The sequence below is a fragment of the Streptomyces sp. WM6372 genome (assembly GCF_001279655.1).
GTDB lineage: Bacteria > Actinomycetota > Actinomycetes > Streptomycetales > Streptomycetaceae > Streptomyces.
Map to the genome: position 1 here is coordinate 1 of NZ_LGDB01000178.1, position 56,050 is coordinate 56,050.

Here is a 56,050-nt window from a genome sequence, read left to right on the forward strand (position 1 = left end):
CCCCGGCACCACCCCAGCGCACCACCCCCGGCACCCCCTCCTCGTCGCACCCCTGGCACCCGTCCGGAAGTTCCTCCCGCAGAGAGCGAGCCCCGCCATGCCCAGAACCCGCCGTCTGACCGCCGCGGCCACCGCCGTCGCCGCGCTGTCCGTCCTCGCCACCGCGTGTACGGGCCAGAGCGGCACCGCGGCCTCCGACGATCCGGACAAGGAGGTCACGCTCAACTTCTGGCACGGCTGGTCCGCGCCGAGCGAGGCCAAGGCGATCGAGGAGAACATCGCCCGGTTCGAGAAGGCGCACCCGAACATCAAGGTCAAGGTCACGGGCAACATGACCGACGACAAGATCAACCAGGCGCTGCGGGCGGGCGGGGACAAGGCCCCCGACGTGGTCTCCTCCTTCACCACCGACAGCGTCGGCAAGTTCTGCAACTCCGGCGCCTTCGCCGACCTGAACCCCTTCCTCGGGAAGTCCGGCATAGACAAGGCGAAGGTCTTCCCCAAGACCCTGCTGGAGTACACCCAGTTCAACGGCAACCAGTGCACGCTGCCGCTGCTGAACGACGCGTACGGCCTCGTCTACAACAAGGACGCCTTCAAGGCGGCCGGCATCACCGAGCCGCCGAAGACGTGGAGCCAGTTCGCCGAGGTCGCGCAGAAGCTGACCAAGCCCAGCGGTGACTCGTACGACCAGCTCGGCATCATGCCGACCTACCACGGCTACGAGACCACCCCCGTGCGCCTGGCCGCGCAGTGGAGCCCGAAGTACTTCGACGCCGACGGCAAGTCGAACCTCGCCAAGGACCCGGCGTTCGCGAACATGCTGACGGCGCAGAAGGACCTGGTGGCCAAGCTCGGCGGCTACGAGAAGCTGGAGAAGTTCCGCAGCACCTTCGGCGACGAGTGGAGCGCCGAGCACCCCTTCCACAAGGGACAGGTCGCGATGCAGATCGACGGCGAATGGCGGGCCGCGATGGCCAAGGAGGCCGGGGTCACCTTCGAGATCGGCACCGCGCCGCTGCCGGTGCCGGACGACCAGCTCGCCGACTACGGCAAGGGCTACCTCTCCGGCACGATCATGGGCATCGCCTCGGGCAGCAAGAAGCAGAACGCCTCCTGGGAGCTGGTGAAGTACATGACCACCGACACCCAGGCGGTCGTGGCGTTCGCCAACGCCATCCACAACGTGCCCTCCACCCTGGCGGCCCTGGAGTCCCCGGACCTCCAGGTCACCCCGGAGTTCAAGACCTTCATCGACATCGCCCGGCACCCGAAGTCGAACACCACCCCGGCCCAGGCCGACGGCGGCACCTACCAGCTGACCTTCCAGGACCTCGCGTACGCGGTCGAGAAGGGCGACGTCGCCGACGTCCCGGCCGGCCTCGCCAAGACCGGCCAGCAGATCGACACGGACATCGCGAAGGCGAAGTAGCCCCGATGACCAGCACCGGCACCAGCCCCGTCGCACCCCCGCTGCGGGTGAAGCGCCGGCGGTCCGCCCTGCGGACCGCGGCCTTCATGTCGCCCTGGCTGATCGGGTTCGCCGTCTTCTTCGCGTACCCGCTCCTGTCCACCGTGTACTTCTCCTTCACGAAGTACGACGGCTTCCGCCCGCCCGTCTTCAACGGCCTCGACAACTGGTCGTACGTCTTCACGGACTATCCGCTGTTCTGGCCGGCCATGCGCAACACCCTGTGGCTGGTCGTGGTGATGGTCGCCTGCCGGGTCGTCTTCGGCCTCGGCGTCGGCCTGCTCATCACCAAGATCAAGACGGGGGCGGGGATCTTCCGGACCCTGTTCTACCTGCCCTACCTCGCCCCGCCCGTGGCCGCGACCCTGGCCTTCGTCTTCCTGCTCAACCCCGGCACCGGCCCGGTCAACACCCTGCTGGAGGCCGTCGGGCTGCCCGCCCCCGGCTGGTTCACCGACGCCGACTGGTCCAAGCCCGCGCTCACCGTCCTGGCGGTGTGGGGGGTCGGCGACCTGATGGTCATCTTCATGGCCGCGCTGCTCGACGTACCGAAGGAGCAGTACGAGGCCGCCGAGCTGGACGGGGCCGGCGCCTGGGCGCGGTTCCGCCACATCACCCTGCCGAACATCTCGCCGATCATCCTGTTCGCGGTGGTCACCGGGGTCATCCAGGCCATGCAGTACTACACGCAGCCCCTGGTGGCGGGGAAGGTCGCCGCGGGTGTCATCGGCGGCTCGGGCCAGCAGTTCGAGCCGGGCTACCCCGACAAGTCCACGCTGACCCTCCCCCAGGTGGTCTACAACGTCGGCTTCCAGCGCTTCGACTACGGCACCGCGTGTGTCGTCGCGCTGGTCCTCTTCGCCCTCTCCATGGCCTTCACCGCACTCCTGATGCGCCGCCGTGGCGGGCTGATCGGAGCAGGTGACTGAGATGGCCCAACTGACCGACACGACGGCGCCCCGAGCCGTGCGGACGTCCGGGGCCGCCCCGCGGACGACCGGACCGCGCCGCAGCGGCAGCGGCAGCGCCGGCCGCAAGGCCCTCCTGCACTGGATCGGCGTGCACGCCCTCGGCGTCGCCGCCGCCCTGTTCTTCGTCCTCCCGTTCGTCTTCCTCTTCCTGACCTCCCTGATGAGCGACCAGCAGACGCTGACCCGCGACCTGGTGCCCGACACCTGGGAATGGGGCAACTACGCCAAGGTGTGGAACACCCCGGGCTTCCTGACCTGGTGGCGCAACACCCTGCTGTACGCGGGGCTGGGCACGCTGCTGACCGTGGTCTCCTCGGTGCCCGTGGCGTACGCGCTCGCCAAGTTCCGCTTCCGCGGGCGGCGGCTGTCGCTGCTGCTGGTGATCGCCATGATGATGCTGCCGCCGCAGGTGGTGGTCATCCCGATGTACCTGTTCTGGGCCAAGCAGCTGGACCTGTCCGGCACCCTGTGGCCGCTGATCATCCCGATGGCGTTCGGCGACGCGTTTTCGATCTTCCTGCTCCGCCAGTTCCTGCTGACCATCCCCGACGAGTACCTGGACGCGGCCAAGGTCGACGGCTGCGGCGAGGTCCGCACCCTGCTGCGCGTCGTCCTGCCGATGGCCAAGCCGGGGATCGCCGCCGTCGCGCTGTTCCAGTTCTTCTCCGCCTGGAACGACTACTTCGGCCCGCAGATCTACGCCTCGGACAACCCCGCCGCCTGGACCCTCAGTTACGGACTGGAGTCCTTCAAGGGGGCTCACCACACCAACTGGAACCTCACCATGGCCGCGACCGTGCTGGTCATGGCGCCGGTGATCGTCCTCTTCTTCTTCGCCCAGAAGGCGTTCGTCGAGGGCGTCACCCTGACGGGAGTGAAAGGCTAGTGACCATGAAACTCGCAGTGGTGGGCGGCGGTTCCACCTACACGCCCGAGTTGATCGACGGCTTCGCACGGCTGCGCGACACCCTGCCGATCGGCGAGCTGGTGCTGATCGACCCCGCCGCCGAGCGGCTGGAGCTGATCGGCGCGCTGGCCCGGCGGATCTTCGCCAAGCAGGGGCACCCGGGGCGGATCACCACCACCGCCGATCTCGACGCGGGCGTCGAGGGCGCCGACGCGGTCCTGCTCCAGCTGCGCATCGGCGGGCAGGCGGCCCGGCTCCAGGACGAGACCTGGCCGCTGGAGTGCGGCTGCGTGGGGCAGGAGACCACCGGCGCCGGCGGGCTCGCCAAGGCGCTGCGGACGGTGCCGGTGGTGCTGGACATCGCCGAGCGGGTCCGGCGGGCCAACCCGGACGCCTGGATCATCGACTTCACCAACCCGGTCGGGATCGTCACCCGCGCCCTGTTGCGGGCCGGCCACAAGGCCGTCGGACTGTGCAACGTGGCCATCGGCTTCCAGCGGAAGTTCGCGGCGCTGCTGGACCTGGCCCCGGCCGACATCCACCTGGACCACGTGGGCCTCAACCACCTCACCTGGGAGCTGGGGGTGCGCAAGGGCGGCCCCGAAGGCGAGGACCTGCTGCCCCTGCTGCTCGCCGAGCACGGCGCGGCCGTCGCCGAGGACCTGCGGCTGCCGCGCGCGGTGCTGGACCGCCTGGGCGTCGTGCCCTCGTACTACCTGCGGTACTTCTACGCGCACGACGCCGTGGTGCGCGAGCTGGGCGGCAAGCCCTCGCGGGCCGCCGAGGTCGCCGCGATGGAGCGGGAGCTGCTCGGCCTGTACGCCGATCCGGCGCTGGACGAGAAGCCCGAGCTGCTGGCCAAGCGGGGCGGGGCCTTCTACTCGGAGGCGGCCGTGGACCTGGCGGCGGCGCTGCTGGGTGACGGCGGGCCGGGCCCGGCCGCCGTGCAGGTGGTCAACACGCTGAACAACGGCACCCTGCCGTTCCTCCCGGACGACGCGGTGATCGAGGTGCAGGCCCGGGTGGACCGGTCCGGCCCGGTGCCGCTGGCCGTGCCCCGGCTGGACCCGCTGTACGCCGGACTGATCGCGCACGTCACGGCGTACGAGGACCTGGCGCTGGACGCGGCCGTACGGGGCGGTCGCGAGCGGGTCTTCAAGGCGCTGCTGGCGCACCCGCTGGTCGGCCAGTTCGACCTCGCGCAGGGGCTGACCGACCGGCTCCTCGCGCACAACAAGGAGCACCTGGCATGGGCGTGACCCCAACCGCCCCAGCCGACCCAGCCGACCCAGCCGTCCCAGCGGTCCCTCCTGCCCGGCCCGCCGTCCTGGCGATCGACGCGGGCAACAGCAAGACGGACGCGGCCCTGATCGCCGCGGACGGCACGGTCCTCGGCACCGGGCGCTCCGGCGGCTTCCAGCCGCAGCGCACCGGTGTCGAGGAAGCGGTGGACGTCCTGGGGCGGGCGGTCGCGGAGGCCGCCGAGGCGGCCACGCTGCCCCTCCCGCTGCCCGGGGGCGGGCGCGGGGCCGGACCCGGGGCCCTGTACGCCGACCAGGTCTCGGCGTGTCTGGCCAACGCCGACCTCCCGGTGGAGGAGCGGCAGCTCGCGGACGCGATCGGCGCGCGCGGCTGGGGCTCGGCCACCCGGGTGTTCAACGACACCTTCGCGATCCTGCGTGCGGGGCTCTCCGGGGGCGAGCCGCCGCGGGGGGTCGCGGTGGTGTGCGGGGCCGGCATCAACTGCGTGGGGATGCGGCCCGACGGGCGCACGGCCCGCTTCCCGGCCCTCGGGCAGATCTCCGGGGACTGGGGCGGCGGGGGCGGACTGGCCGCGGAGGCCCTGTGGTGGGCGGCGCGGGCGGAGGACGGGCGCGGCGGCCCGACGGAGCTGGCGGCGGCGCTGCCGGGGCACTTCGGGCTCGGTTCGATGGCCGAGCTGATCGAGGCGCTGCACCTGGGGGCGCTGGCGCAGGGGCGGACCCACGAGCTGGTGCCGGTGCTGTTCTCGGTGGCCGCGGCCGGCGATGCGGTGGCCTCGGCGATCGTGGAACGGCAGGCGGACGAGGTGGTGGCGCTGGCCTCGGTGGCGCTGGCCCGGCTGGACCTGCTGGAGGAGGAGGCTCCGGTGCTGCTCGGCGGCGGCGTCCTCACGGCCGGCCACGAGCAGCTGGACGAGCGGATCGCGGCCGGGCTGGCCCGGCGGGCTCCGCGTGCCCGGGTGTCGGTGGTCTCGGCCCCGCCCGTACTGGGTGCGGGACTGCTGGGGCTGGACGCGCTCGGGGCCCTGCCCGAGGCCCATGGAAAACTCCGTGCCCATTTCGGGTGAACCCGCCCCGGGAGGCCCCGCGTCTGGAACCGTGGCGGCCGTGGAGACGTATTCACGGTGAAGGGGTGGGGGTCGGCGCACACCGGTGGGGATCGCCAAGATCCAGCACCGGGTGCTGTGGTTGACCGCCACTACGGCCATACTGCTGCGGAGCAGTCAGGACCGAGGGGGAGGTCACGGTGGCCATCACATCACGCGCGCCCGCGCCCGGGGGCGCTGTCGCCGTGCCGCCCCCGGGGCCGCCCGGGGGTCCCCCGCAGGGACCTCCCCGGCCGGGTACGGCCTGGGCCGAGGGCGTGGAGCGGCTGCGCGCGGCCGCCACGACCGAGCCCGGCCGGCTGCGGATCATCGGGGCGGTGCTGGCCGGGCTGGTGCTGCTGTTCGGCACGGTGACCGTCTGGCAGATCTCCTCCCGGGTCGGCGCCGCGGACGACGTGGTGGGCCGCAGCCAGCCGCTGAGCGCGGACGCGGCGAGCATCTACCGCTCCCTCGCAGATGCCGACACGGCCTCCTCCAGCGGTTTCCTGGCCGGCGGCGACGAGCCGCGCGAGGTCCGCGAGCGGTACGAGAAGGACATCGCCAACGCCTCGAAGCTGCTGGTGAACGCGGCCGCCAACACCGGGGCGGACGAGGACTCGCGCAAGCAGATCGCGCTGCTGGGCGAGCAGCTGCCCCGCTACACGGGCCTGATCGAGCAGGCCCGCGCCACGAACAAGCAGGGCCTGCCGCTGGGCGGCGCCTATCTGCGGTACGCCAACGAGAAGATGAGCACCCAGCTGCTGCCCGCCGCGCAGCGGCTGTACGAGGCGGAGACGGGCCGGCTCTACACGGACTACGACGACGCCCGCTCGCTGCCGCTGGCCTCGCTCGGCACGGGCCTGCTCGCGCTGGCCGCGCTGGCGTGGGCGCAGCGCCGCAACTACCGCCGCACGAACCGGGTCTTCAACCACGGCCTCGCGGCGGCGACGGCCGCCTCTCTGGTGGTGCTGCTGTGGCTGGCCGTGGGGCACACGGTCGCCCGGTCGGGGCTGGCGGAGGCGCGGACGGACGGGCAGGAGTCGCTGAAGGTGCTGAACGACGCGCGGATCGCCTCGCTCCAGGCGCGCGCCAGCGAGAACCTGACGCTGATCGCGCGGGGCGCCGTACTGGCCGCGGACAACAAGTCCGACAAGTACGACGTGGACTTCACGGCCGAGATGAAGGAACTGGACGCGGGTCTGGCGACGGCGCGGAAGCTGGCCGACGACAGCAGCGGGCGGGAGCCGGTGGCCCGCGCCGAGGACGGCGTCAAGGAGTGGAAGCAGCGGCACGCGGCGGCCCGGGAGACCGACTTGCGCGGCGACTACCAGGCCGCGCTGCCCCAGGTCATCGGGGACAAGGACCACAAGGACAGCAGCGGGGCCTCGTTCGACACGGTGGACGCGTCCCTGGAGCAGGCGGTGGCCCATGAGCAGAAGGAGTTCACCCGGGCTGCCCGGGGCGGGCTCGGCGCGCTGGGCGGTTTGGTGACGGGTTCGGCCGCCCTGGCGGTCATCGGCGCGGCGGCGGCACTGCTCGGCATCGGGCGCCGGCTTTCGGAGTACAGGTGACAGCGATGCGGATACGCGTGAAGTCCGACGACGAGGGCCACGGCGAGGGCCACGACGGCGGAGCACCCGGTGCGGCCGGGGCGACCGGCCCGGTGCCCCGTGCCTCCGGGCCGCGGCGCGTGGCGGCGCGGCTGCGCGGCTGGGGCGGGGTGAGCGCGATGGCCGCCGCCTGTGCGGTGACGGCCGCGGCCGTCCTGCTGCCGCTGGCCCAGGCGGCCCCGGAGGGCGGCCGCCCCGGCCTGGTCCGCGAACCCGCCTCGATGGCGGCGGCCCCGGCCCCCTGGTCGCTCACCGACACCTGCCAGGACCCGGAGGCCAGCCTGCGCCCGAACGGCGTGGACGGACCGGCCATCGAGCGGATCCGCAAGGCGGGCAAACTCGTCGCGGGCGTGGACCAGAACAGCTTCAAGTGGGGCTACCGCAACCCGGTCGACGGCCGCCTCGACGGGTTCGACATCGCCCTGGTCAAGGCCATCGCGAAGGACATCCTGGGCGACGAGAACGCGGTCATCTACCGGGCCATCCCCACCAGCCAGCGCGTCCCCGCGCTCCAGGACGGCCGCGTCGACGTCGTCGTCCGGACCATGACGATCAACTGCAAGCGGCTGGAGGACGTCGCCTTCTCGACGGCGTACTTCGAGGCCGGGCAGCAGGTCCTGGCCCCCAAGGGCTCACCGATCACCGGGTACGACGCCTCGCTGAAGGACCGCCGGATCTGCACCGCGGCCGGCTCCACGGCCGAGGCGGCGCTCAAGGCCCAGCCGTACGGCTCGGTGCCGGTCAGCGTGCCCAACCAGCTCGACTGCCTGGTCCGGCTCCAGCTGGGCGAGGTGGACGGCATCATCACGGACAACGCGCTCGCGGCCGGCCAGGCCGCGCAGGACCCGTCGGTGCGCCTCGTCGGCTCCCCGTTCACCAGGGAGTTCTACGGGGTGGCCATGAACAAGGACGCCTCCGACCTGGTGCGCCGGGTCAACAAGGTGCTGGAGAACTACCGCGCCGGCGGTGACAGCAGCCCCTGGATGCAGGCGTACGTGACGCACCTCAAGCCCGTTCTGCCCGGTGTGGCCGGACCGCCCGCGCCGAAGTACCGGGACGGCTGAAACAGGTGGCAGAGTCGGAGCCCGATGTCAGGGAAGCGGAGGCGGGGCTTGTGGAGGCGCAGTCGGCAGTGATGGACCGGGACGACGTCGACCGCGCCCTGGCCCGGCTCGGCGCGGAGCACGAGGCCGTCGAGACCTCCCTGCTCGCCCTTCAGGACCACGCCGGGCGCCGGCTGCTGGAAGGGGCCGGGCTGACCGGCGTCACCAAAGAGCGGTGGGCGGCGGCCGACGCCGCCATCACCCGGCTGTGGACGTACTTCGACGCCTACAGCGGGGCGCTGGGCGCCGCCCGGGAGATCCGCGAGCGGCGGCGCTGGCCCGGCCGCGAGGAGCTGATCGAGCTCACCGAGCGGCTGCGCGGGCCCGGGGTGCTGATCGCCGGGGCCGGGGCGGAGGGCGTGGCGCTCGCGGAGCGGCTCTCGCTCGCCGAGCTGGTGTCGCGGATGAACGAGCTGTACGCGAGCTCGCTGGACGTGGTGGTGGCCGCCGACTCGGTGTGGTCGGCGCTGCCCGCCCGCATCGACCTGCTCGCGGCGGAGCTGCACCGTACGCGCTCGCTGGCCCACTCGGTGGGGGTCCGCCCGGGCGAACACCCCTCGGGCGACGACCTGGAGGCGATCACCGCCGAGCTGACCGGGCTGCGGGAGCAGGTGATCGCGGACCCGCTGGCGTTCTGGCAGCCGGTGGCGGGGAGTTCCGCGCCCGGCGGCGGCCGTCCGGACACCACCCGGTACGACCGGGCCGCGGTCGCGCTGGAGGACGTACGGCGGGAGATCGAGGCGGTCCTGGCCGTACGGCAGGACGCCGAGCAGCGGCTGATCAGCCTGCGGGACGTGCTCTCGCGGGCCGACCGGACCCTGGCGGAGGCGCGGACGGCGCGCGGCGAGGTGCTGGCGAAGATCGCGGCGTCGGAGGTGCCCGTGGTGAGCGGGCCGCCGACGGCGCTCCAGGAACAGCTGGCGGCGGCGGCCGAGTACCGCCGCCAGGCACAGTGGCACCGGCTCTCGCCGCTGCTGGAATCGCTGGAAGAGCGGGCCGAGGAGGAACTGCGCCGGGCCCGCGAATCGTTGACGGCGGTGACGGCGCCCTTGGCGGTACGGGCGGAACTGCGCGGGCGGCTGGACGCGTACAAGGCGAAGGTGGCCCGGCACGGCATGGCGGAGGACCCCCTCCTGATCGAGCGGTACGACACGGCCCGGCGGATGCTGTGGAGCGCGCCCTGCGATCTGCGGGCCGCCGAGCAGGCCGTGCTGCGCTACCAGCGGGCGGCGGCCGAGTCACTGGCACCGCCGCAGCCGCAGTACCGGCCCGAGGGGCCGGGGAAGGAGGAGGACGCATGAGTCTGGTCGGAACCGCGTGCGTTCGCCCCGGCTGCCCGGGGTCGTACGAGGACATGGGCGACGGCGAGCTGTACTGCGACACCTGCGGTCTGGCGCCGATCGGCTCCGTCGCGGCGGGCGCGGAGGAGCTGGTCTCGCCGCCGACGGGGATGACGAGCGCGGCCCGCCACCCGGACGCGCACGGGTCACAGGGGTCGCACGGCTCGGCCCGGTCCGGCCGCTCGGGGTCGACGTCGGCCTCGGCGCGCTCTTCGAGGTCCTCGCGCTCCTCGTCCTCGCGCCGCTCGGTGTCGGGGCGGCTCTCCCGCTCCCTGCCGGGCGCCGCGTCCAGCCGCTCGGTGTCGGTGCGCAGTTCGGGCTCGGCTTCCGGGCCCTCGGGGCGCAGCCGGCTGGGTGCCGGGCTGGTCAACATCCCGGAGGTGCCGCGTCCGGATCCCTCGGCCGCGGTGCTGGAGAACCCGGAGGTGCCCGAGCGCAAGCGGTTCTGCTCACGCTCGGACTGCGGGGCTCCGGTGGGCCGCTCCCGCGGCGACCGGCCGGGCCGGACCGAGGGTTTCTGCACCAAGTGCGGGCACCCGTACTCCTTCGTGCCCAAGCTGCGGGCGGGGGAGGTCGTCCACGGCCAGTACGAGGTGGCGGGCTGCCTGGCGCACGGCGGGCTCGGCTGGGTGTACCTGGCGGTGGACCGGGCCGTCTCGGACCGGTGGGTGGTGCTCAAGGGCCTGCTGGACACCGGGGACCAGGACGCGATGGCCGCGGCGATCTCGGAGCGGCGCTTCCTCGCGGAGATCGAGCACTCCAACATCGTGCGGATCTACAACTTCGTGGAGCACCTCGACCAGCGGACGGGTTCGCTGGACGGGTACATCGTCATGGAGTACGTCGGCGGCAAATCGCTGAAGGAGATAGCGAACGAGCGGCGGCGGCCCGACGGCCGGCGCGATCCGCTGCCGGTGGAGCAGGCCTGCGCGTACGGGATCGAGGCGCTGGAGGCGCTCGGGCACCTGCACAGCAGGAACCTTCTGTACTGCGACTTCAAGGTCGACAACGCGATCCAGCAGCAGGACCAGCTGAAGCTGATCGACATGGGCGCGGTGCGCCGGATGGACGACGAGGAGTCGGCCATCTACGGCACGGTGGGCTACCAGGCGCCGGAGGTGGCCGAGCTCGGCCCCTCGGTCGCCTCCGACCTGTACACGGTGGCGCGGACGCTGGCCGTCCTGACCTTCGACTTCCAGGGCTACACGAACGTGTTCGTGGATTCGCTGCCGGACCCGGAGCACATCGAGGTGTTCGGGCGGTACGAGTCCTTCTACCGGCTGCTGGTCCGGGCCACGGATCCGGATCCGGGGCGGCGGTTCTCGTCCGCGCAGGAGATGGCGGACCAGCTGACGGGCGTGCTGCGGGAGGTCGTCGCGCTGCAGACGGGCCGGCCGCGGCCGCAGCTCTCCACGCTCTTCGGGCCGGAGCTGCGGGTTCCGGACACCCGGCTGTTCGCCGACGTGGCCGGGGCCGAGGTGTCCCGGCTGGGGGCGCGGGCGGTGCCGGGTCCCGCGGCGGGCTGGCGCGGGCTCGGGCGCCGGACCGGGCGGTCGGCGATCCTGCCGGCTCCCTCGGCCGCTTCGGCTTCGGTGGCGGGCTCGGCGGCGGGTTCGGGTGCGGCGCCGGCGGCGGGGGCAGCGGCCCTCTCGGCGCCGCTCGGGACCACGGCGACGCACCGGGTCGGCGCGGCCGGGCGGCAAGCCCCGGTGCCGGCTCCCCGGCAGGCGTCTGCGGGGGCTGCCGCTGGGCCGGTTGCGGTTCCGGCGCCCGTGCCGGTGCCGGGCGTGCGCGGCACCGAACTTGCCGCGCTGGAGGCCCGGGACATGGCGCTGGCCCTGCCGGTGCCGCTGGTGGACTCGGGCGATCCCAACGCCGGCTTCCTGGCCGGACTGCTGGCCTCCGCACCGGGCGACCTGCTGGGCGCCCTGCGCTCGGCGCCCGCCGACTCGGCCGAGCTGCGGCTGCGCGAGCTGCGGGCCCGCCTGGAGCTCGGCGAACTCGCCGCGGCCGGAGCCGCCCTGGCCGATCTGGAAGGCCGGCATCCGGACGACTGGCGGGTGGTGTGGGCACGCGGGATCGCCTCGCTGGCCACCGGCGAGGACGAGATGGCGGCCCTGTCCTTCGACGCCATCTACGACGCCTTCCCGGGCGAGCCCGCACCGAAGCTGGCGCTGGGCCTGTGCGCGGAGATCCTGGGGCAGCTGGACAACGCCGCCGAGTACTACCGGCTGGTGTGGAGCACCGACCCGGGCTTCGTGAGCGCCGCCTTCGGGCTGGCCCGCGTCCAGCTCGCCGCGGGCGACCGGTCGGGAGCGGTGCGCACGCTGGAGTCGGTGCCCGAGGCCTCGATCCACTACACCGCCGCACGGGTGGCGGCGGTACGGGCACGCCTGCGCGACCGGTCTCCCGAGGAGGCTCTGCTTCCGGATCTGACGGCGGCTGCCGCGCAGGTGGAGGCCCTGGAGCGGTTCGGCCTGGACGCGGTGCGGCACGAACGGCTGTCGACCGAGGTTCTGGGCTCGGCCCTGGACTGGGTACTGTCGGGTAGCCGGGGTTCCGACCCCGGTCGGACCTCGCTGCTCGGCAGTCAACTGGACGAGCGGGGCCTGCGCTTCGGCCTGGAGCGCTCGTACCGCGTGCTCGCGCGGCTGGCGCAGCGGGGCGAGGACAGGATCGAACTGGTGGAGCGGGCAAACCGTTTCCGTCCCCGGACGTGGGTGTGAGTGATGTCGATGCATCGGCCGTCTGGCTGCCCCAGCTGCGCGGAACCCCTCGAGGAGGGTGACCGTTTCTGCGGCGTCTGCGGTTCTCCCGTGTCCGCCGCGCCCCCTCCCGTGTCCCGGGACGATCCGACGCTCCCGATCCCGACGCTCCCGGCCGCGCCGCCGACCGGCCCGACGGGGGGCTACGTCCTCGCGGAGCCCGCGCCCGGGTGGGGCAGTGTCGCCGCCGGCGCGGCGCCGACGCTGGTCGGGGACACCGCGGGGTGGTCCGCCCCGGCGGAGCCGGCCACCGCCGGGCCCGCCGCCGAACCGGCGCCGCGGCCCGGGCCGGTTCCGGGTCCGGCGCCCGCACCGGCGCCCGCCCCTGCCCCCGTCGCCACGGCGGCCCCCGTACCGCCGCAGGGCTCCTCGTACGGCGCGCCCGACCCCGCGTACGGCGGCGCGCCCGATCCGGCAGTGCCCGGCGGCGGCGAGATCCGCCACGACCGGCCCGGCAGCACCCCCACCCCGCCCGAGGGGACCCCCTGGGGCGGGCCCGAAGCCCCGTACGGCGGCGCCGGCCCCGGGCACGAGGACCCGTACGCCTCCGGCACCCCGCAGGGGAACGCTCCCGCGGGCGGCGACGGCGGGAAGACCTGCGTGGCCTGCCGGGCCGGGCGGGTCGACACCGACGGGTACTGCGAGCACTGCGGGCACGCCCAGCCCCGTGAACGCGACCACCTGGAGGAGGAGCTCGGCAGCGTCGCCGCCGTCAGCGACCGGGGGCTGCGCCACCACCGCAACGAGGACTCGTTCGCGGTCGCGGCCACGGCCCTGCCCGACGGATCGGCCGCCACCGTGGCCATCGTCTGCGACGGCGTCTCCTCCGCCAGCCGCCCCGACGAGGCATCGGCCGCCGCGGCCGCCGCCGCCAACGAGGCCCTGCTCGACGCCCTCCCGCGCGGCGCCCACCCCCAGGAGGCCATGCACGACGCCATCCTGGCCGCCGCCGCCGCCGTGAACGCCCTGGCCCCGGAGGTCCCGGGCGCGCAGAACGCCCCCGCCTGCACCCTGGTCGGCGCCGTCGTCAGCGGCGAACTGCTGACCGTCGGCTGGGTCGGCGACAGCCGCGCGTACTGGGTCCCGGACGACCGGGACGCGCTGCCGCGCCGCCTCACCGAGGACGACTCCTGGGCCGCCCAGATGGTCGCGGCCGGGCTGATGGGCGAGGCCGAGGCCTACGCCGACGTCCGCGCCCACGCCATCACGGGCTGGCTCGGGGCCGACGCGTACGACCTGGAGCCGCACACCGCCACGTTCAAGCCGGACCACGCGGGCGTGGTGGTCGTCTGCACCGACGGCCTGTGGAACTACGCCGAGTCCGCGCAGGACATGGCCCAGGTGCTGCCCCCGGACGCCGCCGCCCGGCCCCTGCACAGCGCGCAGGTCCTGGTGGGACACGCCCTCGACGGGGGCGGCCACGACAACGTCACGGTGGCCGTCGTCCCGTTCGCCGCACCGGCCGGCCCGGGAGCGGCAACCACGACCGCAGCGGCGGCAGTTGCGCGGGCGGAATCGGAAGCGGAAGGGCAAGTGGAACCGGAAGCACGCCCTCAGGCCTGATCCACCCGCCCGCACCCCCGTCCTCTCCTAGGAGTCCAGCCGATGGCGAACTTCGCCAAGCCGAGCGCCCCGCGCTTCAGCGTGGAGGTGTACCAGAACGAGTTCCTTCCCGAGGGCGGGCGGGACGTCCACGCCATCGTCACGGTCACGTCCACGGGCGGTGCCACCGCCACCCGCGCGGCGGCCGACCGGGGCTCGGCCGCCGTCGTGATCATGGTGGACTGCTCGGGATCCATGGAGTACCCGCCGGACAAGATGCGCGGCGCCCGCGAGGCCACCGCCGCCGCGATCGACACCCTGCGCGACGGGACCGCGTTCGCCGTCATCGCCGGTACGCACGTGGCCAAGGAGGTCTACCCCGGCCAGGGCCGCCTCGCCGTCGCCGACCCGGCCACCCGCGCCCAGGCCAAGGAGGCCCTGCGCGGCCTCAGCGCCGGCGGCGGCACCGCCATCGGCACCTGGCTGCGCCTCGCCGACGGCCTGCTGCGCCAGTCCTCCGCCACCATCCGGCACGGCATCCTGCTCACCGACGGCCGCAACGAGCACGAGGACCCGGCCGTGCTGCGCGCCACGCTGGACGCCTGCGCCGGCCGCTTCACCTGCGACGCCCGCGGGGTGGGGACCGACTGGGAGGTCAAGGAGGTCACCGGCATCGCGAGCGCGCTGCTCGGCTCCGCCGACATCGTGGCCGATCCGGCGCACCTCACCGAGGACTTCACGCTCATGATGGAGAACGTCATGGGCAAGGAGGTCGCGGACGTCGCGCTGCGCCTGTGGACCCCGGTCGGCGTGGAGATCCAGTACGTCAAGCAGGTCGCGCCCACCGTCCAGGACCTCAGCGACCGCCGCACCGAGGCGGGCCCGCGCGCCGGCGACTACCCGACCGGGTCCTGGGGCGACGAGTCCCGCGAGTACCACGTGTGCGTCCGGGTCCCGGCCGCGTCCGTCGGGCAGGAGATGCTGGCCGCCCGGGCCACGCTCCTGCTCCCCGGCCCGCCGGGCGAGCCGCCGGCCACGCTCGCGCAGGGACTCGTACGGGCGGTGTGGACGGACGATCTGGCCGCTTCCACCGCCATCAATCCGCAGGTCGCCCACTACACGGGGCAGGCGGAGCTCGCGCAGGCTATCCAACAGGGGCTGGAAGCGCGCAAACTGGGCGATGTCGACGGCGCCACGGCCAAGCTCGGCCGTGCCGTGCAACTGGCCAGTGCCTCCGGAAACGCGGACACGGCCAAACTGCTCGCGAAGGTGGTGGATGTCGTCGATGCGGCGGCGGGTACTGTGCGGCTGAAGGCGAAGGTCGCGGATGCCGACGAGATGACCCTCGAAACGCGTTCGATCCAGACCGTCCGTGTGAAGAAGTCCTGAGACCATCTGAGAGACCTGAGAAGACCTGACGCGATGACGCAGGCTGAAGGGGGAAGAGCCGCCATGCCGACCTGCCCGAACGGGCACCAGTCCGCCTCCGACGACTGGTGCGAGGTCTGCGGCCACCGCATGGCTGCCGCCGCGGGCGCGCCCGCGGCGCCCTCCTACGGCTACGGCTACCCTCCCACCACCGGTGAGCCGACCGCCCAGGCGGAACTCTGCCCGCAGTGCCGGACCCCGCGCGAGGCCATGGCCCCGTTCTGCGAGGAGTGCCGGTACAACTTCCTGACGCGCTCGGCGACCTCGTACACGCCGCTCACGCCGCCGGGTACGGATGCCGGAGCCGCGGGCGGGAACGGCGCCGGGGCCACCCCGCCGCCTCCGCCGCCGCCTCCCGCGCCGCAGGTGCCCGCCTCGGCGCCCTTCTCCCAGGACCACTTCGAGTACCAGGGCTCCCGGCCGTCCCGGGTCAACCGGCCGGCCGAGCCGCTGCAGCGCGAGGACGACTGGCTGCTGCCGCCGCCGTCGTCGCACGAGCAGCACCGGTCTCCGGCCCATCAGCAGCCGCCGCAGCAGCCGCAGTACCCGCAGCAGCCCCCGCCGCCGCTCCGGGAGTACCAGCAGCCGGAGTACCAGCAGCAGCCGCACGAGTACCAGCAGCAGGCCCCGCAGGTCCAGCAGGCACCTCAGGTCCAGCAGGCACCTCAGGCCCAGCAGCAGCAACACCACCAGCCCCAGCAGCCGTTCCCGCCCCAGAGCACCGGCGCGTGGAGCGCGACGATCGGCCCCGACCGCTCGTACTTCATGGCGATGATGCAGCGCAGCGGCCCCGAGGCGGCCGGGCTCAACCTGCCCGCGTACTCCCCGGAGCAGCACCTTCCGCTCTCTGGCGGCCAGATCACCATCGGCCGCCGCCGCGCCTCCACGGGCGAGTCCCCGGACATCGACCTGTCGGTGCCCCCGGAGGACCCGGGCGTCTCCCACCAGCACGCGGTGCTCGTCCAGCAGCCCGACCTCAGCTGGGCGGTCGTGGACCAGAACTCCACCAACGGCACCACGATCAACGGTGGCGAGGAGCCGATCCAGCCCTACGTCCCGGTGCCCCTCACCGACGGCGACCGGGTCCACGTGGGCGCCTGGACCACGATCACGATCCGCCGGGGCTGACGGGCCGGGGGCGAACCCTGCCTCACTCCCCCAGCGGCCATACGTACGGGCCCTGGGGGTCGTCGAGCCAGGACCACTGCCCCTCCGCGCTGACCGTCACCCCGAACCGCTCGCGGCCCGGCCGGCCCTCGCCGCGCCACAGGTCCAGGGCCTCGCGCGGGTGCAGCGCGCCCGCGGTCAGTACGAGCATGAACTGGAACCGCTCGTTCTCCACCAGCTCGTACGGGAGCCCGTACGGCATCCCGGGCGCGGGCGGCGAGGCCGTGGCACCGCGCAGCCGGACGAAGTACGCCGAGGCGTGCAGGAAGCGGCCCTCCGCGAAGCCGGCGTCCCGGACCGTCAGCGCGATCAGCCCGGTCGACAGCGGGGCCAGGATCCGCGCCCCGGGCCGGCACTGGCCGAGCCAGGCGTGCGGGATCAGCGGCAGCGTGCAGGTCACCAGGATCCGGTCGAAGGGGGCGCGGGAGGGGCAGCCGCGCGCCCCGTCCCCGGTGACCACGGTCGGCCGGTAGCCGAGCAGGGCCAGGTGCGCCCGGGCGGACTCGGTGATCTCCTCGTCCAGGTCGATCGTGGTGACGTGCTCCTCGCCGAGCCGGTGGCTGAGCAGCGCGGCGGTGTAGCCGGTTCCGGTGCCGATCTCCAGCACGTCGTCCCCGTCGCGGACGTCCAGCGACTCCAGCATCTTCGCCATCAGGGACGGCTGGCTGCTGGAGGAGACCAGCTCGCCGTCGCGCAGCCGGGTGGCGAGCGGGGCGTCCGTGTAGACCCCGCGCAGCCAGCGGGCCCGGTGGGCCGGGTCCGGGTCCTCGCCCCAGAGCCGCTCGTGGCCGGCCCCGCGGCCGGTGAAGAAGTACGGCACGAAAAGGTGCCGGGGCACCGCTGCGAAGGCCGCCCGCCAGGCGGGATCCTCCAGCACCCCGGCGGCGGTCAGCTCCCGCACCTGCGCGGCGTGGGCGGTGTCCCGCAGGTCCCGTGCCTCGGCGTGCGCGGCGTGCGCGGCCTTCGGGGAACGTGCGGGACGTGCGGAGTGAGCGGCGTGTGCACCCATGGCTCCACTCTCCTGCGACCGGGCCCGGGAGGCCAACGGTGGTCCTAAGACCTCCGTCCTCCGTCCGGGCGTCTGAGACGATGGTCGGGTGAATGAGATTCCGCGGGGCACGGTTCAGGAGCAGACGTTCTACGAGCAGGTGGGCGGCGAGGAGACCTTCCGCCGTCTGGTGCGGCGCTTCTACCAGGGGGTCGCGGAGGACCCGCTGCTGCGCCCCATGTACCCGGAGGGGGACCTCGGCCCGGCCGAGGAGCGGTTCGCCCTGTTCCTGATGCAGTACTGGGGCGGCCCGAACACGTACAGCGAGAACCGCGGCCACCCGCGCCTGCGGATGCGGCACGCCCCGTTCCAGGTGGACGCGGCGGCGCACGACGCGTGGCTGGGGCACATGCGCGTGGCGGTGGACGAGCTGGGCCTGGCGCCGGAGCTGGAGGCGCAGCTGTGGCGGTACCTGACGTACGCCGCGGCCTCGATGATCAACACCGCGGGGTAGCCCCTACGGGGTCCGGTACGAGATCCCGTACGAGGTCCCGTACCGGGTCCGGTACGCGGAACCCCGACCGGAGGGGCGGACCGCGGGCGGAGCCGGGCTAGACCGGCCGGACCTGGAGGGCGCCCAGGCCCCCGGCGCCGCCGGGGCGGCGCATCGCGATCGAGCCGTACGGGGTGCGCAGCCGGAGCCAGCCGCCGGAGGCGAGCAGGGCCACCGGGTCGGGGACGGCGCCGGGGGCGCCGCCGCCGCTCGCCACGGCCGACCGGACCGGCCGCAGGAAGCCGAGGGACTGCGCGGCGTGCACGGCGCGCAGCGGGAGCTCGGTGTCGCCCAGCGACCGGGACCAGATCTCGCGGCCGATGCGGTCCCGCTCGGAGCGGGTCCGGTGCTGCGGGGGCAGGGCCTCGTCACGGGCCCGGAACTCGGCGACGGAGGCGCTCACGGCGGCCCGGATCGCCTCGGGGCCGGGCAGCCCGGGCAGCTGCCGCCAGCCGCCGCGGGGCGGGAGCACCCCGGTCCACGGCGGGCCGGTGACCGGTGCGGGGACGGCGGAGCCCGCGGCGTCCTCGTCCACGGATTCCAGCAGCTCGCCGGCGGACACCGTCACGTCCAGCGGGCGGGAGACGGGTACGGCGAGGCGCACCGTGCGGATGGCCAGCACCTCGAAGGAGGCCGGCCGTCCGAAAACGGCGAGCGCGCCGCCGCCCGCCTGCGCCTGCAGGCGGACCGCGGCGGCGCGGTCGTAGTGCACCAGCCGGCCCAGGAAGGCGGCGAGGTCCGCCGCCTCCCCGGAGTCGGCGAAGCGCAACTGCTCGGTCATGCGGCCAGGCGCCCTTCGGCGGCCTTGGCCTTGGCCTTGGCCTTGCCGGCCGGCTGGGCCGGCTCGTCGAGGTACTCCTGGAGGAAGTGCCTCTCCTCAGCCGTGATGCGGCGGGGCCGCCCCTCGGCGAGGTTGTACGGCACGACCACCGTCTCGGCGCGCACGTACACCGTCTCGGGTGCGTCCTCGGTCGCCTCGTCCTTGACCTCGTAGCGGATGGTCAGGGACGCGGCGCCGATCCGGGTCACCCAGGACTCGATGAGGACGGGCTCGTGACGGTGGACGAGGGGCAGCTTGTAGTCGATCTCGTGGCGGGCCACGACGGAGCCGCCTGTGAAGGACTCGCTGCCCTCCCCCGGCGCGAGGCGGAACATGAAGTCGATCCGCGCCTCCTCCAGATAGCGGAGGAAGACGACGTTGTTGACGTGCCCGAAGGCATCCATGTCCGCCCAGCGCAGGGGGCACCGGTAGTGGTGTCTGGCCATGGTGTCGGCCTCAGCCTCGCGTGAGCTTCTTGTAGGTGGCACGGTGCGGACGGGCCGCGTCCGGGCCGAGACGCTCGATCTTGTTCTTCTCGTAGGACTCGAAGTTGCCTTCGAACCAGTACCACTTGGACTCGCCCTCGTACGCCAGGATGTGCGTGGCGACTCGGTCGAGGAACCAGCGGTCGTGGGAGATGACCACGGCCGCGCCCGGGAATTCGAGGAGCGCGTTCTCGAGCGAGGACAGGGTCTCGACGTCGAGGTCGTTGGTGGGCTCGTCGAGGAGCAGCAGGTTGCCGCCCTCCTTGAGCGTCAGCGCCAGGTTGAGGCGGTTGCGCTCACCACCGGACAGGACGCCGGCCGGCTTCTGCTGGTCCGGACCCTTGAAGCCGAAGGCGCTGACGTACGCGCGGGACGGCATCTCGACCTGGCCGACGTTGATGTAGTCCAGCTCGTCCGACACGACCGCCCAGAGGGTCTTCTTGGGGTCGATGTTGGCGCGGGACTGGTCGACGTAGCTGATCTTGACGGTCTCGCCGACCTTGACGGAGCCGGAGTCCGGCGCCTCCAGGCCCTGGAGCATCTTGAAGAGCGTGGTCTTGCCGGCGCCGTTCGGGCCGATGATGCCGACGATGCCGTTGCGCGGCAGCGTGAAGGACAGGTCGTCGATGAGGACCTTGTCGCCGAACGCCTTGGAGAGGTTGTTGACCTCGACCACGATCGAGCCCAGACGCGGGCCCGGCGGGATCTGGATCTCCTCGAAGTCCAGCTTGCGCATCTTGTCCGCCTCGGCCGCCATCTCCTCGTAGCGGGCGAGACGGGCCTTGGACTTGGTCTGGCGGCCCTTGGCGTTGGAGCGGACCCACTCCAGCTCTTCCTTGAGGCGCTTCTGGCGCTTCTCGTCCTTGCGGCCCTCGACCTTGAGGCGCGCCTGCTTCTTCTCCAGGTAGGTGGAGTAGTTGCCCTCGTACGCGATCGCGCGGCCGCGGTCGAGCTCCAGGATCCACTCGGCGACGTTGTTCAGGAAGTACCGGTCGTGGGTGACGGCGATGACGCAGCCCGCGTACTTCGAGAGGTGCTGCTCCAGCCAGTTCACCGACTCGGCGTCGAGGTGGTTGGTGGGCTCGTCGAGGAGGAGCAGGTCCGGAGCCTCGATCAGCAGCTTGCAGAGCGCCACGCGGCGCTTCTCGCCACCGGAGAGGTTGGTGACCGGCCAGTCGCCGGGCGGGCAGCCCAGCGCGTCCATGGCCTGCTCCAGCTGGGCGTCGAGGTCCCAGGCGTTGGAGTGGTCGAGGTCCTCCTGGAGCTTGCCCATCTCGTCCATGAGGGCGTCGGTGTACTCGACGCCCATCAGCTCGGCGACCTCGTTGAAGCGCTTGAGCTTCTTCATCGTGTCGGCGGCGCCGTCCTGGACGTTCTCCAGGACGGTCTTGGACTCGTCGAGCTTGGGCTCCTGCATGAGGATGCCGACGGTGTAGCCGGGCGACAGGAAGGCGTCGCCGTTGGACGGCTGCTCCAGGCCGGCCATGATCTTCAGAACGGTGGACTTACCGGCACCGTTCGGGCCGACCACACCGATCTTCGCGCCGGGCAGGAAGTTCAAGGAGACGTCATCAAGAATCACCTTGTCGCCGTGCGCCTTGCGCGTCTTGCGCATGGTGTAGATGAACTCAGCCAAGAGAAACCGTCCGGCAGATCGATGGGTGGGCAGATACACCCCATCTTGCCGTACGTCCATACCCGCGGGCGAATGGGTAGGTCAGGGCCCCTGGACTGGGGCGCGGCCGGTGGCAGGCCTCACGCTCTGGTCACCGCCGGTCGGCACTGGTGGACGCGGGAGCCCCTCCGACGGCCCGCGGACGGCCCACGGACTGCCCGGGGAGAGGGACCATGAGGATCCGGACTGCGGAGCGGTTGTCGGCGGAAGGATGCGCCATGCCCAAGCATCAGAGCTTCACCACCTGGTTGAAGACCCACAGCAAAGACCGCACCGCCATCGGTGATCTGGCGCGGGACGTCTCCGCCGATCCACGCTGGCCGTCCGGCAAGGGGCTTGCCGGGCAGCGCGCGTACCTGGAAGACCTGGGGGCCATCCCTGCGGCCATCGACACCCTGGAACGCGCCTGGGAGGCGTACGGCGCCCACCGGGCGGCCGAGGACACCAGCACCTGAGAACGGGCGGCCGACGCCGCCCGGAGGCCGGGCGATGGGTTGCGGCGATGCGGCGATCCGGCGATGCGGCGACGTTCCGCCGGTCAGCGGTGCGACCCGGTCAACGGAGGCGGAGGGCGCCCGGGGCCTGGGCCTCGATGATCTCCGTGAGGGTGTCGAACAGGGTCCGGCCCCGGCCGCTGCGTGCCCGGGCGAGCTCCTCGGCGACTCGGGCCCGGTTCGTCGAATGGCAGCGCGCCAGCACGCCCTCCAGGTGGCGGGCGGTCTCCGGGTGGCCCAGGGCGCGGCGGGACAGCTCGTGGTCGCGCCACTCGATCACGAAGCCGCCGTCGTCAGGGGTCCCGAAGCCGCCCCGGAGGCAGTCGGCGAAGCTGTCCGGGTTCCGGCCGAAGTAGCCACCGGGGCCGTTGACGGCTTCACCCATCAGCGTCCAGAAGTCGTCCAGCGTCCCGATCCGGCCGCCGTCCAGCACGTAGCTCGTCACGCTGCCCGAGACTAGGCGGTGTCAGCGGGGGCGGTAGACCGTCAGGGCGTCCGGGAGGGTGTCGAGGACGAGGGCGGGCGGGGCCGGGGTGTACTCCCCGTCGTACGCGAGCGGGGTGTCCGGCGGGATGTCCCCGATGCGGAGACTGCGCAGACGGGTGGCCGTGTGGATGGGGGAACGGCTCAGCGGACCCGTGAGCGCGGCGGCGAGCAGGCGCGGGCCGGGGCGGCCGCCGCCGTGGACGAGACGGACGTCGAGCAGGCCCTCGCCGAGGCTGTCGCGGCGACGGGGGGTCGGTCCGGTGCCGTGGTAGGTGCCGTTGCCGGCGAAGAGGAGCCAGACGCTCCGCGGCCGCCCGGCCAGCCGGAGCCGTACGGGGCGCTCGGCGCGCAGGACCTTCCACGCGGCCAGCAGCGCGGCGGGGCCGCCGCCGATCCGCGGCGCCCAGTGCAGGCGGTGCCGCAGCAGCTCGGGGTAGGCGCCGATGCTGAAGGTGTTGAGGAAGTACCCGGAGCGGCCGTCCTCGGGGTCCGGGCCGGGGGTGAAGCGGCCCGCGCTGACCCGGACCGCGCTGCCGGCGGCGACGGCGCGGCAGGTGTCCTCGGCTCCGCCCAGGCCGAGGTCCAGCGCGAAGTGGTTGAGCGTGCCGCCGGGGATCACGGCCAGCGGCACCCCGGCCCGCAGCGCGGCGGTGGCGGCCGCGTTGACCGTGCCGTCGCCGCCGCACACCCCGAGCACGGTGGACCGGGCGGCCGCCGCCTCCAGCTGCGCGGGCAGCTCCGGGCCCTCGCACTCGACCACCTCGGCCTTGGGCAGCCGGGCGCGCAGTACGTCGAGCCCCGCGGCGGCGGCCGTGCCGGACCCGGTGTTGACCACGACGGTTAGCCCGGCCCCGTCCGGCAGCGCGGGCGCCTCGGTGGCCGTCCGCTCGTCGCCGGGAACGACCCGCGCTTCGTCCACGCCGCGCGCGAGACGGCGTACGACGAGCCCCGCGGCCACGCCCAGCGCCGCCCCGGCGGCCACGTCGGACGGGTAGTGGACCCCTGTGTACACGCGGGAGAACGCCACCGACGCCGCCACCGGGGCCAGCACCGCGCCCCAGCCCGGCGCGCCGAGCGCCAGGCCGGTGGTGAACGCGAACGCGGACGCCGAGTGGCCGGACGGGAACGAGGTGGTCGTCGGCTGCGTCACGAGCCGCCGCACCTCGGGGACCCCTTCCAGCAGCGGCCGGGGCCGGCGCACGGACCACTTGCCGACGGTGTTCACGGTCGCCGAGGCCAGCGCCAGCGAGGCGGCTCCGCACAGCGCCGCCTTACGGGCCCGGGTCGAGCCGAGGACCGCGATCGCCGCGGCGGCCCCGCCCCACAGCACCCCGTGGTTGGCGGCGCGCCCCAGCCTCGGCAGCACCCGATCGGCCACCGGCCAATGCCGCCGGGCCACCCCGTCGAACAGCACCCGGTCCCACCGTGCGGCGGCGCCCCGCCAGGTCAACTCCTGATCAGCCATTTCCCACGTCTACCCACACCCCCGCTCCGGAATCAGCACGGACCACCAGGTGGCCGTACGGCCGACATGCCGCGGAGCGTGGGCCCCGTCCCCGAGGGGATGCGGACCCCCCTACGCCCCGTCCTCTTCGTCGAGCGGGCGCTTGCGGAGAAGGAGGACCACCAGCCCGCCCAGCACCACCAGGCCCACAGCCAGCGAGGCGATGATCGGGGTCGCGGCCGAGCTGCCGCTGGTGGCCAGGAGCTCCTCGTCCGGGCTGGGCTCCGCCGAAGCCGCGGCGGCGGCGGCGGCCGCGGCCGCCGCCGCGGCCTGCGTCACGGCCGGCCCGTCGCCCGTGGTGCCGGCCTCCGCGACGACCACCGGCTGCGGCCAGACCGCGCTCGCCGTGGCCGCCAGGGCGGACTCGCTGGAGCCGGCCACGATCTGGGTCTGGCTCGGCACCTCGCTCGTGAAGACCCGCCCGACCGGCACCTTCGTGGAGCCCTGGACGGTGACCGACGCCGAGCCGTCCGGCGTGCCGGCGGGCACCTCGAAGTAGAGCCGGCTCCCGTTCGCCGCGGTGGTGACCGGTCGCCCCTCGGCGTCCACCACCCGCACCCCCATCGCCGCGGCCGCCGCGTCCGGGGTGACCGTCACGCTCTGCGCCCCGGTCCGCACCGTGACCGGCCCGAGGCGGGTGCCCACCGGCCCCGACACGCTCCCGGGGTCCAGCCCCAGCGAGGCCGGCGGCTCCGGCAGCTTGCCCGCCGAGCGCTGGAGGTAGTCGGCCAGCTTCTCCGCCGCCGGGTCGGCGGCCTCCACCTGCGCCCCGTCAGCCAGCCGCCAGATCGCGACCTGCGTCCCCGCCGCCGCGCTCTCCGCGGTCAGCGCCCCGGCCCCGGCCGCCTTCGCCAGACCGGCGAGATCGTTCAGCTGCGGGTACGAGTGCTCCAGGACCCAGCGGATCCGGCCCGCCTCCCCGTTCCCGGCGAGCGGACTGCCGCTCCAGCCGCTCTCCGCGTACCGGGCCTGCGGCTGGGCGTTGCCCGCCACGCCGACCCCGTAGGTCTGGAGCATCCCGCCGCCGTCGACCCGCATCTCGTACAGCCCGGCCGGAATCTGCCGGACCGACCCGTCCTTGGCGTGCAGGACCGCCTGCCCGTACGTCTTCAGCCCGTCCAGCACGGCTCTCGCGCCCTCCGGTGTCCGGGGCGCGGGGGTCCCGGAGTCGGCGGCCGCCCGCGCGCCCGGGGCCGCGGCCAGCGCCGCCGCCAGCAGCGCCGCCGCCAGCGGCCGTCGCGCGGAGGCCCGAACGGGCGCCGCCCCAGCCACTCCCACCGCCCCCGCCTCAGGCGCGGCGGGCGTAACGGCCGCGGCGGGTGGTGCGGAAGCGATGGAAGGAGCAACGGAAGGAGGAGCGGAAGGACCAAGCGAAGAAGGAGCGGAATCAGGAGCGGAGGATGCGGGAACGGCAATCGACACAGTCTTCCCCTTCGGGCCAATGACCCAGGTGCCCGTGAGTACCGGGGAATCCTAACCGCCTCGAACACTCAGACCACCGCCGCCTTCTGAGTGGCCATCAGTGGCGGGTCCGCCTTGACGACCCGCCGGAACGCCGCCGTCCCCCGGTTCAGGTCGTGCCCGATGGCGGTCGCGTCGATATCCGCGGAGAACCACCGGTTGCCCTCCCCGTCGGGCGGATCGTCCCGCACCCGCAGCCGCCCGTGCACCACCAGCGGCTCTCCCACCGCGACGGAACCGGCCAGGTTCACCGCGAGCGCGCGCCGCGCCCACACCGTGTAGAAGCTGGTGGGCCCGTCCGCCCACCCGTCCTTGCGCCGGTCGTAGTACCGCGGCGTCACCGCGAACCGGAACCGCGCCGACGGCCCGGTCGCCGTCTCCTTGTAGTCGATCTGCGTGGCCACACAGCCGACCAGCGTCACCAGGGTGTCGTTCATCCCGGCGGCCCTCCCCCGCATCCGTACCCGCACGGACCATCCGCACGAGGTACGCCCCATGCTGGCGCGACCCCCCGGATCCCGCTCCGGCCTGTGGATTACTCGCGGGTTGTGGACAACTTCGTCCCCCCTGCGGCCACGGTCGCGTACTGCTCGCGCACCTCCCGGTAGCGCAGCAGCTCCGCCGCCACCGGCTCCAGCACCCGGGCCCGCCCGCAGCCGGCCGCCGCCTGCCGCAGCCGCCGCTCTGCGTCCTGCCCGTACCGCCTCGCCGGGCCCCGGGCCGCGATCGAGCAGGCCCACTCCACCAGCGGCCCGCCGACGATGCCCGCCACCATCAGCAGCACCGGCGGCATCAGCCTCGGCTCCAGGACCCCGACGATCTGCCCCACCAGCCACAGCCCGCCGTAGATCTGCAGTAGCGTCATCGCCGCCTGCGCCAGCACCGCCACCGGCCACCACGTCGGCCGCGGCGGCCTGGCGCTCGGCACCGTGACCGCCGACCCCAGTGTCACCGCGATCTCGTCCAGCGCCTCCGGAAGCTGCTCGGCTCCGCGCACCGCGGTCTCCCGCACCGCCTGCTCCCAGGCGTCGGGCAGCCCGTCGGCCGCCGCGTCGGCGACCGCCCGTACAGCCTGCTCCACCCGCTGGCGCGCGGTCACCTCCTCCTCGGCCGGGGCCTCCGCGCTCACCTGGCCCCGGCTGCCGCCGATCACCGCCAGGGCGGCCAGCCCGGCCAGCGTGCGCGGGGCGCGCCGGCCCTCGTACCAACGCCACAGCCGCAGCCACGGCGTGCCGCAGGCCTTCCCGGCATTGCGCCGCCAGGCCCGCTCGGCGGCGAGCCCGGCCGCGTACGCCCCGACCGCCTCCGCGAGCCGGTCCTCGAACTCGGCGCGCGCCGCCTCCCCGATCTCCGGCGACGGATGGCCGTCGGCCACGTACAGCGGGCGCAGGCGCCCGGCGGCCCGGTCGACATCGGCGGAGATCCTGCGGGTCGCGGCGCCCTTCTCCTGGGTGAACTGTGCGAGGAGGTCACGCAGTTCCCCGACGCCCTCGCCGGTCAGCGCGGACAGCCCGAGGACGGTGGCGCCGGGCTCGTCGTGTTCGCCGAGGGCGATGCCGTCGTCGTCGAGCAGCCGCCGCAGGTCGTCCAGTACGAGGTCGGCCGACTCTCCGGGCAGCCGGTCCACCTGGTTCAGCACGACGAACGTCACCTCGGCGTGCCCGGCCAGCGGCCGCAGGTACCGCTCGTGCAGCACGGCGTCGGCGTACTTCTCCGGGTCGACCACCCACACCACCGCGTCGACCAGGGCGAGCACCCGGTCCACGTGGTCGCGGTGGGCGCCGACCGCGGAGTCCAGGTCCGGGAGGTCCACCAGGACCATCCCGCGCAGCGCCCCGGCCTCGGAGGTCTCGCGCGGCCGGCGGCGCAGCCGGCCCGGGATCTCCAGGCGGTCGAGCAGCCCGGCGGCGCCGTCGGACCAGCTGCACGCGATGGGCGCGGCGGTCGTCGGCCTGCGCAGCCCCGTCTCGGAAATCTGCACTCCGGCGAGTGAATTGAAGAGCGTGGACTTGCCGCTTCCGGTGGCTCCGGCGATCGCGACGACCGTGTGCTGCGGCGAGAGCCCGCGCCGCGCGGCCGCCTCGTCGAGCACCCGGCCGGCCTCGGCGAGGGTCTTGCCGTCGAGCCGGGTCCGCGAGAGCCCGACCAGCTGGCGCAGCGCTTCGAGGCGGGTGCGCAGTGCCTGTCCTTCGGGGCTGAGCGGCGGGGAGGGCGCCTTGCCCCCGTCGCTTCCGGCGCCGGAGACGGCGCGGATGAGCGCGTCGTCGCTCCCGTCGCCTCCGTCGTCCCCCTCGCCGCGGTCCAGGGCGTCGAGGTCGAGGTCGAGGTCGACGCCCACGCCGGCGCCAGCGCCCGGGCGGCGCGAACGTGCGATGAATCCGTCGTCCCAGCGGTCCTCGGTGCGGTCGCGGTCGGTCAAGGCGGTCACCGCGTCACCTCTCCTTCTGCAGTAGGGACAGCGCGGCGATCAGCTCGGCCTGCGGTTCCGGCGTCACTTCGAGCGCCTCCAGCGGGGCCAGCCGGCGGTCCCGTTCGGCGCGCAGCACCTGCTCCAGGTGTTCGGCGACCAGTTCGCCACCCCGGTCGCGCAGGCGTACGGCGGCCTGTACGCCGATCCGCTCGGCGAGCTTCTCCCCGGCGGGCCGGGCCCGTTTGCCGCCGAGGAGGGCCGCGACGAGGAGGGCGGCGATGCCGTCGGGGTCGGGCGCGGGCTGCTTGTCGAGCCGGGCGACCTCTTCCTCGGCGAGTTCCTCCAGGACGCGCCGCCAGCGCCGTACGGCCATGTCGATGCGCTCCGCCGCCTCCCGGTCGGGCGCGGGCAGCTGCACCGCCCCGGCGGCCGGCTCGCGCCGCCAGGCCTGGGCGATCCGCTCGTCGGCGGCGGCCACGGCGCACTGGAGCAGGGCTGCGAGCGACTCGGCGAGCGAGTCGAGCAGTTCGTCGGCGCTCGTGTCGAGGGGATAGCCGCGCCACCGCGTCAGCGCGTCCCCGGCCAGGACGGCGCCCTGGTCGAGGCGGCCCCGTACCCGCTTGCCCTCCCTCTTGTACGCGTCCTCGACGGCCGAGGTCAGCCGTACGGCGGCGGCGTGCTGGGCGGCGACGGCGGACGCCAGCTCCGGCATGCGGCGCCCGAGGGAGTCCAGCGCGCCGAGCGCGGTCCGCCCGACGGCGTACTGGCGGGCGGCGGGGTCCTGCGCGTGGTGGGCGAGCCACGCGTAGAGCGGGGCGACGGCGCTGGCGGGCAGCAGCCCGCCCCCGCCGGCGGATTCGGGCAGCTCGGGCACCGTGAAGCGCGGTACGTCGCCCAGCCCGGCCCGGGTGAGCAGGGCCCCGTACTGGCGCGAGACCTCGGCGAGCACCTGGTGCGGGACCCGGTCGAGGACGATGCTCAGGGTGGCTTTGTACTGCTTGGCGGTGCGCAGCAGGTGCCAGGGGACGGCGTCGGCGTACCGCGAGGCGGTGGTGACCATGACCCAGACGTCGGCGGCGCAGATGAGCTGCGCGGCGAGTGTCCGGTTCTCGACCACGAGGGAGTCGATGTCGGGGGCGTCGAGGATGGCGAGCCCGCGCGGGAGGCCGGCGACGGTCTCGATGCGCAGTTCGCGGGTGGCGGCGGAGTTCCCGGTTCCGCGGGGGGAGCCGCGGTGGGGTCCGGGGAGGGGGTCGTCCTCGCCGGGTGGGGCCCAGACCCGCATCAGGTCGGGGAGCACCCGCATGCCGGCGAACCAGTGATGGTCATCCGGATGGCAGACGAGTACGGGGATGCGGGTGGTGGGCCGCAGGACGCCGGCCTCACTCACTTGGCGTCCCACGAGGGAGTTGACGAGAGTGGACTTACCGGCCCCGGTGGACCCGCCGACGACGGCGAGCAGCGGCGCCTCGGGCGCCTTCAGCCGGGGTACGAGGTAGTCGTCGAGCTGCGCGAGCAGCTCGGCTCTGGTCTGGCGGGCGCGCGGGGCGCCGGGCAGGGGCAGCGGCAGACGCACGGACGCGACCCGGTCGCGCAGGGCGGACAGGGCATCGAGCAGCTGAGGCCGAACATCCAAGGTCACCACATGCGAAGAATGCCCAATTTGGGACCATTTTTGAAGCTTATACGCCCTCTGCGCGCCGATCGCTAGTCCGGTGAGACCTTTCGGGCACACCGGACGAGTGGGACTCAGGCATAACGAGTGCACAACACCAGGGGCGCCGCGGCGCAAAAGCGGTGCGAGAATCGCACCTGCCTGCGATTATCGGGACCGCTTCACCGAACCTCCACATCGTGGCACGCGGGTGAAGCAACCGGGACAAGGCGGCCGGAGCCCTATCCTTGACCCGGTCCGGACGGCAGCCCCACCCCCACCCCGGGGCTCCAGGCCAGCACGGCCACCTTCCGGCCCCCGTAGCTCAGTGGATAGAGCAGGTGCCTTCTAAGCACTTGGCCGCAGGTTCGAGTCCTGCCGGGGGCACTCACCTGAAGACCCTCCCGTGGGAGGGTCTTTCTGCTGTTCAGGGGCGGTTTCCAGCGGCGGGGCGATCTCAGGATTCACCCCCTCGGCGGATGCGAGAGGGTCTGGCGGTGTCCGGCTGATACCGAGTTCCTGCGGGTCGCTGCGGAGAATACGCGGAGAAAAAATCAAGCCCCTGGCACAGCCGGATCGGGCAGCTCCCCTGCCCTCTCGATCCGCTGCTTGAGGTCGTCCAGCTGCCCGTTGATGCACCGCGCGTACGTGGCCAGGAGTACGGGGACGCTGTTGCCCGCCCACTCGGCGACGTCCGCGGCGGGGACGCCTGCGTTCAGCCAGTTGGTCAGGCAGGTGTGCCGGAGGTCGTAGACGCGGCGGGCGAGAGGGGACTCGAACGCGTGGGGTTCGAGGACCTCCTTCCGGGCCCGCCGCCACGCCCGCCGGATGACCGAACCAGCCAGGAGCCCGCCGTTCTCCCCCTGAACCAGCAGGTCCCCCGCCCCCAGCTGCTCCCTCTCGATGTGGGCGCGGAGGATGCGCGTGAGGGCAGGACGGCAGGGCACCGTACGCATATCGTCAGCGGCTCGCCCCTTGAGGCCCCGACGCTCCCGGACTTCACCGGTGTCCGTCCACTGCTTGCCCACTTCGGGCCGGGCCGTGTGGATCAACAGCTCACCCCACTGGTCGCCGGCATCCGCACCAGGCAGCCGTACGTCCGCGACCTTGAGCGCCACGACCTCCTCCGGCCGGGCCCCGGCGTAGTACATCGTGGCGAAGAAGGCGTGCAGCCGCCGGCCGCCCCGCGGCCGCGCGTAAATCCAGGCGAGCAGCTCGGCAGCCTGGCCCCTATTGAGGAGCGACCGCTTGTCAACGGCGGAGGAGGTCTTCGCCGCGGCTGTGCCCTTGCCCTTGGGCAGCAGGTTCTCGCGGAGCACTTTCCGCTTGATGGCGTGCTCGACCAGGACGTTGAGGACACGCTTGTTCCGCCTGACCGAGCTGGCGGCGGCCGGGGTGCCGTCGAGTTTGGTCCCTGCGGCCCGCAGCAGCGCCTCTACGGTGCTTTCGTCCTCCCAGGCGGCCATCGTGAGGCTGTTGCGCTCCACCCACCGCAGGATTACGGCGATCTCCGGTGGGGCCTCGGCACGCTGACCGGTGTTGAACGCGTACTCGCGCAGGGCTCGGCGGACGTCCACGTCGTCGAACATCGCCGGCTTGCTGCGGAGCAGGGCCACTGTGACGGGGGTGAGCGCTTTCGCGACGTTCCGCCGGTTGTTCGCAGACGTCCGCTCCCAGAGCTGATCCACGAACTGGACCGCGAAGTCGTACCACTTCACGCCGGCCGCACCGGACTGATGGGAAACGGGAAGCCCGGTGGAGAGGCTGAACGCCTCCCCCTTTCGAGCCGCGGTCACGAGACCCGAGCGGAAGGACTCCGCGAGGGGCCCCGTGGCGAAGGGCTTCCTCCACTCCCTGCCCGCCAACTCCCAACGGACGGTGTGGGTGGTCTTCTTCTTCCCCTCGTACACCGAGGTCTTCCACAGCTTCACGTCGTACGTCGTGTCCATCAGGCAGCGTCCTCGCGCTCGTTCAGCCAGATGTCAAGGTCGGTGCGGCGGACACGGAGGTCGCCGTTCGGGAGCTTGATGCAGCGGGGAGCCCGCCGCTTCTGGCGCCAGTCGTAGAAGGTGGACTTCGAGACCTTCAGCTCAGTGCAGACTTCGACGATGGTCAGCTTTTCTTCGGGCGTGCGCGCCACGGTCGGCTCCTGTCGTGGAACAGCGGGAGTTGAGCCTTCGGGAGGTTCGCCACCTGTCCGAGGCTGGGATTTCTGCGTCACCGCGTCACTTGTGTCATCCGTGCGCCTGACCTGCGGTTTTTGGTGACACAAGAGCTAGGCGTGCGTCACCAACCTGCGTCACCCGTGTCATCGGGTGACGCAGGTTGGTGACGCAGGTGACGTGAGGTGACGCAGCCGTGGGCGGTCTGCGTCACCCCTATACCGGCAGGTCAGCGGTGGTTTTCAGGTCGTCAGTGACGCGGGTGACGCAACATCTCCTCTCTTAGGAAAAAGAGAGGTGGTTTCTGTTGTGGTGCGGTGCGTCTTCAAGCGAAGTGAGGGGCCGCTGCGCGGCACGTCCTTTGCAGCGGCGGCAAGCCGCCGGAGAAGCAAGAGGAGCACGCCCCACCCCGGGGCCGGGGTGCTTTTCTTGCCTGTGCAGGGGCCGGGTGGTCGCGCGGGCTAGAACGCTACTTCCTGCTCGTGAAGCGCCCGGGCGGCGGACCGGGTCATCTCGATGTAGCGGGCTGCCTTCGTGCGGCCCCAGTCGACGAGGACGCCGCGGGCGGCGAGGGTGGGCTGCAGGCGCTTGAGTCGGTCGGAGAGGACTTTCCCAGTGGTGGGCCACCCCTTGGGCAGGGGCCGGAAGTCCTCACCCGCGTAGAGCTGGGTGAGGGCGTGCAGCCACTCCGCGGAGGTCATCCGCACTTCCTCCCCCGGTTCGAGGCTGGCGGCGTGCTTGAGGACGGTCTGGGCGAGGAGGTCGCCTTCGATGACGTCGTCGTTCAGGTCATCGAGGCTGGCCCGGTAGGCGCTCAGCGCGCTGAGGCCGGTGGCGGTGTCGAGCTGGGCGCACAGGTGGGCGAAGTCGGCCATGCGCAGGTCGGTCGGGGTGTCAGCCTCGGTGGCTCGCACCTTGACGGTGAGGTCCAGCAGGGAGCCGAGGATGACGGGCAGGGCCGGCTTGTACTCCGCCCACAGTTCAGCCTCGGTCCGGCGCACCTGGGGACGCACGAGACGGAGCGGCAGGAGGCGTTCGGCGAGGTCGGGGCGGATGACGCCCACGTCGATGCCGGTCAGGAGCAGCGGGCGGCGGTAGCGGGAGCGGACGACGTCCCCGTCGGTGAACAGGGCGCGCTTGATGCTCTCGGCACCCGTGACGATGCAGCACATCAGGTCGGACAGATCCGGCGGCAGGTGGGAAAGGTTGTCCAGGGCCGTGACCCACCCGGCGGCCACGGCCGTGATCAGGTTCTCCTCATCCTTCGGTGCACGGCGCAGGTCACCGGTCATGCCCTCGATGATCCGTACCAGCATCCGCCCGGCGGTCGACTTGCCGGCACCCTGCGGGCCGGTGAGGAACGGCGCGGGGACGGGCACGGACGGCTCCAGGCAGCCGATCAGCCACGCGATGGCCAGGCACTCGCTCTCGGCGTTGGCGAAGTTGCACAGCCGCAGCAGAGCGTCGATGCCCTTGCCGTCGGTGTCCTTCTCGGGGAGGGGGAGTTCGCCGGTGAGCTGGGTGCGTCGCCAGCACACCTCTTGCGGGTCGGGGACGCAGATTTTCCAGCCGGTGGGGTGGATGCGGACGGACTGGCCGTCGTCGCGGCCGAGGTCGAGCCAGGTCGCGCCGTCGAAGCCCGGGGCTACGCGGATGTGGGTGGGCTGTACGTCCTGGCTGAGGGCGAGTGCTTCGATCAAGTCGAGTGCCTCCTTGAGTGCGCTGCCGTTGAAGGAGCCGCGGCCGTCGTTGTAGAGGCCGACCATGAGTTCCTGGCGGTGGCTTCCGGTCGTGCCTTGCGAGCGGATCGGGCGGGCGACGGGGTGTCCGTTCTTCTGCGCGTAGACGGTGCCTTCGGTGGTGCGGAAGTACCGGAAATGGTCCTGCGCGTAGTCGGTGATGACCTGCCGGGCCGGGTTCTTCTCGTCCTCGGGCATCGCTACATCCCCAGCTTCGTGCGGGCGTTGGCCCACGCGATCTCGCAGTGCCGCAGAGACTCGCCCTTCTCCTGGGCGGCCGTGAACAGCCGGCCGATGTGCGCCTGAGTGAGGCAACCGCACCGGCCATGCCCGGACAGCACAGCGAGGAACAACCGGAACACCGTCTTGTGGATCCCGTCGGACGCGTCCTTGATGCGCTGCTCCGCCATGGCGATGCCGCGCTCCAGATAGGCGGGCGTGCGATGCGGACACTGCCTGTCCGTAGCCGCCGGAGCCACGGTGACGGAACAGGGCGCCGGCCGGACCGGGGCCGGCTGCTTCACAGCGAGCGCCCGCACGGCATCCGGCAACGCGGTCATCGTGCCGGTGCCGGGGCAGCGCCACTGCGCGTACGACATCGTGGACTTGATGTCGACGCCCTTGCGGACCCCGTTGACCGAGCGCGTGGCGCCCAGGTAGATCCAGTGCTCCCCACGCGTCGTGGCGACGGTCTTGGTGGCGGGGAGGGTCTGGAGGGCCCATGCGACCGCGTCAGCGTCGTCGAGGTCGAGGACGGTGAGTCCGGCGCCGCCGGGATGGTAGGCGACGGCCGCAGCCTGCCGCCAGGCACCCGCCCATGCCTGGGAGGTGAGGACGTCCACGGCGGTGGTGGCGGCGCCCCAGCCGTGGCAGGGGGCCGGGCAGGCGCAGGGTCCAGCGGCGAGCATGTGCGGCCGGTCGCCGCACGCAGAGCGGGTGCAGGCGCGGCAGTTCCCGAACGGCTGCTTGCCCGCGCGCAGGGGAAGCACCGGCAGGCCGAGTTCGGCGAGCCAGAGCGCGGTGCGCAGATGTTCGGGTAACGCGGACCGGGGGTCTCGCGGCATGTCGGTGGTGTGAGTCATGCTGGTCTCTCCAGTTGTTGAGCGTGCTGGAAGAGGGCGGCCCGGTCATTGGCGTGAGGGGCCGCTCTCGGCATTGACGCGGTACGGATTCGGGGCAGGTGTCCTAGACCCGGGGTGATGGGGCTCGTACTCTGCGCACATGGAGTGGGGGACTCTGGCAGTTGCGGCGGTAGGTGCCTTATTCGGGATCGGGACCACATTGATCACCGATGTCCTGCGTTCTCGGCGGGCACAGCAACAGCAGTGGGCGGATACGAAGCGAGTCGCCTACGTGCGGTTTCTGACTTCACTGGCTCAGGCCCACAGCCGTATGACGATGGCGGCCGCACGAGAGGCAGTTGGGCCCGCTCGAACGCAGGCGATTCACAACGCGTTCCTCACGGATCCCCAGCACTCGGACGCCAAGTCCGTCCTGCGTGAGCTGGCGATAGCGGCGCCTGACCACATTTACGAGGCCGCCGCGCCGGTCTACTACCAGCTTCGGACTGCTCGCGACATGCTTGCCTCCGATGAGGTGACCTTCGAGACTCCTGAGTATCAGCAGGTCATACAGCCCTTCTTCAGGGACTTGGATTCGCTGCAGCGGCTGATGCGGGATGACTTGCACCCTCCGGCGCGCCGTCACGTATGAGGTGCTGTCGTTGCCGGAAGGCCCCCAAGTCTTGAGCGGACGTGGAGGACAGGACGGCCCCGGTCTTTGGCGAGAGGGGGCCGCCCGTCTGCGTGGTCCCGGAAATGGGGTGCCGGGATATCGGTTGGGCTGCTTATGGTCGTGACCATGACGACGTTTGAGCTTGTGCCCGGAGTGATCACGACGCGTGACGAAGTCGTGGCAGCGTTCGGCGGTGGGAAGTACCAGGGCATCGAGCCGGCCAACGAGGCGATGAAGGTGTTCGTCTACTCCGACCCGTCCGCGGGCGAGGAGTACGGGTACACCTTCGACGGCCGCGCCGAGGATGACGAGTACGGTCCGCTGTACCTGTACACCGGCTACGGCGCCAAGGGCGACCAGGAGATGAAGAGCCGCAACAAGTCCCTGCGCTACCACGTCGAGGACGGCCGCGAGCTGCACCTGTTCGTCGCACACGGCAAGGTGCAGGGTGGTAGCGGCGCGATGCGTCAGCGCTACATCGGGCAGATGATGGTGGACCCGATCAACCCGGTGGAGATCCGCCGCGGACCGGGTCAGGACCACAAAATGCGTAACGCGCTGGTGTTTCGGCTGCGGCCGGTTCCGGGGTCGACGCCGGCCTGGACGGAAGAAGACTGGCTCAAGCCGGCGGCCGGCAACGACGTCGAGGACGTCGACACCGTCCCGGTGATTCCGGCGCAGACCAGCGTGAAGGACAAGAAGTCCGAGCAGCACACGACCTCGGAGACGATCGCTGACGTTCCCGGGGGGCCGCGCACGGTTCTGCGCCGTGAGGGCCTGCTGATGGAGGCGTTCAAGAAGGACCTTGAGGCCGCGGGCCACGTGCACAAGTCGTTCCAGATCACCATCGCCGGTGAGGTGGGCGCACTCACCCCTGACCTGTACGACATCACTGATCACGTGCTGTACGAGGCCAAGGGACTGACCACCCGCACCAACATCCGCATGGCGATCGGTCAGCTGGCCGACTACCGCCGCCACCTTCCCAACCCGGAGGGGCTGCGGGCGGCTGTGCTGCTGCCCAGCGAGCCGAGCAAGGACGTGAAGGATCTGCTGGCCTCGCAGAACGTTCACCTCGTCTACCAGGACGAGGACGGCTTTGCCGGCTTCCCCCTAACCACCTGAGCCCCGACGTCGGGCCTAGCGGCTGCTGTTGTGGCGACCGTGGTCAGTTGCCATGGCGGCGAGCCGCTTGGCCTCGTCCGGAGTGACGTTGCGGTACCGGAGACGGACACCGCAGCTGGGATCCGGGCAGCGCACCGTGCGCTGCCCGATGAGACAGGCGAGCAGGTCAAGCAAGCGCTCGGTGAGCGTCTGTTGGGCCATAGACGTTCCTTTCAGCGGTGGTGGACGGTGCCGTGGGCACGGCCGAACAGGCCGGTCGCGGTGATGTTCTGCGTGATGTGCCTCGCCGGCCCGCTGCGGCTGCGGGCGAGGAGGGGGAGGGCGGCGCCGGCGGCGATGAGTGCGACCAGCGCCCACAGGGCATTGGTCATGGCGACCAGTCCGGGGGCGGCGTAGGAGATTCCGATTCCGGCCGCCCCGATGCCCCCGCCGAGCGTGGGGGCCAGGAGCGCGGTCGTCTTCGCCCACCGCGGCACGGCCCCCGCGGGTGCCGGGGCGGGGGCCGGTTCGATCGGGGTGGGGTGGGTGTAGGCGAGGGTGCGGGTGCCGTCCGGCAGAGTCACCAGTCGGACATCCGCTCCGGCCGGTACGGCCGGGAGGAGCGACCCCGATACGAGCGCCGGGGGCAGGTGCGTGGTGATCGGTTCCGGGTGGTGGATGGCAGGCTCGTACGGCATGGAGATGCCTCCCGAGGTATGGGTGGGGCCCGCGCCGTGGTGGGTGGCGCGGGCCCAGTGGGTGAGGTGTCAGGCAGAACTGTCAGGGGTGTCAGACGGCGGGTGTCAGGCCGCGTGACAGCGGGTTTGCCTAGGGGTTTGGGTGTCACGGTGTCCTGACACTGTCAGGGGGTGTCAGGCGTCAGGCGATCTTGCGCGTGGGGACGATCCGCCACCGGCCGGTCGCGGAGGTCGCCTCCAGTCGGCCGTCCAGAGCGGCGTCCTTGAGGCGGGCGGAGACCCAAGGGCGGGAGAGCTGATGGCGGTCGCACCAGTCCATGAAGTCCTTCGGCCCGACCACCATCCGACCGGCGCTCTCGAAGTCGTCCAGCGCGTACGCGAACAACTCCCGCGCCTCCTCCGGCGACGGCTTGTGCCCCGGGGACTCCCACAGCGGAGTGTCGTCGCCGTCCTCCCCGGCGGGCAGGTCGGTCTCCGGGTCGATGCTCGCGTCCTCCGGATCCACAAGCAGTCCACCGGATTCCGCTTCCACCGGACCGTCCCCCTCGTCGGCGGCCGGCCGCAGGACCGGCGCGGCACCGGGGATGGTGTGGCCGGTGTAGTTCTGCCCGGCCACCGCCCGGGCCGCGCCGCCCGTGATGGGGTCGGCGTTGGCGCCGTTGGCCTGCGCCCACCGGGCAAGCGCCTCAATGGTCGGGGTGGCGGTGTGGGGGATGGCGAAGGTGCGGCCCGGGGAGGGGTAGCGGTCCTCGGGGATGCCGGGTGAGACGACGTAGCAGTAGCCCGGCCGCCGGTTCCCCCATGCCCCCGGATGCGCCCCCGCATCGATCACCACGTCCGGCAGGGAGAATCCCTCGTCGCGCGGGTCGCAGCCGAGCGCGATCACCGACGGCAGAGAGGCACGGGTGGAGGTGGACATCTGGTCGTAGGAGGGGCGTTGGAGGGAGACGATCAGGGCGACGCCGGCGGAGCGGGCTTCCTGGGAGATTCCGGTGAACGCGTCGTCGCCCATGAGGCGGAGGGTGTTGGCTGCCTCTTCCATCCAGGTGACCAGGAACGGCATCCCCTCACAGCCGCACGGCCGTCCGTCCGGGCGGCAGGTGTGGTCGCGGCTGGTCTGCTGCAGTGCGGCTGCGGGGATCCACTGGCGGTATCCGTGGGCGCCGAGCCAGCGGGTGCGGGCGGGGATGACGGCCTTGATGGCCTCCACCATGACCTCGGTGTCCGGTCCGCCCTCGGCCGCCCAGTCCATGCCGGGCAGCAGGGGCCGGAAGTCCTGGAACATCTTCGGGTCCGACACCCAGAGCAGGACGTCGCGGCGGGAGAGGATCTCCAGCATCAGGTTCAGGGCCGTCTCACCCTTGCCCGAACCGGTCCCGCCCGCGATCAGCACATGCGTGGCGTTGCGCTTGATCTCGGGATCACCGGGCAGCCACAGGACGAGCGGCGACCCGTCGTCGTAGCGGCCGAGCACGAGCGGCTCCGCGATCGAGCCGCCCAAGCACGACGGGCCTTCCCACTCCGCGACTTGGGCAAGCATGTCTTCGGGGACGATGACGAGTTCGCCGCGGCGGGCGGAGTCGGGGTCGGGCATGTAGCGGACCGCGGACTTCGGCAGGTCCAGCGCGGACGCGATCCGCGGCAGAACCCGGGACACGTCCTCGTTGGTCTGCTCACCCGCCTCCAGAGCCATCTTCGCGGTGACCCGGTTCGGCTCCACCGACGTGGCGCCGATCTGCGCCCGTGCCAGCCCGACCTTCTCCAGCAGCCCCTTGTCCGTCCCGCCCGCGGTCGTGCCGTCGACGTTGCGGCGCAAGACCATGCGGATGTTCCAGGACAGAGCGAGCGCGGGGGCACCCATCAGGTACAGGTCGGGCAGGGCCCCGGCGGTGGGCCCGGCGAGGCAGGCCCCCGTCAGCCAGGCGGAGCCTGCGGCGACGGTGATGGCCGAGTGCAGGCGCCGCTGCTGCCCGGTCGCCTTCCCGGCCCACCAGGTGAGGCCGGTCAGGGCGACGGAGGCGAGGGTGAGGCCCACGCCGGCCGCGGCGCTGCCCTCCCACTGGACGCTGCCCAAAGCGCCAGCCAGCCCCAGCCCGCCCGCGCACAGCCACGGGGGAAGGTGGGGTTTGGCACGGTGCAGGATGTAGGCGGTGATGCCGTTGCCGTCGGAGGACCCGCGGAGCTGGTCTTCGTACTGCTGCTCAACGGTGGTGCGTTCAGTCGTGGCCATGACTCACTCCCTTCTAGAGCTGGCCCCAGTCCATGCGCGGTGTTGCGGCGGGACGGGCGCGGTGGCGGACGCGGTTGATCTCTTCCTCGTACTCCTGCTGGAACAAGGCGTACGTCGCGGCGGCGTTCTTCGCCGCGTCGCGCAGGGCGTCGGCGGCGCGCTGCATCTTCCGTGCGACCTTCGCGGCCCGGAAGCGGGAGCCGCCGATCCGGCCGTCGGGGTCGGGGACCTGGACGAGGGTGGCCTTGAGGATCTCGGCGCCCATGGCGACCTCGATGGAGAGGGCGACACCGGCGGCGCGGACGGCGTTGCAGTACTGGCGGACCTGCGCCGGAGAGCTGAACTCCGGCGCCGGGAGCAGCGACTGCGACCGGCCCCCGCCCTGCCCGCCGCCCCCGGCCGGGGCGGCGTGCCGGCCGCCGTTGTTGCCACGGCCACCGGCGTTGACGTTCAAGGTGAAGCCGGGAGAGAAGGTCTTGTTGTTGACCTTGGTCTGGGAGCCGTTGGCACCGGCCCGCGGTGCGGACCGGGGCCGCTGGGTGCGGGTCTGCTGGCCGCTGGGCTTCCATCCGGCGGCGTTGGTGGGGCTTGCCATCAGGCGCTCTCCTTCTCCGACACGAGGGTCATGCGGCGGGCGACGAGCCAGGCCACCTGCGCGGCCAAGGTGAGGACGGTCCAGGCGGTGAGCAGGGCCGGGTGGGTCGGGGCGAACCACACGGCCAGCGCGAACCATGCGCCGACCGCGGTCGTGAACGCGGCGAGGAGGGCCCGCCAGAGGACGGCCTGCCGGGAGGTCGGACGGCGGCGCAGCATCCCCCACGCCCACACGCCGGCCGGAGCCAACGCGAGCACGGCCAGGAACCAGGCCGTGCGGGGCTCGATCAGGTGCACGACCCCCGTCACGACGAGCAGCACGGTGGCGACGGCGGCGGGCGCCCAGGAAAGGCGGTGCTTCCACGCCCACCGGCCCACCGCGAGGGCGGCGCGGCTGGTCAGGGTCAGGGACGGCTCGGAGCTGACGACGAGGATGACCGGCTCACGTCGACCGCCCCGCTGACGCGGGATGTGGATCGTGGATGCGGCCGAGGGCCGCGTACGGCGAGACACAGCAGAACTCCTCAGGGAGACGGTGGGGTTCAGGCGGCGCACGGATCGGAGTCGGGAAACGCACACGGCACGCACTCGCCGAGGCGGGCGGGGATGACGTAGCCCGCGTCCTGGCGGCAGGTCGGGCACGTGCGGCGGGCCGTGTTCGCCGCGGCGAGGGCGGCGTGCTTGGCCGGGGTCATGGGCCGGATGGGCTTGGCTTGGTCCACGTAGTAGAGGAACGCGACCAGCGGGCCCCGCTGGCGGCGAGGGCGTTCCAGCTGGGCTACGACGTCCTGACCTCCGGGCCGTAGGCCGGCCGCCCGCAGCTGCCGCCGCGTCGCCAAGCCCTCGGGGGCCAGCCGCCAGGAGTAGACCGGAACGGCGGCCATCAGCCGAGAACCGGAGCGGTGGAGGCGTCGCGGAGTTCCTGGTAGCGGGCGGAAGCCCAGCCAACGGACCAGCCGCTCAGTTCGGCAGCCACCCGCACGGCGAGCCCGGCCATGAACGCGGACCGTACGACCGCCCGGGCCCGGTCTTCAGGCAGCTTCTCGGGTGGCGGGCCGGCAGAGAGCAGCTCGGCGCGTTCACGCTCGATCCGCTCCTGTTCACGCAGCTGTTCACGGCGTTCACGCTCGGCGTGATCGGCGCGGGCCTGCCGCTCACGCTCGGCCCGCTGCTGGGCCTCCAGCTCGCGCTGCTGCGCGGCCTGACGTTCACGCCGTTCACGCTCGGCCTGAGCCTGTTCACGCTCGCGTTCACGGCGTTCACGGGCCTCTCGCTCAGCGTTCGCCGCGGCCTCGACCCGCGCCTGTTCCTCACGGCGGATCCGCTCCTGCCGTTCGGCTTCCTCACGGATGAGGCGGGCCTCGTGTTCACGCTGTTCACGGGCCACGCTCGCCTCATGCTCGCGGCGTTCACTCTCCCGCCGCTCCCGGGCATCCTCCCGGTCCTGAACGGCCTTCTCCCGGGCCTGCCGGTCCGCCCGGGCCTGTTCCTCCAGCGCGTGCACGGCGGCGGCGATGGCCCGCCGGTAGGCGAGCCCGGCCTCAGCCGTCACGATCAGCAGGAGCGGCGCAACGGAGTGGATCGCAACCCCGACCAGGTCCCCGACCAGGGCCGATGCACCGATGTTCAAAGCCAGAGTCATGGCGCCGGTCATCCAGCGCAGCCCAACCGGCCACGCTCCGCCGCTCCCTCCCAGGCGGGCCAGGACGGAGTCAAGGCGGACCACGATGACCACGGCCGCGTCGACCACGAGCGGCAGGATCGGCGCCGTCCACCGCCACTCGACGGCCGTATGTGCGGCCATCAGTGGGGTGACGGTAAGGACGGAGTAGAGCATCGCTCCGCCCACGATCAGCCACGTGCCCACGGCCAGCGCACGCTCCGCTGAACCGACGTGAACGTCGTTCATGACGCCCCGCCTTCCAGCGGCCGTACCTTGACCGTGCCCAGTAGCAGGACCCGGACCGGGTGGGGGTGGTACTCCGGGCCGCTGCTCTCCGTCCACTGCCATTCCGCGTCCTCGGCGGGCGTGAATCCGAGGTCCGCCAGGGCCACCTGGCGCTGGTCGGCGGTCGGGATTTCGATGGAGGTGGGCCAGGTGAAGGTGGGCCACTGGCTGACCAGACCGGACTGGGCCACGTACAGCTGCCAGCACGGACCGGCCATCCGCTCCGGGGCGGTGGTACCGCAGCAGCGCAGCGACAGCTGCGCGCCGAAGATCTGCTTACTCATGCCGCGCCCCCCGGCATGCTCATGTCGGCGGTGCGGTTGGTCAGGTCACGGCGGGCCGCCAAGACCCGGTTGCGGGCCCTGCGGATCCGGCGGGCGTCGAACTCCGACGCCGGCCGGTCCAGCATCGAGATGAGAGCGTCGAGCAACTCGACCTCGGCCAGGACCACGGGCATCTCGACCTCGATCGCGTCCAGCTCCGCGTACGACGGCTCCAAACCGTCGGACCACGGGGTAACGATGCTCTGAAGTGCAGCGATGGACTTCATGGGTCTTGCTCCTTCTACAGAGGAACGGGACTCAGCAGCCCTCGGCGCGGGAACGCCGGGTGCTGCACTGCGTTGCGGGTGAAGCAGGAAGACTCCGGCTCCCCTCAACCCCGCCCGTACGCCCCAGAGGGCGGACGGGAGGAGGAGGCAACCGGCCGCGGCCCGGAACGGGACCGCGGAAGGATTGAATGCGCGAACCTCAGCCGCGCTGACCGCCTTTTCAGCTACAGGAGGCGGCGACCACACTGTTCAGTTCTCAATGAGCAGACGCTCCCGACTGGACGTGGAAACCCAGAGGGATCCCGTGCGTGAAGCACGGGGGCCAGCCGGAGCAGGCATGGCAGTACTAAGGCTTCGCTGCGAGTTCCTCGCGGAACCGATGCGGTACCTCTATTACAGGTACCGCATCGACTGACGTCAAGCAGATCCGCAGAGGTTCATTGCTTCGCGCCAGGACTTCCTGGCGCACCATCAGAATCGGGCCAGGTCAGGGGCGTTGTTTACCCCACGCGTGGACACGTCGGGGCCTTCTGGCTACCGTCAAGAGCTCCCAAGACGTCCCACCGGGGGTGCAGATGCCCAACGAGCGCTTACGGTCGACCCTGCTCGCGAAGGGGATGACCATCCAGCAACTCGCCGACTCCATCGGCGTCAACGCGAAGACCGTGGAACGCTGGATCACGCAGGGCAAGGTCCCGTACCGGCGCCACCAGTACGCCGTTGCGGCTGCACTGGACGTCGGGGTCACCACTATTTGGGACGATGAGCGGGCGGTCGAGTCGTCCGCCGACCTCAGCAAGGCCGAGATCGTGACCATCTACCCCCATCGGCACATGGTGCCGACGGGGCTGTGGCGCGAGATGTACGACCGCGCCGAAGCGTACGTTGACGTGCTTGTCTACGCAGGGCTCTGGCTATCTGAGGACCCGGAATTTCACAAGATCCTGAAGGGCAAGGCGTCCAACAACACGCAGGTACGACTCCTGCTCGGGGATCCCGGATGCGATGCCGTCCGACAGCGGGGCATCGACGAGGGCCACAGGATCATGGATGGAAAGATCCGAAATGCCCTCATGAACTACCGGCCGCTACTCGCCAGCCACCCGGAAGTCGGGATCCGGCTCCACGACGCGACGCTGTACAACTCGCTGTTCCGTGCCGACGACGAGATGCTCGTGAACACCCATGTGTACGGCATCGGAGCCTACTTGGCTCCGGTTCTCCACCTGCGGCGGCTCCCTGGGGGCGGTCTCTTCGACACGTACGCGAATAGCATCGAGCAGACCTGGGGGCGGGCGCGCCAGGTGACCGACCACGACTTCACTGGAGCATGACCATGGGACGCATCGACTACCTCCACGACCCCGACGCACCGCCCGCCAACAACGTCGTCCCTTCCGTCGTGGCCTTCGTCCAGAACGATGCCGGCGAGGTGCTGATGGTCCAGCGCTCCGACAACGGCCGCTGGGCCCTCCCCGGCGGAGGGCACGACGTTGGCGAGTCCATCAGTGACACCGTCGTACGCGAGGTCTGGGAAGAGACAGGCATCAAGGCCGAGGTCCTCGGCCTGTCCGGCATCTACACGGACCCTGGGCACGTGATGCTCTACGACGACGGCGAGGCGCGGCAGCAGTTCAGCATCTGTTTCCGGGCGCGGCCGGTGGGCGGGGAGATCCGCACGAGCAGCGAGACGACGCAGGTCCGCTGGGTGTCCCCCGCGGACCTGGCCGACCTCGACATCCACTCCACGATGTGGCTCCGCATCCGGCACGCCCTGGACACGACCCGGAGCGTGCCCTATATCGGCTGAGCCGTGCCGGCCTTCGCTTCGGAGACCCTGGTGAGCACGCGAACCGTGCACAGCAGGATCTCCGGCTCAGCGCGCCGGATGAATTGCCCGATCAGGCTGTCGGGCCCGTAGCGACCTGCGATCTCGTTGATTCGGTCCACGGGGTTCGTGGGAGCGCCGTCCGGCGTGGTGTTCATGTCGCAGAAGCAGAGCGCATCCGCCAGGTGCTCCTCCTCACGCGGGAACTCGGCTTCCAGCTCCTCCCGCAGGCCTCGTGCTTCCGCCTCCATCCAGGCACAGGAGTGGTGGGCGACGAGCCGTACGACGCGCTCGTCGGCGCCGACGCTCCGGAGGTAGCGGGCACCGTCGAGCGGGTGAAACCCCGTCTTCGCTAGGTCGGGCGCGTATCCGATGTCATGCAGAACGGCCGCAGCCTCAAGCAGCTCGGCATCCCGCCCCAGGATCTCCGCGATGGCCCGCGCGCGCTCGGCGACGCCGAGGCAGTGGCTCCACCGGCGGGGCAGCGGCTCGGCCAGCAGCGATTCCGCGAGTGGATAGGCCCAGTCTGTGAGGGTGGCGGTGGTCAAGGCTTCGAGTCCTCCTGTGGCGACGGCACGGCCCGGACGGCCCGCCGCTTGCCCTGCCCTCCTTCAGTGAGCAGGCCGGCGGCTTCCAACTGAGCCAGCGCCTTGCTGATGGTGGGGCGTGACGCTCCGAGGCGGGCGCTGAGCTCCCCTGTACTGAGGAAGGGTGCCCCAACTTCTAGGCCCTCAGCCGAAATGAGCTCGGCAATCCTTTCAGAAAGCGGTCGCCGATCCAGGCACTCCCCAGCGCGTACGACGCGCCAACGCGCCCCGGGCACCGGCTCGGCTAGCCCTTCCTGCTGGAGCACTCTGAAGGCGCGAAGGGCTACGCCTCGGCTCACGGCGTACTCATCCATGACTTCCGCCAGCGAAGGCAACTCGACCACGGCCGGTTCAGCAGCAATCCGCCCCTTGATGCGATCAGCGATCTTCAGGAAGGTCCCGCGAGGGCTGGCCTGCTCCGTCACTCGATCTCCTTGTCTGCCGACAACCGAACCCAAGCGTCGCACGCCGAAGGTTCCCAGGGACGCGAGGTCCACCCGTCCAATGTGGCGGGCAGGTGTACTCCAGCGGCAAGAGACCCTGCGGCAAGAGTTTCTCTACTTCATCAAGGGACCCCGCCGCGCAAGCGCGACGCATGCGGCCGTCGCATACACGGGCCTGCGCTTCTGTCGACAGCCGGCTTCAGCCTGGCCGTTGGCCACACGCCTATGGCTCGGGTTGACGGCCCGTTGCACCCACCGTGCATCACCAATCAGCAGACAGTGATGACCTGAGGTGCGAGCACACTGCACCAGCCGTACCGTCTAGGAGGGGAGTAATTCACGCTCGCGCACACTGGGAGCAAGGATGCCAAATACTAAACGGGTATTTGTCGTTCATGGACGCGATCACCAGATGCGTGATGAGCTTATCGGATTCCTGAAAGGTCTCGGCTTGCACTGCCTAACCTGGGGTCAAGCAAGGGCTCTTGCTGTCGGAAACCATACCATCGGAGACCCCACAATTGAGCAGATAATCGATGCAGGCATGGAGGAATGCCAGGTCATAGTCGTACTAATGACACCAGACGAGTGGGTCACGCTCAAGCCAGCCTTTGCCGAATCGGTCGAAGAAGAATCGCGATTCGAACAGTCGCGCCCCAACGTGATCTACGAGGCAGGCCTGGCCAGGGGCAAGTATCCGGACCGTACGATAATAGTTGAAGCAGGAGCGAGTCGAACATTCACCGATCTCGCCGGGGTCCACAGAATAAATCTGCGACAGAATTCAGGTAAGGGCGACCTGAAGCTATCCCTCGAAAGGCTATGCGAGATCAACGCGATATCCGACTGGGCAAACAGGGGCGACTTCTCTGAAAGATTCAAAGAATGCTATCGGAGATGGCAGGAAAGTGGTCATCGCCGATCTTATCTCCTCGACGCCAACCAGCTCGAACGGTTGAAGAACGCCAAAATAGTCAGCGGAAGGACCAAGAAAGAGCTATACGCTTACGCACTCGCTTCCGCCGTCCAGCACGGAGAAGTAGCGGACGTGCCATACTGGATCGAAAAGAACAAAGACAGCGAGATGGCCGCACTGGCAATGATCGATTGCATAGCTCTCCTCACATCGCCAGAGCCCAGATTCCGAGCCGCAAAAGCTCTCGAGTGTATGGATCCCGACCTCACGGAGAGGGTAATTACAGCGTACGCAAATAATCTACCCAACGACAGGAGGCCGATCCTAGCGCTCGCAACCGCCGCCAAAAACAAGAGGGTGACTCGCGAAGTTGAAGGCTACCGAGCACCTCTGGAGGGACTTTCAAATTCCACTAAGAGCAAGCTACTAGAGGAATTCTCAACGTATTCACCTTATCGGGCATTTGGGAGACGCCCCCCCAATAGATAGTGATGCACCAGATTCTGCTGACGTCGAACCGACATAAGATGGGGCGGCAGCAATCCGGTCAGAATTGCCCGAGCGCGGGGGTACGCCGACAAGAGGCCCCCAGTATCGAACGAACTCCGAAGCAGGGACCAGCGATCGGCTCAGCTCAGTAGCCCAATCGCCTTGCCGTAATTACCGAGCTTGGAGAGTACATAGTTCGCAATCTCAGCACGCGATGTTGACTTGCGCCACATCATTTCCAAGCGAATTGGCCCATCCGCACGCTCGCAGTAGAGATCGCTAAAGTACTTATATTCGGTTCCAAGTTCCCTCTCGGTCATGTAGGAGTCAATCAATCCCACATCCTGAAGCCCATTGCCGATAGCCCTATTCAGTAGGCCATCTTTCTTGCTGGCGATCTGGGCAAGACTTTCAAAAGCCACCAGCGTGTTACTGCCTGCCTTGCCCCCGCGCTTGCGGAGCCCAAGCGAGTTACCGGACAACAAGAGCCCAAGCTCCCCAGATTTCAGACGCTCGACCGCTTTGGGTTCGGCACTAGTGGACATCCCCAGGGCTGCCATCTCTTCATGCAGCGAGGTGTCACCGTATTGGCGTGCAACAGCCAATGCAGTCATCATGTCGACGTGAATAATCTTCGCGTCGAGCACCGTGCCCAGAATTCCCAATTCGTCCGGGTTCTTCTTGAGAGCGGAAACGATGTTGGCGTTCGTTGCCGTCATTAGGCGATCTACGTCGGCGTATGCATGTCCGCCACGCGTTAGGGCAGCAACATCACCCTCGGGCTCGTTGCCTGCGATTACCAGGGTCCAAAGACGGAATTGCTCGGCAGCTAGCATGGAGCGAACCTTTGCTCCATTCCTGATCAATGAGTTTCTGACCAATGCAAGGAATCGACCAATGGTGGAGGCGCTTTCAACGAGGCCGTGCGCATCAGTCTCTGAGATTCCGAGCGCTGCCAGCGACGCCCCCTCATTCAAGGCAGCAACAGTCCGCTCGGCAATACTAACAAAGTGACTCTTAGCGGGGCCAATAAAGCGCGTGACCGGTTCCCCGATCCCAAATAGGGACTCCCCGCCGATTTTTCGCGCCTTATCGGTTAGTAGGGCTGTAAGGTCATCCGTATTAGCTGGCCATACAACGAGTGTTTCCCGTCCAGATTCGGACCTGACAAACGAATTGATAGCGTGCATCGCCGCTTCGATGAACTCAACGGAAGCTTCGCCAAGCGCCTCGCGACCCTCCAGCACGATGACGCGAGGGCCTTCGCTTGATGGCTTTGCCTGAAGTGCTTCTGCGACCCCCTCAGACGCCGCAATTCTTTCTGTAACGAGTCCAGTGCGAAACAGTCCGAGGGTGTCAAGGAAGGTGGATTTTCCGGCTCCGGTTTCACCGCGCAGGATCATCAAAGCACCACGCCGGGCCGCGCGCATGTCAGTGAAATGCATGTCGATTTCGAGAAGCGTGTCGTGCACTGGCGTGACAATGGAGCGAAGGGCGCCAGTACCAACATCGCGCAGCAGCTCAAAACGGTCTGGAACGTACAAATCATCCCGCGTGGGACCGGTGCCTACAGCCATGGAGAGATTATGCGCCACGGTGCCCGTTCGTGACCTCAAGATTCCTGCTTGAATGGAACGTAGCTGCTCCTGTGGTCACGACCTGCGTACTGCGCCGGCAGCGGGCCTGCGCCGGGCCATGCGGCCCGATAGAGGGAGCCGGTGCCGAAGAGCGCCTCAGCGGACACGCGCGCTCGGGATGAGGTCGGGAGCGATGCAAGAACAAGTCGACGCGCCGGAACCTGTGCCTCCGGTGGATACGCGGGAAGCGTCCCCGGGAACGCCAGTCTCGACAAGCTAATGCGCAGGTCGGGGGCTCTCGAAGTCTCAACGGGGCGGGTCTCTTCTAAGCACTTGGCCGCAGGTTCGAGTCCTGCCGGGGGCACTCTCCACGTCCCACCCGAGCCCTCCCCACCGGGGAGGGCTTTCGCGTGGGCCGGGCGCGCCCCAGGGGCGGAACCGCCTCTTCGCACTCGGGAATGATCATCTGGCCCCCGTTCCCGAGCTGCGCCCCGGTCCCCGAGCCGATCTCGCGGGCCGTCCCGGAGCCCGCGCACCGCGGCCGGTCGGGATCGGCCGCCTGACAGCGCCTCAGGCCCGTCCGGAGATCAAGGTGTTCAGCGCCACGTGCCGCACCGCCGAGTCCTTCTAGATCCCAACAAACCGCATGTGTAAGCATGGGGCATGGCGGATGAGGCTTTCGAGCGACCAATCGAAGGCCCGCACGGATACAAACCTTGAGAGACATGGCATGAGGTGGCAACAGGGGGCACCTGATGGGTAGTGCGAGGGCGCGTTCCGCGCCACACCCGCCGAAGCCAGATCGCTGAACCGGACGAACCAGACCAACGGTTCGTCGCCCGCCGCACCTTCAGGCGGGTTCCACAGCGACGACCGCCGCTCACGAAGCAGCGACCGTCGCCAGCAGGGGGACCAAAACACTCATGTGGTGGCGCACCAACGCTTCCAGCTCGTCACACGGCGAACCCAAGAGCACCGGCTTGGGGGCGAATACGCTTCCGCAACGAAGCCTGCCACCCGGCAGGAACCACGCCGCAGAGCGCCGGCTCGAGCGCCGCATCCGCCGTCTTCTGCGCACACTTGACGTCCGAACCCCGTTCAGCGTCGAGGCACTGTGCCGAGCCTTGTCGGAGAGCCGGGGGCGGCACATCGAGTTGCGCCCGTACCCACTGCCGACACCCGGCCCCGTCGGCCTGTGGTTCGAGACCCGCAGCGTGGATCTCATCATCTTCCAGCGGGACACGACCCCGCTCCATCAGGACCACATCATCCTGCACGAGGTGGGCCACATACTGGCCGATCACGGCGCCGCGGACGCCGGGGCCCAGTGGGAGGTCCTCCTGCCCGGCCTCAAACCGGACGCGATACGCAGGGTGCTGCAGCGATGCTCGTACGAAAGCGAGCAGGAGCAAGAGGCCGAACTCATAGCGACGATCATCATGGAGTGGGCCTCCGTGGTCGACCGCGTGGTGCAGCCCGAGCACGACCCTTCCGCGCGCCGGATCGGGAACGCCCTGGGCGACAGGCAGGGGTGGCTGTGATGGCGGCCGCCACCGTGACCGTCCTCTTCCTCGTGCTGCTCGCCGCCGCCGTGACCTGGAAGCTCTTCCAGCTGGCCAAGGATCCGCACAACGCTCCGTTGCGCGCGGTCACCCTCTGCCTGGTCTGCGCCGCGACCTCCTATCCGCTGGCCATGCCGGGCGGGGCCACGGGCCTGGACACCGTGGCCGGGCACGGCGTGGCCAAGCTGATGCAGAACATCCTGCTGCTGCTCACCTGCCATTTCCTGATGTGCTTCTACCTGTACTCGGCGGCGGACACCCACGCGGGACGCCGACGGGCCCGGAGAGAGGGGTGGGGCCTGGTCCTCGTCAGCACGGCGATCACGGCGATCGCGGTCACGGCGCCGGACACCGTGCTGTCGGGCAGCTTCGCCACGGCGGACATGACCATTCCGCAGGTCGCCGCCTTCTATCTCGTCGCCGGCCTCTACCTGATGTACACGATCTCGGCCGCCTTCTGGTGGACGCGGCGCTACGCCCGCATCTCGCGGCGTCCGCTCTCCACCGGCCTGTGGCTCACCGCTGCGGGCCTGGGCGGCATGGCGGTGGCGTGCGCCATCCGCGCCGCGTTCGTGGCGATCCGGAGCCAGGGCCATGCCGTTCCCACCGTGCTGACCGCCGTCACCTCCCTGCTGCTGGTGCTGTCCGTTCCCCTGTTCGTCATCGGCGTCACGTATCCCGGCGCTCGGAACCGCCTCACCGCCATCGGCGTCTGGCATCAGCACCGCGCCCAGCACCGCCGGCTGCGTCCGTTGTGGCTGCTGCTCTCCTCCGCGTTCCCGCACACGGTGCTCTATGCGGCCGACTCCGCTTCCCGGCGCGGCCGGTGGCGCTCCGGTGGTGTGCATCGCCGCTACCACCGACGCGTCATCGAGTGCCGTGACGGCCTGGTGCTGATCGGCCCGCACCTGGCCGCGCTCCGCGACGGGGGCGCCACCACGGAAGACGCCGCGCTCAGCCGGGCGGCCGAGCGCCTTCACGAAGCCGAGCGGTCCTGCCTCGCCGCAGGAACAGGACCGGAACGGGCCCTGACACCGACCGCCTTGCGCCACAGGGACAGGGACGCCGACGTGCGCCAGCTGCTGAAGCTGTCGGATGCCCTGCGCGCCGCCAACTGACCCCCACCATGGGAAGAGAATCTGAGATGTTGATTACCGCAGGCCGAATTCTCACCGGACCGGCGGGGGACGTGATCGCCGATGGCGCGATCCTCGTCGACGGCGCGACCATCGTCGCGGTGGGCACCCGCCACGAAGTCGAGGCGCGCGCCGCCGCGGGAGTGCCCCACCTCCGGTTCCCGGAGTCCACCGTGCTGCCCGGGCTGATCGACGCCCACGTCCACCTCGCCTTCGACGCCGGGCCCGACCCGGTCGCCACCCTTCAAAGCCAGGACGACGCAGCCCTGTTGAAGGACATGGCGGTCAGGGCGGAGCAGTTGCTGAGCATCGGCGTCACCACCGTCCGCGACCTGGGCGACCGCAACCACCTGGCCCTGCGACTCGCGGAGTCGATCGCCGACGGCACCGCCGCCGGACCGCGCATCGTCGCCGCCGGTACGCCCGTCACCCCTCCCGGTGGCCATTGCTGGTTCCTCGGCGGCGAGGTGTCCGGCGCCGACGAGGTCCGCGACCTGGTACGGCGCAACATCGCGGCCGGCGCCGAGGTCATCAAGGTGATGGAGACCGGAGGCGGTCTCACCAAGGGCGGCGCCCAGAGCTGGGAGACGCAATTCAGCCCGGACGAACTCGCCGCACTTGTCGACGAGGCCCATCGGGCCGGAATTCCGGTGGCCGCGCACGCACACGGAACCGACGGCATCGCCGCGGCCGTCGAGGCCGGCGTCGACACCCTCGAGCACTGCACGTGGATGTCGGCCGATGGCTTCGAGTTCCGCGAGGACGTGCTGGCCAAGATCATCGGCAAGGGCATCCACGTGTGTCCTACGGTGAGCCCGCACTGGCGCCTGCTCCCCCAGATCTTCGGTCCCGAGAAGGCAGAGGCGATGTTCGGCCTCGTGCGGCGGATGGCGGAGGCCGGAGTGCGTCTGATCGCCGGCACCGACGCGGGGGTCCAGCGGTCCGGGTTCGACGGCCTGGTCTCCAGCCTGGGCTTCTACGAGCACCTCGGGCTGCCCCATGACCGGATCATCGAGATGGCCACGGTCGAGGCGGCCCACGCCCTGGGCGTCGGCGGGCACACCGGACGGATCGCCGCCGGGTACAGCGCCGACCTGCTCATCGTGGACGGGGATCCGCTCACCGATCTCGGCTCGCTGAAGGACGTCGCGGCCGTGATCTCCGCCGGCGCGCGCTACCAGCCCGCCGGGCCCGCTCAGCCGTAGCGCGGAAGCCGACACGAGCGCGGAAGCCGACGCAAGCGCGGAAGCCGACGCGAGCGCGGGAGCCGACGCGAGCTACTGCCCGGGGCCTGAGGTCCCGGGCAGTTCCCTCTCCTGCAGCTCCGTCACCACTTCGTTGAGGAAGGCCAGGACGTCCTCGGAGAGGCCCTCCGCCCCCAGCCCGCGGGCCTCCAACCGCCCGACCGCACCCTTCCGGGCGGACGCGAGAAGACGCAGCCCCTCGAACACCTGGCGCGCCACCGCGTCGTCGGGCTGGAAGAACATCGGCGAGACGCCGAACACCTCGGCCAGTCCCTCGCAGACGACCGGCGAAGCCGTCGGTACCGTTCCCGTGCGCAGATCACGGACACCGGCCTCGTCGATCACCGGGCCGCCTGCGTGGTCGTTGACCGCGCGCGCCACCTCCGCATCGGAGGGCGGCGTCTGCTCGCCCGGATATGAGTGGTCCAGCAGGTAGGCGATCTTTTCCGCCAGCGAGCGGGGCACCTGTGATGCCGACCGCGGCTCCCCGGCGCCGGGATCGGGGGCGTCGTGGCCGAAGGACCTCTCCTGCGCCGCCAGCAACTCCTCCACGCTCACCCGGTACCCATCGGCCAGCGGGCGGACGAAGCTCTCCTTGAGGCGCCGCTTGCCGCGCTCCGCATTGGCGACCGGACCCGCGCTCTTGGTGCCGATCAGGGCTTTCGTCTGGTACTGCGAGTACCCGGCGTCGCACCGCAGATCGACGAGGTCCGGACGGCCCTCCCGCGGGAACAGCTCCCCCAGTCCCCGTCCCAGGACCCGGGCGAGCGCGGGAAGTTTCTCGCCGTCGGGTGACGAATGGCCGGTCTCCCAGCTGGCAACCGTAGGGTCGGCGACACCCACCGCCTTGGCCACCTCACTCTGCGTGAGTTCGGCGGCGCGTCGCACCGCCCGGACGCGGCGTCCATCGAAGCGGCGAGGAGGCATCTGTGGGCCCTTCAGGGGCTAGTTGTCTAAACGAAGGAAACCTTAGCCAGTTGACCGGTTTCCCAAATCGGGATAGCTTCAGTTTAGCGAACGCAGGGGTGGTCCAAACCCCTGGGCAGTACATCTTCGCGTGCCCGTCGGCAGCAGGCCGGTCAACCGAGCTCCCCGACACGGGCAGAACCAGAACTTCAACCCTTGGGTCCACCCAGTGAAGAACAGCCACATCGCGGGGTCGAGCGCCGTCGCGGTCGTCCATGAACTCTCCAAACAGTACGGCTCCCGTGCCGTGTTGGACGGAGTCAGCTTCAGAGTCCTGGAAGGAGAGGTCTTCGGACTGCTCGGGCCGAACGGGGCCGGCAAGACGACGCTGTTGGAATGCCTGACCGGACTGCGCACCCCCACATCCGGATCCGTCAAGGTCCTGGGGTCCGATCCGGCGTCCAAGGATCCGGCACTGCGCCAGATGCTCGCGGTACAGCCGCAGGAAGCCACGCTCTTCCCGCAGCTCACCGTGCGGGAAACGGTGGAGTTGTGGGCCTCCTTCTACGAGGACCACGACGACGTCGAGGACGTACTGGAACGGGTCGGGCTCCTGGACCAGGAGTACCAGCGCGTGAAGGCGCTGTCCGGCGGACAGGCGCGACGGCTGCTGCTCGCGGTCACCGTGATCGGCCGGCCGCGCGTTCTCGTTCTGGACGAACCGGCCGCAGGGCTGGATCCGCAGGCCAAGGAACACCTGTGGGACGTCATCCGCAAGCAGCGCAAGAGCGGCGGCACCGTCCTGCTCACCACGCACGACATGAACGAGGCCGCGCAGCTGTGCGACCGCGTGGCGGTCCTCGTCGGCGGCCGCATGGCGGCCTGCGACACGCCGGCCCGCCTGGTGTCGGAGATGGCCGCGGTCAGCACCGTGACCTTCACGACGTCAGCCACCGCGGACATCAGCGGAATCAGTTCCTTCCCTGGCGTCACATCCGTCGATTCCAGCCCCTCTTCGACAGGCTCGGTCACCGTCCACGTGCGCACCTCGATCGGCGATCAGACGCTGCGGCGCATCGCCGCCGACGAGCAGCTGGCCGCAACCGATCTCGACATCACCAAGGGTGGACTCGACGCGGTGTTCCGCGCTCTCGCCGCCGACGGGTCACCTCGCGAAGAGGCGGACCAGAACCCCGAGGAGGCGGCCCGATGAAGGCTGGAACACCCGCGTTCCGCGAGATGGTGAAGACCAACGCGCGGGAGCTCTTCCGGGACGGCAAGACCGCCTTCTTCACCCTGGCCTTCCCGCTCCTCTTCCTCGCGATGTTCCTCGGACTGGGCACGCTCGCCGCCGGCGGCTCCTACCGCCTGGCGGTGACGGCCGCGCCGGAACAGCCCGCGGTGATCGAGAACTTGAAGGAGACCGCCGGCTTCAACGCGGAGGCGTGGAAGTCCGAGGAGCCGCCTAAGGCCGGGGACCTCGCGGGATACGACGCGATCGTCGGCGTCAGCGGAGACTCGGCCGCGGTCGTCATCGACCCGGGCAAGTTCGGCGCGCTGAAGGACATCCGGTCGGCCCTCTCCCGCAGTGGGATCGCCGAACCGAAGATGACGTTCCGCACCCCGGACGGTGGTGCTCCGTTCGATCCGCTCAAGGCGGCGCTGCCCACGGGGCTGCTGATGGCACTGATGTCCATCGCGTTCTTCGGCACGGCGACACCGCTGATCGCCCTGAGGGCGCGAGGCACCCTCCGTCTGCTCGGCACGACCCCGCTGAACCGGATGACCTTCGTACTCGCCCAGGCTCCGGTCCGGCTCGCGCTGGTCGCGGTACAGCTGGTGGTGCTGGGCGTCGCGGCCGTGTGGATGGACTTCCTTCCGGTCGCCGGAACGCTGCGGCTCATGGGTACGGGCCTGCTCGGCGCGGTGATGCTGTTCGCCTTCGGCTATCTGATCGCCGCGCGCATGCGCAACGCGGAGGTGGTCAACGGGCTGCTGGGGCTGCTGATGCCGATCGTGCTCTTCTCCAGCGGTCTGTTCCTCCCCATGGACATGCTGCCTTCCGTGGTGGGGAGCATCTCGCGGGCGCTGCCGACGAGCTATCTGGTCGACGCGCTCAACCATGACCTCAACGCCGCCGCCTCCGTTCACAGCCTCGCCGTCGACTGGCTGGTCCTGCTGGCCGGCGCGCTCATCTTCGGCGGGCTCGCCGCCCGCCTGTTCCGTTGGGACCAGGGAGAAGAACGATGAACTCACCCGCTCTGCAGTCCGGACTCGGACGTCTGACCGACATCGACGCGCTGGTGGGGCCGTACGGAGTCGTGGAAAGCACTCATCGGCTGCCCAATCACGCCGGTGACCCGCGTTTCCCCATCTACTCCGCCTCACTCGGCGACATCGGCCAAGTCGCCCCGAACGTGGCCGAGTCCACCCGCGGACGCAACGCCCGGGGGGAAATGGACGGAGCCGGCGGCGCCGTGGATCCGGAACGAGCCGCCCGGCTGAGCGTCGCCGAAGCACTGGAGCGCTACGCCACTTCGGTGGTCCAGCCCGAGAGCGTCATCTGGGCGACCGGAGACGAACTCGGCGAGGACGCCATCGACCTGCGCACACTGCCGCGCTGCTCCGCCGCGGAACTGGCGCACCCCAGGGCACTCACTTTCGACGTCGACACCGCCTCCCCGATCCGCTGGGTCCGCGGGTGGTCCCTCACCCTCGGACGGCCGCAGTGGGTACCGGCCGTGGGTGTGTGGATGCACATCCCGCCGCTGTCCAGGGGCGAGCGCTACGCGAACCCCATCTCCACCGGCTGCGCCACCCACACCGATCTCGCGCAGGCGCTCGTCAACGCGGTGTGCGAGGTGGTGGAGCGGGATGCCATCGCGCTGACCTGGTACCAGCGCCTCGCCCTGCCCAGGATCGAATTCGACGCCGTTCCGGAAAATTTGGCTCCATTTCTGGAAAAGTCTCGCAATAGCCTGGTGGAAACGGTATTCTTTGACGCGACCACCGATCTCGGAATTCCGACGGTATATTCCATCGACCTCACTCCGGATAACGAAGTACTCGGTCAGATGGTAATGTGCAACACGAGTCTTGACCCCGCGGATTCCATAGCGAAAATCATCAGAGAATCCGCTTCCTCGCGCATCGCCATGCAGGTCCCGCGCGAGGTGCCGGATTCGGTGGACGACTTCCTGCACGTCTTCCACGGCGCCTCCTACATGGGGAAGCCGGAGCGTCGCGCGGACTACGACTTCCTTCTCAACTCGGACGCCCGCACCCCGTTCAGCGCGCTGCCCACCCTGACAAGCGGCGACAGTCGGCAGGACCTCGCGCTGCTGGTGGACCGGCTGAAGAAGGCCGGATGCAATGTGGTCGCCGTCGAATGCACCACGGACGAAGCCCGCGACGTCGGATTT

At 70.9% G+C, this 56,050-nt stretch carries 52 protein-coding genes and 1 tRNA gene (1 of these 53 cut by a window edge); 26 read left to right on the forward strand and 27 right to left on the reverse strand.

Annotation, left to right across the window (positions count from 1 at the left end; translation table 11 throughout):
• The first annotated feature begins 97 nt into the window (after positions 1-97).
• The 12 genes from ADK52_RS15255 (at position 98) to ADK52_RS15310 (ending at position 16,612) form a co-directional block, all read left to right on the forward strand.
• Positions 98-1,432 carry an ABC transporter substrate-binding protein gene (locus tag ADK52_RS15255; protein ID WP_053690342.1) on the forward strand — a complete coding sequence of 445 codons (1,335 nt, stop codon included), beginning with the start codon at positions 98-100 and terminating at the stop codon, positions 1,430-1,432.
• Between the two features lie 5 nt (positions 1,433-1,437).
• Positions 1,438-2,400 carry a carbohydrate ABC transporter permease gene (locus ADK52_RS15260; RefSeq protein ID WP_053690343.1) on the forward strand — a complete coding sequence of 321 codons (963 nt, stop codon included), beginning with the start codon at positions 1,438-1,440 and terminating at the stop codon, positions 2,398-2,400.
• A gap of 1 nt (position 2,401) precedes the next feature.
• Entirely contained in the window at positions 2,402-3,328 is a 927-nt protein-coding gene (locus tag ADK52_RS15265) for a carbohydrate ABC transporter permease (RefSeq protein ID WP_234343820.1), read from the forward strand.
• Positions 3,329-3,333: 5 nt separating this feature from the next.
• Complete coding sequence (locus tag ADK52_RS15270) at positions 3,334-4,608, forward strand: 6-phospho-beta-glucosidase (protein WP_053690458.1); 1,275 nt, start codon at positions 3,334-3,336, stop codon at positions 4,606-4,608.
• Positions 4,599-5,678 (forward strand): N-acetylglucosamine kinase, encoded by a 1,080-nt coding sequence (locus ADK52_RS15275; RefSeq protein WP_078988344.1) that lies wholly within the window; start codon positions 4,599-4,601, stop codon positions 5,676-5,678. The genes ADK52_RS15270 and ADK52_RS15275 overlap by 10 nt, the downstream gene beginning before the upstream one ends.
• 179 nt (positions 5,679-5,857) lie before the next feature.
• A complete protein-coding gene (locus ADK52_RS15280; protein ID WP_420714891.1) occupies positions 5,858-7,267 on the forward strand; it encodes a hypothetical protein in 1,410 nt (469 codons plus the stop codon).
• 5 nt (positions 7,268-7,272) lie between these two features.
• Positions 7,273-8,370: a glutamate ABC transporter substrate-binding protein gene (locus ADK52_RS15285; protein ID WP_078988345.1), complete on the forward strand. Its 1,098-nt coding sequence runs from the start codon at positions 7,273-7,275 to the stop codon at positions 8,368-8,370.
• Between the two features lie 71 nt (positions 8,371-8,441).
• Complete coding sequence (locus tag ADK52_RS15290; protein ID WP_053690344.1) at positions 8,442-9,710, forward strand: hypothetical protein; 1,269 nt, start codon at positions 8,442-8,444, stop codon at positions 9,708-9,710.
• Positions 9,707-12,475, forward strand: a complete 2,769-nt coding sequence (locus ADK52_RS15295) for a serine/threonine-protein kinase (protein WP_053690345.1) — start codon at positions 9,707-9,709, stop codon at positions 12,473-12,475. Before ADK52_RS15290 ends, ADK52_RS15295 begins: the two co-directional genes overlap by 4 nt.
• A 3-nt stretch (positions 12,476-12,478) precedes the next feature.
• Positions 12,479-14,077, forward strand: a complete 1,599-nt coding sequence (locus ADK52_RS15300; protein ID WP_078988357.1) for a protein phosphatase 2C domain-containing protein — start codon at positions 12,479-12,481, stop codon at positions 14,075-14,077.
• Between the two features lie 42 nt (positions 14,078-14,119).
• Positions 14,120-15,445, forward strand: a complete 1,326-nt coding sequence (locus ADK52_RS15305) for a vWA domain-containing protein (protein WP_053690346.1) — start codon at positions 14,120-14,122, stop codon at positions 15,443-15,445.
• A gap of 63 nt (positions 15,446-15,508) precedes the next feature.
• Positions 15,509-16,612 (forward strand): FHA domain-containing protein, encoded by a 1,104-nt coding sequence (locus tag ADK52_RS15310; protein WP_053690347.1) that lies wholly within the window; start codon positions 15,509-15,511, stop codon positions 16,610-16,612.
• A 22-nt stretch (positions 16,613-16,634) separates the two neighbouring features.
• On the opposite strand, the gene ADK52_RS15315 is transcribed toward ADK52_RS15310, so the two are convergent.
• Positions 16,635-17,660, reverse strand: coding sequence for a methyltransferase domain-containing protein (locus tag ADK52_RS15315; RefSeq protein ID WP_063783850.1), 1,026 nt, complete (start codon positions 17,658-17,660; stop codon positions 16,635-16,637).
• Between the two features lie 88 nt (positions 17,661-17,748).
• Here ADK52_RS15315 and ADK52_RS15320 point away from each other — a divergent pair, with 88 nt between their 5' ends.
• Positions 17,749-18,153, forward strand: a complete 405-nt coding sequence (locus tag ADK52_RS15320) for a globin (protein WP_053690348.1) — start codon at positions 17,749-17,751, stop codon at positions 18,151-18,153.
• A 97-nt stretch (positions 18,154-18,250) separates the two neighbouring features.
• On the opposite strand, the gene ADK52_RS15325 is transcribed toward ADK52_RS15320, so the two are convergent.
• Genes ADK52_RS15325 through ettA form a run of 3 tightly spaced genes read right to left on the reverse strand, consistent with a single transcriptional unit; the run spans position 18,251 to position 21,133 of the window.
• Entirely contained in the window at positions 18,251-18,973 is a 723-nt protein-coding gene (locus ADK52_RS15325) for a hypothetical protein (RefSeq protein ID WP_053690349.1), read from the reverse strand.
• A complete protein-coding gene (locus ADK52_RS15330; protein ID WP_053690350.1) occupies positions 18,970-19,458 on the reverse strand; it encodes an acyl-CoA thioesterase in 489 nt (162 codons plus the stop codon). Before ADK52_RS15330 ends, ADK52_RS15325 begins: the two co-directional genes overlap by 4 nt.
• 10 nt (positions 19,459-19,468) lie before the next feature.
• Entirely contained in the window at positions 19,469-21,133 is a 1,665-nt protein-coding gene (ettA, locus tag ADK52_RS15335) for an energy-dependent translational throttle protein EttA (protein ID WP_078988346.1), read from the reverse strand.
• Positions 21,134-21,390: 257 nt separating this feature from the next.
• On the opposite strand from ettA, the gene ADK52_RS15340 reads away from it, so the two are divergent.
• Positions 21,391-21,627: a YozE family protein gene (locus tag ADK52_RS15340; RefSeq protein ID WP_053690351.1), complete on the forward strand. Its 237-nt coding sequence runs from the start codon at positions 21,391-21,393 to the stop codon at positions 21,625-21,627.
• A 100-nt stretch (positions 21,628-21,727) separates the two neighbouring features.
• Here the strand turns inward: ADK52_RS15340 and ADK52_RS15345 are convergent, their stop codons facing one another.
• The 6 genes from ADK52_RS15345 to ADK52_RS15370 form a co-directional block, all read right to left on the reverse strand.
• The gene (locus tag ADK52_RS15345; RefSeq protein WP_053690352.1) at positions 21,728-22,111 is read right to left on the reverse strand and encodes a barstar family protein; all 384 of its coding nucleotides are present in this window, start codon (positions 22,109-22,111) and stop codon (positions 21,728-21,730) included.
• A gap of 21 nt (positions 22,112-22,132) precedes the next feature.
• Positions 22,133-23,617 carry a bifunctional phosphatase PAP2/diacylglycerol kinase family protein gene (locus ADK52_RS15350; protein ID WP_053690353.1) on the reverse strand — a complete coding sequence of 495 codons (1,485 nt, stop codon included), beginning with the start codon at positions 23,615-23,617 and terminating at the stop codon, positions 22,133-22,135.
• A gap of 111 nt (positions 23,618-23,728) precedes the next feature.
• Positions 23,729-24,934: a thioester domain-containing protein gene (locus ADK52_RS15355; RefSeq protein ID WP_107090072.1), complete on the reverse strand. Its 1,206-nt coding sequence runs from the start codon at positions 24,932-24,934 to the stop codon at positions 23,729-23,731.
• A 212-nt stretch (positions 24,935-25,146) separates the two neighbouring features.
• On the reverse strand, positions 25,147-25,554 hold the full coding sequence (locus ADK52_RS15360) for a single-stranded DNA-binding protein (protein ID WP_053690354.1): 408 nt from the start codon (positions 25,552-25,554) through the stop codon (positions 25,147-25,149).
• Between the two features lie 98 nt (positions 25,555-25,652).
• A complete protein-coding gene (locus ADK52_RS15365) occupies positions 25,653-27,545 on the reverse strand; it encodes a GTPase (protein ID WP_053690355.1) in 1,893 nt (630 codons plus the stop codon).
• A gap of 4 nt (positions 27,546-27,549) precedes the next feature.
• Complete coding sequence (locus ADK52_RS15370) at positions 27,550-29,163, reverse strand: GTPase domain-containing protein (RefSeq protein ID WP_053690356.1); 1,614 nt, start codon at positions 29,161-29,163, stop codon at positions 27,550-27,552.
• Between the two features lie 332 nt (positions 29,164-29,495).
• Here ADK52_RS15370 and ADK52_RS15375 point away from each other — a divergent pair.
• Positions 29,496-29,568: transfer RNA gene (locus ADK52_RS15375), tRNA-Arg, on the forward strand.
• 167 nt (positions 29,569-29,735) lie between these two features.
• Here the strand turns inward: ADK52_RS15375 and ADK52_RS15380 are convergent.
• The 4 genes from ADK52_RS15380 to ADK52_RS15395 form a co-directional block, all read right to left on the reverse strand.
• Positions 29,736-31,130, reverse strand: coding sequence for a tyrosine-type recombinase/integrase (locus ADK52_RS15380; RefSeq protein WP_053690357.1), 1,395 nt, complete (start codon positions 31,128-31,130; stop codon positions 29,736-29,738).
• Positions 31,130-31,321 carry a helix-turn-helix transcriptional regulator gene (locus ADK52_RS15385; RefSeq protein WP_053690358.1) on the reverse strand — a complete coding sequence of 64 codons (192 nt, stop codon included), beginning with the start codon at positions 31,319-31,321 and terminating at the stop codon, positions 31,130-31,132. Before ADK52_RS15385 ends, ADK52_RS15380 begins: the two co-directional genes overlap by 1 nt.
• A 483-nt stretch (positions 31,322-31,804) precedes the next feature.
• Positions 31,805-33,280 carry a hypothetical protein gene (locus ADK52_RS15390; protein ID WP_053690359.1) on the reverse strand — a complete coding sequence of 492 codons (1,476 nt, stop codon included), beginning with the start codon at positions 33,278-33,280 and terminating at the stop codon, positions 31,805-31,807.
• A 2-nt stretch (positions 33,281-33,282) separates the two neighbouring features.
• Positions 33,283-34,164: a bifunctional DNA primase/polymerase gene (locus ADK52_RS15395; RefSeq protein ID WP_053690360.1), complete on the reverse strand. Its 882-nt coding sequence runs from the start codon at positions 34,162-34,164 to the stop codon at positions 33,283-33,285.
• 139 nt (positions 34,165-34,303) lie between these two features.
• Here ADK52_RS15395 and ADK52_RS15400 point away from each other — a divergent pair, with 139 nt between their 5' ends.
• A complete protein-coding gene (locus tag ADK52_RS15400) occupies positions 34,304-34,795 on the forward strand; it encodes a hypothetical protein (protein ID WP_053690361.1) in 492 nt (163 codons plus the stop codon).
• Between the two features lie 147 nt (positions 34,796-34,942).
• Entirely contained in the window at positions 34,943-35,941 is a 999-nt protein-coding gene (locus ADK52_RS15405) for a hypothetical protein (protein ID WP_234343840.1), read from the forward strand.
• 15 nt (positions 35,942-35,956) lie between these two features.
• Here the strand turns inward: ADK52_RS15405 and ADK52_RS15410 are convergent, their stop codons facing one another.
• From ADK52_RS15410 to ADK52_RS15450, 9 genes are all read right to left on the reverse strand, one after another.
• Entirely contained in the window at positions 35,957-36,142 is a 186-nt protein-coding gene (locus ADK52_RS15410; protein ID WP_053690362.1) for a hypothetical protein, read from the reverse strand.
• 11 nt (positions 36,143-36,153) lie between these two features.
• Positions 36,154-36,618 carry a hypothetical protein gene (locus ADK52_RS15415; protein WP_053690363.1) on the reverse strand — a complete coding sequence of 155 codons (465 nt, stop codon included), beginning with the start codon at positions 36,616-36,618 and terminating at the stop codon, positions 36,154-36,156.
• Positions 36,619-36,799: 181 nt separating this feature from the next.
• Positions 36,800-38,848 (reverse strand): plasmid transfer protein TraB, encoded by a 2,049-nt coding sequence (gene traB, locus ADK52_RS15420; protein ID WP_053690364.1) that lies wholly within the window; start codon positions 38,846-38,848, stop codon positions 36,800-36,802.
• A 13-nt stretch (positions 38,849-38,861) separates the two neighbouring features.
• On the reverse strand, positions 38,862-39,443 hold the full coding sequence (gene traA, locus ADK52_RS15425; RefSeq protein WP_078988349.1) for a plasmid transfer protein TraA: 582 nt from the start codon (positions 39,441-39,443) through the stop codon (positions 38,862-38,864).
• Positions 39,443-39,955, reverse strand: a complete 513-nt coding sequence (locus tag ADK52_RS15430) for a hypothetical protein (protein ID WP_053690365.1) — start codon at positions 39,953-39,955, stop codon at positions 39,443-39,445. The genes traA and ADK52_RS15430 overlap by 1 nt, the downstream gene beginning before the upstream one ends.
• Positions 39,956-39,984: 29 nt before the next feature.
• Positions 39,985-40,326 carry an RRQRL motif-containing zinc-binding protein gene (locus tag ADK52_RS15435; RefSeq protein WP_053690366.1) on the reverse strand — a complete coding sequence of 114 codons (342 nt, stop codon included), beginning with the start codon at positions 40,324-40,326 and terminating at the stop codon, positions 39,985-39,987.
• A complete protein-coding gene (locus tag ADK52_RS15440) occupies positions 40,326-41,351 on the reverse strand; it encodes a hypothetical protein (RefSeq protein WP_053690367.1) in 1,026 nt (341 codons plus the stop codon). The genes ADK52_RS15435 and ADK52_RS15440 overlap by 1 nt, the downstream gene beginning before the upstream one ends.
• Entirely contained in the window at positions 41,348-41,674 is a 327-nt protein-coding gene (locus ADK52_RS15445; protein WP_053690368.1) for a DUF6303 family protein, read from the reverse strand. Before ADK52_RS15445 ends, ADK52_RS15440 begins: the two co-directional genes overlap by 4 nt.
• Entirely contained in the window at positions 41,671-41,940 is a 270-nt protein-coding gene (locus tag ADK52_RS15450) for a DUF6284 family protein (RefSeq protein ID WP_053690369.1), read from the reverse strand. The genes ADK52_RS15445 and ADK52_RS15450 overlap by 4 nt, the downstream gene beginning before the upstream one ends.
• Positions 41,941-42,557: 617 nt before the next feature.
• Between ADK52_RS15450 and ADK52_RS15455 the strand changes: the two genes are divergently transcribed.
• Positions 42,558-43,274: an XRE family transcriptional regulator gene (locus ADK52_RS15455; RefSeq protein ID WP_078988360.1), complete on the forward strand. Its 717-nt coding sequence runs from the start codon at positions 42,558-42,560 to the stop codon at positions 43,272-43,274.
• Between the two features lie 2 nt (positions 43,275-43,276).
• The gene (locus ADK52_RS15460) at positions 43,277-43,750 is read left to right on the forward strand and encodes an NUDIX domain-containing protein (RefSeq protein WP_053690370.1); all 474 of its coding nucleotides are present in this window, start codon (positions 43,277-43,279) and stop codon (positions 43,748-43,750) included.
• Here ADK52_RS15460 and ADK52_RS15465 read toward each other — a convergent pair.
• The gene (locus ADK52_RS15465) at positions 43,738-44,316 is read right to left on the reverse strand and encodes an HD domain-containing protein (RefSeq protein WP_053690371.1); all 579 of its coding nucleotides are present in this window, start codon (positions 44,314-44,316) and stop codon (positions 43,738-43,740) included. The two genes, ADK52_RS15460 and ADK52_RS15465, sit on opposite strands and share 13 nt — an antisense overlap.
• Positions 44,313-44,780 carry a GntR family transcriptional regulator gene (locus ADK52_RS15470; RefSeq protein WP_053690372.1) on the reverse strand — a complete coding sequence of 156 codons (468 nt, stop codon included), beginning with the start codon at positions 44,778-44,780 and terminating at the stop codon, positions 44,313-44,315. Before ADK52_RS15470 ends, ADK52_RS15465 begins: the two co-directional genes overlap by 4 nt.
• Before the next feature lie 382 nt (positions 44,781-45,162).
• Between ADK52_RS15470 and ADK52_RS40080 the strand changes: the two genes are divergently transcribed.
• Complete coding sequence (locus ADK52_RS40080; RefSeq protein ID WP_078988350.1) at positions 45,163-46,203, forward strand: TIR domain-containing protein; 1,041 nt, start codon at positions 45,163-45,165, stop codon at positions 46,201-46,203.
• A gap of 140 nt (positions 46,204-46,343) precedes the next feature.
• Here ADK52_RS40080 and ADK52_RS42380 read toward each other — a convergent pair whose 3' ends face one another.
• Complete coding sequence (locus ADK52_RS42380; protein ID WP_159045956.1) at positions 46,344-47,780, reverse strand: hypothetical protein; 1,437 nt, start codon at positions 47,778-47,780, stop codon at positions 46,344-46,346.
• Between the two features lie 1,124 nt (positions 47,781-48,904).
• On the opposite strand from ADK52_RS42380, the gene ADK52_RS15480 reads away from it, so the two are divergent.
• From ADK52_RS15480 to ADK52_RS15490, 3 genes are read left to right on the forward strand one after another with little or no spacing between them, the layout of a single operon-like run.
• Positions 48,905-49,321, forward strand: coding sequence for a hypothetical protein (locus tag ADK52_RS15480; RefSeq protein ID WP_234343823.1), 417 nt, complete (start codon positions 48,905-48,907; stop codon positions 49,319-49,321).
• A complete protein-coding gene (locus ADK52_RS15485; RefSeq protein WP_053690374.1) occupies positions 49,321-50,460 on the forward strand; it encodes an MAB_1171c family putative transporter in 1,140 nt (379 codons plus the stop codon). The genes ADK52_RS15480 and ADK52_RS15485 overlap by 1 nt, the downstream gene beginning before the upstream one ends.
• A 26-nt stretch (positions 50,461-50,486) precedes the next feature.
• Positions 50,487-51,683 (forward strand): amidohydrolase family protein, encoded by a 1,197-nt coding sequence (locus tag ADK52_RS15490; RefSeq protein ID WP_053690375.1) that lies wholly within the window; start codon positions 50,487-50,489, stop codon positions 51,681-51,683.
• A 72-nt stretch (positions 51,684-51,755) separates the two neighbouring features.
• On the opposite strand, the gene ADK52_RS15495 is transcribed toward ADK52_RS15490, so the two are convergent.
• Positions 51,756-52,649 (reverse strand): helix-turn-helix domain-containing protein, encoded by an 894-nt coding sequence (locus ADK52_RS15495; RefSeq protein WP_053690376.1) that lies wholly within the window; start codon positions 52,647-52,649, stop codon positions 51,756-51,758.
• A 208-nt stretch (positions 52,650-52,857) separates the two neighbouring features.
• Between ADK52_RS15495 and ccmA the strand changes: the two genes are divergently transcribed.
• The 3 genes in view from ccmA to ADK52_RS15510 are tightly spaced (each overlapping or abutting the next) and all read left to right on the forward strand, a layout consistent with a single transcriptional unit that may run on beyond the window.
• Positions 52,858-53,841 (forward strand): heme ABC exporter ATP-binding protein CcmA, encoded by a 984-nt coding sequence (gene ccmA / locus ADK52_RS15500; protein ID WP_053690377.1) that lies wholly within the window; start codon positions 52,858-52,860, stop codon positions 53,839-53,841.
• Positions 53,838-54,878, forward strand: coding sequence for an ABC transporter permease (locus tag ADK52_RS15505; protein WP_078988352.1), 1,041 nt, complete (start codon positions 53,838-53,840; stop codon positions 54,876-54,878). The genes ccmA and ADK52_RS15505 overlap by 4 nt, the downstream gene beginning before the upstream one ends.
• Positions 54,875-56,050, forward strand: the 5' portion of a protein-coding gene (locus ADK52_RS15510) for a YcaO-like family protein (RefSeq protein ID WP_053690379.1). Its footprint extends 159 nt past the window's final position; 1,176 of the gene's 1,335 nt are visible here — the first part of the coding sequence; it begins with the start codon at positions 54,875-54,877; the stop codon falls past the right edge of the window. Before ADK52_RS15505 ends, ADK52_RS15510 begins: the two co-directional genes overlap by 4 nt.

Coding starts and splice junctions, on each gene's coding strand:
- ADK52_RS15315 (WP_063783850.1), bottom strand. CDS start 17,660: ATGGGTGCACACGCCGCTCACTCCGCACGTCCCGCACGTTCCCCGAAG.
- ADK52_RS15325 (WP_053690349.1), bottom strand. CDS start 18,973: ATGACCGAGCAGTTGCGCTTCGCCGACTCCGGGGAGGCGGCGGACCTC.
- ADK52_RS15300 (WP_078988357.1), top strand. CDS start 12,479: ATGTCGATGCATCGGCCGTCTGGCTGCCCCAGCTGCGCGGAACCCCTC.
- ADK52_RS15350 (WP_053690353.1), bottom strand. CDS start 23,617: ATGGCTGATCAGGAGTTGACCTGGCGGGGCGCCGCCGCACGGTGGGAC.
- ADK52_RS15440 (WP_053690367.1), bottom strand. CDS start 41,351: ATGAACGACGTTCACGTCGGTTCAGCGGAGCGTGCGCTGGCCGTGGGC.
- ADK52_RS15275 (WP_078988344.1), top strand. CDS start 4,599: ATGGGCGTGACCCCAACCGCCCCAGCCGACCCAGCCGACCCAGCCGTC.
- ADK52_RS15255 (WP_053690342.1), top strand. CDS start 98: ATGCCCAGAACCCGCCGTCTGACCGCCGCGGCCACCGCCGTCGCCGCG.
- ADK52_RS15330 (WP_053690350.1), bottom strand. CDS start 19,458: ATGGCCAGACACCACTACCGGTGCCCCCTGCGCTGGGCGGACATGGAT.
- ADK52_RS42380 (WP_159045956.1), bottom strand. CDS start 47,780: ATGGCTGTAGGCACCGGTCCCACGCGGGATGATTTGTACGTTCCAGAC.
- ADK52_RS15380 (WP_053690357.1), bottom strand. CDS start 31,130: ATGGACACGACGTACGACGTGAAGCTGTGGAAGACCTCGGTGTACGAG.
- ADK52_RS15410 (WP_053690362.1), bottom strand. CDS start 36,142: ATGGCCCAACAGACGCTCACCGAGCGCTTGCTTGACCTGCTCGCCTGT.
- ADK52_RS15285 (WP_078988345.1), top strand. CDS start 7,273: ATGCGGATACGCGTGAAGTCCGACGACGAGGGCCACGGCGAGGGCCAC.
- ADK52_RS15450 (WP_053690369.1), bottom strand. CDS start 41,940: ATGAAGTCCATCGCTGCACTTCAGAGCATCGTTACCCCGTGGTCCGAC.
- ADK52_RS15310 (WP_053690347.1), top strand. CDS start 15,509: ATGCCGACCTGCCCGAACGGGCACCAGTCCGCCTCCGACGACTGGTGC.
- ADK52_RS15395 (WP_053690360.1), bottom strand. CDS start 34,164: ATGACTCACACCACCGACATGCCGCGAGACCCCCGGTCCGCGTTACCC.
- ADK52_RS15270 (WP_053690458.1), top strand. CDS start 3,334: ATGAAACTCGCAGTGGTGGGCGGCGGTTCCACCTACACGCCCGAGTTG.
- ADK52_RS15435 (WP_053690366.1), bottom strand. CDS start 40,326: ATGGCCGCCGTTCCGGTCTACTCCTGGCGGCTGGCCCCCGAGGGCTTG.
- ADK52_RS15415 (WP_053690363.1), bottom strand. CDS start 36,618: ATGCCGTACGAGCCTGCCATCCACCACCCGGAACCGATCACCACGCAC.
- ADK52_RS15260 (WP_053690343.1), top strand. CDS start 1,438: ATGACCAGCACCGGCACCAGCCCCGTCGCACCCCCGCTGCGGGTGAAG.
- ADK52_RS15405 (WP_234343840.1), top strand. CDS start 34,943: ATGACGACGTTTGAGCTTGTGCCCGGAGTGATCACGACGCGTGACGAA.
- ADK52_RS15455 (WP_078988360.1), top strand. CDS start 42,558: ATGACCATCCAGCAACTCGCCGACTCCATCGGCGTCAACGCGAAGACC.
- ADK52_RS15460 (WP_053690370.1), top strand. CDS start 43,277: ATGGGACGCATCGACTACCTCCACGACCCCGACGCACCGCCCGCCAAC.
- ADK52_RS15505 (WP_078988352.1), top strand. CDS start 53,838: ATGAAGGCTGGAACACCCGCGTTCCGCGAGATGGTGAAGACCAACGCG.
- ADK52_RS15490 (WP_053690375.1), top strand. CDS start 50,487: ATGTTGATTACCGCAGGCCGAATTCTCACCGGACCGGCGGGGGACGTG.
- traA (WP_078988349.1), bottom strand. CDS start 39,443: ATGGCAAGCCCCACCAACGCCGCCGGATGGAAGCCCAGCGGCCAGCAG.
- ADK52_RS15290 (WP_053690344.1), top strand. CDS start 8,442: ATGGACCGGGACGACGTCGACCGCGCCCTGGCCCGGCTCGGCGCGGAG.
- ADK52_RS15265 (WP_234343820.1), top strand. CDS start 2,402: ATGGCCCAACTGACCGACACGACGGCGCCCCGAGCCGTGCGGACGTCC.
- ADK52_RS15485 (WP_053690374.1), top strand. CDS start 49,321: ATGGCGGCCGCCACCGTGACCGTCCTCTTCCTCGTGCTGCTCGCCGCC.
- ADK52_RS40080 (WP_078988350.1), top strand. CDS start 45,163: ATGCCAAATACTAAACGGGTATTTGTCGTTCATGGACGCGATCACCAG.
- ADK52_RS15445 (WP_053690368.1), bottom strand. CDS start 41,674: ATGAGTAAGCAGATCTTCGGCGCGCAGCTGTCGCTGCGCTGCTGCGGT.
- traB (WP_053690364.1), bottom strand. CDS start 38,848: ATGGCCACGACTGAACGCACCACCGTTGAGCAGCAGTACGAAGACCAG.
- ADK52_RS15390 (WP_053690359.1), bottom strand. CDS start 33,280: ATGCCCGAGGACGAGAAGAACCCGGCCCGGCAGGTCATCACCGACTAC.
- ADK52_RS15495 (WP_053690376.1), bottom strand. CDS start 52,649: ATGCCTCCTCGCCGCTTCGATGGACGCCGCGTCCGGGCGGTGCGACGC.
- ADK52_RS15305 (WP_053690346.1), top strand. CDS start 14,120: ATGGCGAACTTCGCCAAGCCGAGCGCCCCGCGCTTCAGCGTGGAGGTG.
- ADK52_RS15340 (WP_053690351.1), top strand. CDS start 21,391: ATGCCCAAGCATCAGAGCTTCACCACCTGGTTGAAGACCCACAGCAAA.
- ADK52_RS15400 (WP_053690361.1), top strand. CDS start 34,304: ATGGAGTGGGGGACTCTGGCAGTTGCGGCGGTAGGTGCCTTATTCGGG.
- ADK52_RS15360 (WP_053690354.1), bottom strand. CDS start 25,554: ATGAACGACACCCTGGTGACGCTGGTCGGCTGTGTGGCCACGCAGATC.
- ADK52_RS15295 (WP_053690345.1), top strand. CDS start 9,707: ATGAGTCTGGTCGGAACCGCGTGCGTTCGCCCCGGCTGCCCGGGGTCG.